Annotated in this window: 58 protein-coding genes (2 of these 58 only partly in view); 29 read left to right on the top strand and 29 right to left on the bottom strand. The window is 68.7% G+C overall.

Annotation, left to right across the window (positions count from 1 at the left end; translation table 11 throughout):
• Positions 1-417: the beginning of a DNA polymerase III subunit beta gene (gene dnaN / locus DEJ24_RS01745; protein WP_111077011.1), read on the bottom strand. It extends 744 nt beyond the left edge of the window; 417 of the gene's 1,161 nt are visible here — the first part of the coding sequence; its start codon is at positions 415-417; the stop codon falls past the left edge of the window.
• A gap of 514 nt (positions 418-931) precedes the next feature.
• Complete coding sequence (dnaA, locus tag DEJ24_RS01750; protein ID WP_110902902.1) at positions 932-2,389, bottom strand: chromosomal replication initiator protein DnaA; 1,458 nt, start codon at positions 2,387-2,389, stop codon at positions 932-934.
• 519 nt (positions 2,390-2,908) lie between these two features.
• Here dnaA and rpmH point away from each other — a divergent pair.
• The 8 genes from rpmH to DEJ24_RS01790 all read left to right on the top strand — a co-directional run bounded on the left by rpmH (position 2,909) and on the right by DEJ24_RS01790 (position 8,003).
• On the top strand, positions 2,909-3,046 hold the full coding sequence (rpmH, locus tag DEJ24_RS01755; RefSeq protein ID WP_043595303.1) for a 50S ribosomal protein L34: 138 nt from the start codon (positions 2,909-2,911) through the stop codon (positions 3,044-3,046).
• Positions 3,047-3,064: 18 nt separating this feature from the next.
• Positions 3,065-3,415, top strand: coding sequence for a ribonuclease P protein component (gene rnpA / locus DEJ24_RS01760; protein ID WP_111077012.1), 351 nt, complete (start codon positions 3,065-3,067; stop codon positions 3,413-3,415).
• Positions 3,412-3,777, top strand: coding sequence for a membrane protein insertion efficiency factor YidD (gene yidD / locus DEJ24_RS01765; RefSeq protein ID WP_110902900.1), 366 nt, complete (start codon positions 3,412-3,414; stop codon positions 3,775-3,777). The genes rnpA and yidD overlap by 4 nt, the downstream gene beginning before the upstream one ends.
• Before the next feature lie 8 nt (positions 3,778-3,785).
• Positions 3,786-4,760: a membrane protein insertase YidC gene (gene yidC / locus DEJ24_RS01770; protein ID WP_111077013.1), complete on the top strand. Its 975-nt coding sequence runs from the start codon at positions 3,786-3,788 to the stop codon at positions 4,758-4,760.
• A complete protein-coding gene (locus DEJ24_RS01775; RefSeq protein ID WP_375334680.1) occupies positions 4,757-5,326 on the top strand; it encodes a protein jag in 570 nt (189 codons plus the stop codon). Before yidC ends, DEJ24_RS01775 begins: the two co-directional genes overlap by 4 nt.
• Positions 5,323-5,985: a 16S rRNA (guanine(527)-N(7))-methyltransferase RsmG gene (rsmG, locus tag DEJ24_RS01780; RefSeq protein ID WP_111077014.1), complete on the top strand. Its 663-nt coding sequence runs from the start codon at positions 5,323-5,325 to the stop codon at positions 5,983-5,985. The genes DEJ24_RS01775 and rsmG overlap by 4 nt, the downstream gene beginning before the upstream one ends.
• A gap of 96 nt (positions 5,986-6,081) precedes the next feature.
• The gene (locus DEJ24_RS01785; RefSeq protein WP_111077015.1) at positions 6,082-7,014 is read left to right on the top strand and encodes a ParA family protein; all 933 of its coding nucleotides are present in this window, start codon (positions 6,082-6,084) and stop codon (positions 7,012-7,014) included.
• Complete coding sequence (locus DEJ24_RS01790; RefSeq protein WP_111077016.1) at positions 7,014-8,003, top strand: ParB/RepB/Spo0J family partition protein; 990 nt, start codon at positions 7,014-7,016, stop codon at positions 8,001-8,003. The genes DEJ24_RS01785 and DEJ24_RS01790 overlap by 1 nt, the downstream gene beginning before the upstream one ends.
• Positions 8,004-9,769: 1,766 nt before the next feature.
• Here DEJ24_RS01790 and DEJ24_RS01795 read toward each other — a convergent pair.
• The 5 genes from DEJ24_RS01795 to DEJ24_RS17095 all read right to left on the bottom strand — a co-directional run bounded on the left by DEJ24_RS01795 (position 9,770) and on the right by DEJ24_RS17095 (position 18,057).
• On the bottom strand, positions 9,770-10,732 hold the full coding sequence (locus tag DEJ24_RS01795) for a D-alanine--D-alanine ligase (RefSeq protein WP_111077017.1): 963 nt from the start codon (positions 10,730-10,732) through the stop codon (positions 9,770-9,772).
• 45 nt (positions 10,733-10,777) lie between these two features.
• Positions 10,778-12,079 (bottom strand): PLP-dependent aminotransferase family protein, encoded by a 1,302-nt coding sequence (locus DEJ24_RS01800; protein WP_111077018.1) that lies wholly within the window; start codon positions 12,077-12,079, stop codon positions 10,778-10,780.
• Positions 12,080-12,311: 232 nt separating this feature from the next.
• Positions 12,312-12,638: a thioredoxin gene (gene trxA, locus DEJ24_RS01805; RefSeq protein WP_110902894.1), complete on the bottom strand. Its 327-nt coding sequence runs from the start codon at positions 12,636-12,638 to the stop codon at positions 12,312-12,314.
• Between the two features lie 85 nt (positions 12,639-12,723).
• A complete protein-coding gene (gene trxB / locus DEJ24_RS01810) occupies positions 12,724-13,719 on the bottom strand; it encodes a thioredoxin-disulfide reductase (protein WP_111077019.1) in 996 nt (331 codons plus the stop codon).
• A 78-nt stretch (positions 13,720-13,797) separates the two neighbouring features.
• Entirely contained in the window at positions 13,798-18,057 is a 4,260-nt protein-coding gene (locus DEJ24_RS17095; protein WP_220036686.1) for a DUF6049 family protein, read from the bottom strand.
• Positions 18,058-18,168: 111 nt separating this feature from the next.
• Between DEJ24_RS17095 and DEJ24_RS01820 the strand changes: the two genes are divergently transcribed.
• The 6 genes from DEJ24_RS01820 to dnaB all read left to right on the top strand — a co-directional run bounded on the left by DEJ24_RS01820 (position 18,169) and on the right by dnaB (position 23,512).
• On the top strand, positions 18,169-19,602 hold the full coding sequence (locus tag DEJ24_RS01820) for a CCA tRNA nucleotidyltransferase (RefSeq protein ID WP_111077102.1): 1,434 nt from the start codon (positions 18,169-18,171) through the stop codon (positions 19,600-19,602).
• Between the two features lie 145 nt (positions 19,603-19,747).
• On the top strand, positions 19,748-20,137 hold the full coding sequence (rpsF, locus tag DEJ24_RS01825; RefSeq protein WP_110902892.1) for a 30S ribosomal protein S6: 390 nt from the start codon (positions 19,748-19,750) through the stop codon (positions 20,135-20,137).
• 3 nt (positions 20,138-20,140) lie between these two features.
• Positions 20,141-20,728, top strand: coding sequence for a single-stranded DNA-binding protein (locus DEJ24_RS01830; protein ID WP_110902891.1), 588 nt, complete (start codon positions 20,141-20,143; stop codon positions 20,726-20,728).
• Between the two features lie 47 nt (positions 20,729-20,775).
• Complete coding sequence (rpsR, locus tag DEJ24_RS01835; RefSeq protein WP_017887834.1) at positions 20,776-21,033, top strand: 30S ribosomal protein S18; 258 nt, start codon at positions 20,776-20,778, stop codon at positions 21,031-21,033.
• Positions 21,034-21,047: 14 nt separating this feature from the next.
• On the top strand, positions 21,048-21,500 hold the full coding sequence (gene rplI / locus DEJ24_RS01840; RefSeq protein WP_110902890.1) for a 50S ribosomal protein L9: 453 nt from the start codon (positions 21,048-21,050) through the stop codon (positions 21,498-21,500).
• Positions 21,501-22,147: 647 nt separating this feature from the next.
• Complete coding sequence (gene dnaB / locus DEJ24_RS01845; RefSeq protein WP_111075290.1) at positions 22,148-23,512, top strand: replicative DNA helicase; 1,365 nt, start codon at positions 22,148-22,150, stop codon at positions 23,510-23,512.
• A gap of 337 nt (positions 23,513-23,849) precedes the next feature.
• Here dnaB and DEJ24_RS01850 read toward each other — a convergent pair whose 3' ends face one another.
• Positions 23,850-24,722: a DMT family transporter gene (locus tag DEJ24_RS01850; protein ID WP_111077020.1), complete on the bottom strand. Its 873-nt coding sequence runs from the start codon at positions 24,720-24,722 to the stop codon at positions 23,850-23,852.
• Here DEJ24_RS01850 and DEJ24_RS01855 point away from each other — a divergent pair.
• Complete coding sequence (locus tag DEJ24_RS01855; RefSeq protein ID WP_111077021.1) at positions 24,721-25,314, top strand: XRE family transcriptional regulator; 594 nt, start codon at positions 24,721-24,723, stop codon at positions 25,312-25,314. The genes DEJ24_RS01850 and DEJ24_RS01855 overlap by 2 nt on opposite strands.
• A 209-nt stretch (positions 25,315-25,523) precedes the next feature.
• On the opposite strand, the gene DEJ24_RS01860 is transcribed toward DEJ24_RS01855, so the two are convergent.
• Entirely contained in the window at positions 25,524-25,934 is a 411-nt protein-coding gene (locus DEJ24_RS01860) for a MarR family winged helix-turn-helix transcriptional regulator (protein ID WP_258374483.1), read from the bottom strand.
• Positions 25,935-26,079: 145 nt separating this feature from the next.
• On the opposite strand from DEJ24_RS01860, the gene DEJ24_RS01865 reads away from it, so the two are divergent.
• Positions 26,080-26,997 carry an alpha/beta hydrolase gene (locus DEJ24_RS01865; protein WP_111077022.1) on the top strand — a complete coding sequence of 306 codons (918 nt, stop codon included), beginning with the start codon at positions 26,080-26,082 and terminating at the stop codon, positions 26,995-26,997.
• A 147-nt stretch (positions 26,998-27,144) separates the two neighbouring features.
• On the opposite strand, the gene DEJ24_RS01870 is transcribed toward DEJ24_RS01865, so the two are convergent.
• On the bottom strand, positions 27,145-28,173 hold the full coding sequence (locus DEJ24_RS01870) for an alpha/beta hydrolase (protein ID WP_111077023.1): 1,029 nt from the start codon (positions 28,171-28,173) through the stop codon (positions 27,145-27,147).
• Positions 28,174-28,195: 22 nt separating this feature from the next.
• The gene (locus DEJ24_RS01875) at positions 28,196-28,498 is read right to left on the bottom strand and encodes a YciI family protein (protein ID WP_181432748.1); all 303 of its coding nucleotides are present in this window, start codon (positions 28,496-28,498) and stop codon (positions 28,196-28,198) included.
• Positions 28,499-28,606: 108 nt separating this feature from the next.
• On the opposite strand from DEJ24_RS01875, the gene DEJ24_RS01880 reads away from it, so the two are divergent.
• The gene (locus tag DEJ24_RS01880) at positions 28,607-29,434 is read left to right on the top strand and encodes a helix-turn-helix transcriptional regulator (protein ID WP_111077025.1); all 828 of its coding nucleotides are present in this window, start codon (positions 28,607-28,609) and stop codon (positions 29,432-29,434) included.
• 69 nt (positions 29,435-29,503) lie between these two features.
• Here DEJ24_RS01880 and DEJ24_RS01885 read toward each other — a convergent pair whose 3' ends face one another.
• The 5 genes from DEJ24_RS01885 to DEJ24_RS01905 all read right to left on the bottom strand — a co-directional run bounded on the left by DEJ24_RS01885 (position 29,504) and on the right by DEJ24_RS01905 (position 32,955).
• Positions 29,504-30,343 carry an alpha/beta fold hydrolase gene (locus tag DEJ24_RS01885; protein WP_111077026.1) on the bottom strand — a complete coding sequence of 280 codons (840 nt, stop codon included), beginning with the start codon at positions 30,341-30,343 and terminating at the stop codon, positions 29,504-29,506.
• 76 nt (positions 30,344-30,419) lie between these two features.
• Complete coding sequence (locus DEJ24_RS01890; protein ID WP_111077027.1) at positions 30,420-30,713, bottom strand: DUF1330 domain-containing protein; 294 nt, start codon at positions 30,711-30,713, stop codon at positions 30,420-30,422.
• Positions 30,710-31,399 carry a type 1 glutamine amidotransferase domain-containing protein gene (locus DEJ24_RS01895; protein WP_111077028.1) on the bottom strand — a complete coding sequence of 230 codons (690 nt, stop codon included), beginning with the start codon at positions 31,397-31,399 and terminating at the stop codon, positions 30,710-30,712. The genes DEJ24_RS01890 and DEJ24_RS01895 overlap by 4 nt, the downstream gene beginning before the upstream one ends.
• A 77-nt stretch (positions 31,400-31,476) precedes the next feature.
• On the bottom strand, positions 31,477-32,061 hold the full coding sequence (locus tag DEJ24_RS01900; RefSeq protein ID WP_111077029.1) for a TetR/AcrR family transcriptional regulator: 585 nt from the start codon (positions 32,059-32,061) through the stop codon (positions 31,477-31,479).
• A gap of 42 nt (positions 32,062-32,103) precedes the next feature.
• Positions 32,104-32,955: a LysR family transcriptional regulator gene (locus DEJ24_RS01905; protein WP_111077104.1), complete on the bottom strand. Its 852-nt coding sequence runs from the start codon at positions 32,953-32,955 to the stop codon at positions 32,104-32,106.
• Between the two features lie 119 nt (positions 32,956-33,074).
• On the opposite strand from DEJ24_RS01905, the gene DEJ24_RS01910 reads away from it, so the two are divergent.
• Positions 33,075-34,295: a YbfB/YjiJ family MFS transporter gene (locus tag DEJ24_RS01910; RefSeq protein WP_111077030.1), complete on the top strand. Its 1,221-nt coding sequence runs from the start codon at positions 33,075-33,077 to the stop codon at positions 34,293-34,295.
• Between the two features lie 91 nt (positions 34,296-34,386).
• Here DEJ24_RS01910 and DEJ24_RS01915 read toward each other — a convergent pair whose 3' ends face one another.
• The 3 genes from DEJ24_RS01915 to DEJ24_RS01925 form a co-directional block, all read right to left on the bottom strand.
• Positions 34,387-34,797 (bottom strand): ester cyclase, encoded by a 411-nt coding sequence (locus tag DEJ24_RS01915; protein ID WP_111077031.1) that lies wholly within the window; start codon positions 34,795-34,797, stop codon positions 34,387-34,389.
• Between the two features lie 9 nt (positions 34,798-34,806).
• Positions 34,807-35,715: an NAD-dependent epimerase/dehydratase family protein gene (locus DEJ24_RS01920; protein WP_181436493.1), complete on the bottom strand. Its 909-nt coding sequence runs from the start codon at positions 35,713-35,715 to the stop codon at positions 34,807-34,809.
• Between the two features lie 65 nt (positions 35,716-35,780).
• On the bottom strand, positions 35,781-36,557 hold the full coding sequence (locus DEJ24_RS01925) for an alpha/beta fold hydrolase (protein WP_111077033.1): 777 nt from the start codon (positions 36,555-36,557) through the stop codon (positions 35,781-35,783).
• A gap of 51 nt (positions 36,558-36,608) precedes the next feature.
• Here DEJ24_RS01925 and DEJ24_RS01930 point away from each other — a divergent pair, with 51 nt between their 5' ends.
• The 3 genes from DEJ24_RS01930 to DEJ24_RS01940 all read left to right on the top strand — a co-directional run bounded on the left by DEJ24_RS01930 (position 36,609) and on the right by DEJ24_RS01940 (position 38,579).
• Positions 36,609-37,046: a MarR family winged helix-turn-helix transcriptional regulator gene (locus DEJ24_RS01930; protein WP_111077034.1), complete on the top strand. Its 438-nt coding sequence runs from the start codon at positions 36,609-36,611 to the stop codon at positions 37,044-37,046.
• 111 nt (positions 37,047-37,157) lie between these two features.
• Positions 37,158-37,871, top strand: a complete 714-nt coding sequence (locus tag DEJ24_RS01935; RefSeq protein WP_375334681.1) for an alpha/beta fold hydrolase — start codon at positions 37,158-37,160, stop codon at positions 37,869-37,871.
• A 153-nt stretch (positions 37,872-38,024) separates the two neighbouring features.
• Complete coding sequence (locus DEJ24_RS01940) at positions 38,025-38,579, top strand: YbhB/YbcL family Raf kinase inhibitor-like protein (RefSeq protein WP_111077036.1); 555 nt, start codon at positions 38,025-38,027, stop codon at positions 38,577-38,579.
• A 23-nt stretch (positions 38,580-38,602) separates the two neighbouring features.
• Here DEJ24_RS01940 and DEJ24_RS01945 read toward each other — a convergent pair whose 3' ends face one another.
• A complete protein-coding gene (locus DEJ24_RS01945; protein WP_111077037.1) occupies positions 38,603-39,184 on the bottom strand; it encodes a TetR/AcrR family transcriptional regulator in 582 nt (193 codons plus the stop codon).
• A gap of 35 nt (positions 39,185-39,219) precedes the next feature.
• Between DEJ24_RS01945 and DEJ24_RS01950 the strand changes: the two genes are divergently transcribed.
• A complete protein-coding gene (locus DEJ24_RS01950) occupies positions 39,220-40,254 on the top strand; it encodes an amidohydrolase family protein (RefSeq protein ID WP_220033969.1) in 1,035 nt (344 codons plus the stop codon).
• A gap of 387 nt (positions 40,255-40,641) precedes the next feature.
• On the opposite strand, the gene DEJ24_RS01955 is transcribed toward DEJ24_RS01950, so the two are convergent.
• Positions 40,642-41,565, bottom strand: a complete 924-nt coding sequence (locus DEJ24_RS01955; RefSeq protein WP_111077039.1) for an AraC family transcriptional regulator — start codon at positions 41,563-41,565, stop codon at positions 40,642-40,644.
• A gap of 136 nt (positions 41,566-41,701) precedes the next feature.
• Between DEJ24_RS01955 and DEJ24_RS01960 the strand changes: the two genes are divergently transcribed.
• Both DEJ24_RS01960 and DEJ24_RS01965 read left to right on the top strand, forming a co-directional pair.
• Positions 41,702-42,439 (top strand): SDR family NAD(P)-dependent oxidoreductase, encoded by a 738-nt coding sequence (locus DEJ24_RS01960; RefSeq protein WP_110902850.1) that lies wholly within the window; start codon positions 41,702-41,704, stop codon positions 42,437-42,439.
• A gap of 221 nt (positions 42,440-42,660) precedes the next feature.
• Positions 42,661-43,308 (top strand): hypothetical protein, encoded by a 648-nt coding sequence (locus tag DEJ24_RS01965; protein WP_111077040.1) that lies wholly within the window; start codon positions 42,661-42,663, stop codon positions 43,306-43,308.
• A gap of 18 nt (positions 43,309-43,326) precedes the next feature.
• On the opposite strand, the gene DEJ24_RS01970 is transcribed toward DEJ24_RS01965, so the two are convergent.
• Positions 43,327-43,815, bottom strand: a complete 489-nt coding sequence (locus tag DEJ24_RS01970) for a hypothetical protein (protein WP_111077041.1) — start codon at positions 43,813-43,815, stop codon at positions 43,327-43,329.
• Positions 43,816-44,331: 516 nt separating this feature from the next.
• Here DEJ24_RS01970 and DEJ24_RS01975 point away from each other — a divergent pair.
• Entirely contained in the window at positions 44,332-44,571 is a 240-nt protein-coding gene (locus DEJ24_RS01975) for a PLDc N-terminal domain-containing protein (protein ID WP_111077042.1), read from the top strand.
• A 100-nt stretch (positions 44,572-44,671) separates the two neighbouring features.
• Here the strand turns inward: DEJ24_RS01975 and DEJ24_RS01980 are convergent, their stop codons facing one another.
• The 5 genes from DEJ24_RS01980 to DEJ24_RS02000 all read right to left on the bottom strand — a co-directional run bounded on the left by DEJ24_RS01980 (position 44,672) and on the right by DEJ24_RS02000 (position 49,679).
• Positions 44,672-46,573, bottom strand: coding sequence for an ABC transporter ATP-binding protein (locus DEJ24_RS01980; protein WP_111077043.1), 1,902 nt, complete (start codon positions 46,571-46,573; stop codon positions 44,672-44,674).
• A gap of 213 nt (positions 46,574-46,786) precedes the next feature.
• Positions 46,787-47,731: an alpha/beta fold hydrolase gene (locus DEJ24_RS01985; RefSeq protein ID WP_111077044.1), complete on the bottom strand. Its 945-nt coding sequence runs from the start codon at positions 47,729-47,731 to the stop codon at positions 46,787-46,789.
• A gap of 21 nt (positions 47,732-47,752) precedes the next feature.
• On the bottom strand, positions 47,753-48,277 hold the full coding sequence (locus DEJ24_RS01990; RefSeq protein ID WP_111077045.1) for a hypothetical protein: 525 nt from the start codon (positions 48,275-48,277) through the stop codon (positions 47,753-47,755).
• Positions 48,274-48,750: an ASCH domain-containing protein gene (locus tag DEJ24_RS01995; RefSeq protein WP_111077046.1), complete on the bottom strand. Its 477-nt coding sequence runs from the start codon at positions 48,748-48,750 to the stop codon at positions 48,274-48,276. The genes DEJ24_RS01990 and DEJ24_RS01995 overlap by 4 nt, the downstream gene beginning before the upstream one ends.
• Before the next feature lie 44 nt (positions 48,751-48,794).
• On the bottom strand, positions 48,795-49,679 hold the full coding sequence (locus tag DEJ24_RS02000) for an alpha/beta hydrolase family protein (RefSeq protein WP_111077047.1): 885 nt from the start codon (positions 49,677-49,679) through the stop codon (positions 48,795-48,797).
• A 176-nt stretch (positions 49,680-49,855) separates the two neighbouring features.
• Between DEJ24_RS02000 and DEJ24_RS02005 the strand changes: the two genes are divergently transcribed.
• Positions 49,856-50,890: a hypothetical protein gene (locus tag DEJ24_RS02005; RefSeq protein WP_111077048.1), complete on the top strand. Its 1,035-nt coding sequence runs from the start codon at positions 49,856-49,858 to the stop codon at positions 50,888-50,890.
• Here DEJ24_RS02005 and DEJ24_RS02010 read toward each other — a convergent pair.
• On the bottom strand, positions 50,814-51,518 hold the full coding sequence (locus DEJ24_RS02010; RefSeq protein ID WP_111077049.1) for an NAD(P)-dependent oxidoreductase: 705 nt from the start codon (positions 51,516-51,518) through the stop codon (positions 50,814-50,816). The genes DEJ24_RS02005 and DEJ24_RS02010 overlap by 77 nt on opposite strands.
• Positions 51,518-52,594, bottom strand: a complete 1,077-nt coding sequence (locus tag DEJ24_RS02015) for a zinc-binding alcohol dehydrogenase family protein (RefSeq protein ID WP_111077050.1) — start codon at positions 52,592-52,594, stop codon at positions 51,518-51,520. Before DEJ24_RS02015 ends, DEJ24_RS02010 begins: the two co-directional genes overlap by 1 nt.
• A gap of 92 nt (positions 52,595-52,686) precedes the next feature.
• On the opposite strand from DEJ24_RS02015, the gene DEJ24_RS02020 reads away from it, so the two are divergent.
• The 3 genes in view from DEJ24_RS02020 to DEJ24_RS02030 are tightly spaced (at most 53 nt apart) and all read left to right on the top strand, a layout consistent with a single transcriptional unit that may run on beyond the window.
• On the top strand, positions 52,687-53,253 hold the full coding sequence (locus tag DEJ24_RS02020; protein ID WP_111077105.1) for a TetR/AcrR family transcriptional regulator: 567 nt from the start codon (positions 52,687-52,689) through the stop codon (positions 53,251-53,253).
• A 53-nt stretch (positions 53,254-53,306) separates the two neighbouring features.
• Positions 53,307-54,344: a zinc-binding dehydrogenase gene (locus tag DEJ24_RS02025; RefSeq protein WP_111077051.1), complete on the top strand. Its 1,038-nt coding sequence runs from the start codon at positions 53,307-53,309 to the stop codon at positions 54,342-54,344.
• Positions 54,341-54,894: the 5' portion of a hypothetical protein gene (locus tag DEJ24_RS02030; protein WP_111077052.1), read on the top strand. It continues 202 nt past the right edge of the window; 554 of the gene's 756 nt are visible here — the first part of the coding sequence; it begins with the start codon at positions 54,341-54,343; the stop codon falls past the right edge of the window. The genes DEJ24_RS02025 and DEJ24_RS02030 overlap by 4 nt, the downstream gene beginning before the upstream one ends.

Genomic DNA, 54,894 nt, shown 5'->3' on the forward strand with positions numbered 1-54,894 from the left:
CACCTGCGAGACGGCTTCGGAGAAGGAGTCGCCGGGGATGACGCCGGTCTGCGGACCGATCTCGGGGAGCGTCGGGTACTCCTCGACGGGCATCGACAGCAGCGTGAAGTGCGCCGAGCCGCAGGTGACCGTGATCCGGGAGTCCTCGGTCGAGAAGCTGACCGGGGCGTTCGGCAGTCGGCTCGCGATGTCGTTCAGCAGTCGGCCGGAGACGAGCACCGTGCCCGGGTCGTCGATCTGCGCGGCGATCGACGTCTGCGCCGAGACCTCGTAGTCGAACGACGACAGCGTCAGACGATCACCGTCGGCGTGGATCAACACACCGGACAGGATCGGGAGGGTCGTGCGCTGTGGGAGGAGTTTCACCGCGAAGGAGACGGCTTCGGAGAAGACGTCCCGGTTGACCTCGAACTTCACGGCGTGGACCCCTGTCGATCGGTTGACTGCCCGGCCGCCCCATTGTGGCACAGCGTCGGCAGACCGCCGATCCGTGTCATTCGCCGTCCCCAGAGGTTGGCCCAGGGAGAGGGAGAGAGAAGAGAGGAGTAATGGTCTTAACGCCTGTGCACACTGTGGACAACTCTGGGGATGCCGCTCCCCGACTGGGAACTACAACCGTGTGACTTGTTGGCGGCGTGTGAGCGACCTCTGGATGAGTGAAAATCATCTATCCACTTCTCTCCCCAGTTTCCACAGGTGCCCCTCCGGCTGTGTACAAGCGGGCGGCGTGTCCTCCACAGTTATCCACAGGCTTTCCACACTGTGGGGAATCCGCCGCATGGAACCGTCTCAGATGGTGGACGCACGCAGAAGGAGGCCGATCCCGGGTGCGGGACGGGCCTCTCCCCACCGGCACGGCCTGCCCGCCGCTGCGCGTCGGTCAGGGACCGGCGGCGTGGGCCCTGGACGGGGGGTGGCGCGGTGGTACGCGCTACCGGTACCGGCGGTCCTGCTTGATCCGACTGGTCAGTTCGGTGACCTGGTTGTAGATCGAGCGGCGCTCCTTCATGAGCTCGGCGATCTTCTTGTTGGCGTACATGACGGTCGTGTGGTCGCGGTTGCCGAACAGCTGGCCGATCTTCGGCAGCGACAGGCTCGTGAGCTCACGGCACAGGTACATCGCGATCTGGCGTGCCGTGGCGATCGCCTGCGACCGGGACGAGCCGTAGAGGTCGTCGACCGAGAGCTTGAAGTAGTCCGCGGTGTGGTTGATGATGTCCGTCGGCGCGATGACGTTGTCCTCGTCCAGGGTGATCAGGTCCTTGAGGACCGTCTGCACCAGCGCCATGTCGACGGCCGTCCGGTTGAGGCTCGCGAACGCGGTCACCCGGATCAGGGTGCCCTCGAGCTCCCGGATGTTGCTCGACACCTTCGACGCGATGAACTCCATGATGTCGTCCGGCACCTGCAGGTGGTCCGACTGTGCCTTCTTGCGGAGGATCGCGATGCGTGTCTCGAGGTCGGGTGCCTGCACGTCCGTGATCAGGCCCCACTCGAAGCGGCTGCGCATCCGGTCCTCGAACCCGGTGAGGTGCTTCGGCGCCACGTCCGACGTGATGACGACCTGCTTGTTGTGGTCGTGCAGCGTGTTGAACGTGTGGAAGAAGGCCTCCTGCGTGGAGTCCTTGCCCTGCAGGAACTGGATGTCGTCGATCAACAGGATGTCGATGTCGCGGTAGCGCTGCTGGAACTGGTTCGAGCGGTTGTTGGCGATCGAGTTGATGAAGTCGTTGGTGAACTCCTCGCTCGACACGTACCGGACCCGGATCCCCGGGTACAGGCTCTCGGCGTAGTGCCCGATCGCGTGCAGCAGGTGGGTCTTGCCGAGACCCGAGTCGCCGTAGATGAACAGCGGGTTGTAGGCCTTCGCCGGCGCCTCGGCCACCGCGACCGCCGCGGCGTGGGCGAACCGGTTCGAGGCACCGATCACGAAGTTGTCGAAGTTGTACTTCGGGTTGAGCCGGGACTCCGGGCGGCCGCCGGTCCCGGGTGAGTCCACCGGGCTCGGGATGAACGGCGCCTCGATGTACTGGCGCGGTGCAGCGGTCTGCGGGACGTGTTCCTGCACCGGCTCGGCGTAGGAGGGCACCGCGACGGCGTCGACCCGCGGCTCCGAGGCCATGTCCGGGTTGACGGTGATCGCGAAGTTGGCGACCGAGTCGTCACCGATCCGCGAGACCGCCTCGGTGATGGGCACCCGGATGCGCTGCTCGAGCATGCCGCGGGTCAGGTCGTTCGGGACCTCGAGGTAGAGGGTCCCGGCGAGGACGCCCTTCGGTTCGACGAGGTTGAGGAACCCGTGCAGCTGCGGCGTGATCCGGTCGTCGTCGGAGAGGATCCCGAGGACCGACGACCAGAGGTCCTCGACGGGGTCGGCCGGCATCGTCATGGCGTGCTCGTCTCCTGGTCTCACTGCTCGGGTGCGTCGCTCTGCGGGCGTGGTCGGTCCGGGTCTGTCCCGTCCGGATCCGGTCCGTCCGGCACCAGGCCGGGCGTCGACCGGCGAGCGAGCCACGCCGGGCCGGCCCGCGCCTCCTGGACTGCCGGAGGCGATCGGCGCGGTCTTCTGGCGCCGTTTCCCCGTCGAGCTTCCCACAGGGTTGTCCACAGTCTGCTCCACGGCCGCGCGGACCGAGGTCGAGGGGGTACTCGCCCGTACTACCGGGCTTCCGGCGGTGCGGTGACACAACTGTAAAGGACCGGGGCGCGTCGTACCCAACGGAAGTTGTCCCCAGTGTGGAGAATCGGGAGCACGCGATGCTGCGGGTGGCCACCGGCCCGCGGGTATTTGACCTCGCAGCCCTCGTCACGTACCGTTGTCCAGTTGACTGCGGCCGTTCGGTCGCGCCTTCCGCGTCAACCAACGCATACGTGACGGCTCGCCGCGAGCAGCCGTGTGGAGATCATCATGAGCAAGCGCACCTTCCAGCCGAACAACCGCCGCCGCGCCAAGAAGCACGGCTTCCGCGCCCGCATGCGCACCCGTGCGGGCCGCGCCATCCTCGCCGCACGCCGCGGCAAGGGGCGCACCGAGCTCTCCGCCTGATCCGCGGGGGTCCTCGTCGTGTTGGCCCGAGCCAACCGCATCGTCCGAGGCGACGACTACCGGATGGTCGTGCGCCGTGGCCGCAAGAGCGCCACGGCGCACGCTGTCGTGTCGGTGGTCCGTCGCCTCGATGACGATCCCGGTCCCACCAGGTTCGGGTTCATCGTGGCGAAGACCGTCGGGAACGCGGTGACGCGCAACCTCGTGCGACGCCGACTGAAGGCGATCGCGCACGGGGTCCTCCCGAGCGCACCGCTCGGGTACGACGTGGTGGTGCGTGCACTGCCAGCCGCCGCGCAGGCCGCATGGCCTACCCTGCTCGAAGACATCACGCGCTCCTTCGCGCGCGGTGTGGAGAAGGCAGCATGAACCGGTTCCTCTGGGTCCTCGCGTTGCTCCCACGCAACGCGTGCGTCGTGGTGCTCCGGGCCTACCGAGCGGTGATCTCGCCGCTCTACGGCAACGTCTGTCGGTACCACCCCTCGTGCTCGCGGTACGCGCTCGAGGCGATCCAGCAGTACGGCGTGGTCCGCGGATCGGCGATGGGCGCTTGGCGCATCGCCCGGTGCAACCCGTGGGCAGCCGGCGGGATCGACGACGTCAGGGAACGTCGCCGCCCCTTCACCGTCAGTCGGTTCGGGTTCGTCCTCGCGCCGATCCCGCAGCAACAGCAGACCTCGGCCGGCACGGTCCGTCCGGTGCTGCTCCCCCAGCGCACTCGAAAGGCGTGACCGTCCCCATGGACCTCATCGGTACGATCCTCTGGCCACTCAAATGGGTGGTGTCCGCGATCCTGGTCGGTTTCCACTGGGTCTTCGAGAACCTCGGGATGGACCCCTCCGCGGGCATCACGTGGGTGCTGTCGATCATCTTCCTGACCTTCGTGGTGCGCGGCGCGCTGATCCCCATCTTCGTTCGACAGATCAAGTCGCAGCGACGGATGCTGGAGGTCGCCCCGCAGCTCAAGAAGATCCAGGACAAGTACAAGGGCAAGAAGGACCAGTTCTCGCGTGAGGCCATGTCCCGCGAGACGATGGCGCTGTACAAGGAGACCGGGACCAACCCGCTGAGCTCCTGCCTGCCGCTCCTGATCCAGATGCCGATCTTCTTCTCGCTGTACTCCGTGCTGCACGAAGCCCAGATCAACAAGACGGGCATCGGCCTGCTCTCGAGCGACCTCGCGAAGTCGTTCGGCAACGCCTCGCTGTTCGGCGCACCCCTGCACGAGACGTTCACGAACGCATCGGGTTGGGAAGTCCGGGTCATCGCGGGCTTCATGATCGTCGTGATGACGGCCTCGCAGTTCATCACGCAGCTGCAGCTCGTCGCCAAGAACATGTCGCCGGAGACCAAGGAGTCTCCGATGTACCGCCAGCAGAAGATGATGCTGTACGTGCTCCCGCTGGTCTTCGTGATCTCGGGTCTGTCGTTCCCCCTCGGCGTCATGTTCTACTGGCTGGCCTCGAACATCTGGACGATGGCGCAGCAGTACTTCGTCATCCGCAGCATGCCGACGCCCGGGTCCGAGGCGGCGCTCGCCCGTGAGGCCCGTCTCGCGAAGAAGGCGCAGCGCAGCGGTTCCTCCGCGACCGCCGGCGTCCTCACCGAAGCCGGCGCCGGGGCCTCCCTGGCCGAGGTCGAAGCCCGCGTGAACAACCAGCGCCAGCAGCCGGTCGGCAAGTCGCGCGCCAAGAAGAACGGGAAGACCAAGTGAGCGAGCAGGACACCGCTGCGGTCGTCGACACCACGGACGACCAGCACCTCGCCCCCACCGACGCGACGGTCGACGTGGACCGCGATGACGTGGACGGTGATGAGGTGGATGGCGACGACGAGACCCGCGACGAAGCGGACATCGCTGCCGACTACATCGAAGAGTTGCTCGACATCTGCGACCTCGACGGCGACATCGAGATCGAGGAGCGGGCTGGTCGCGTCTACCTGACCGTCACGGACGACGGGGCGGCCCTGCGCGTCCTCGCCAAGCCGGACACGGTCACGGCACTGCAGGAGCTCACCCGGATCGCCGTGCAGGCCGAGACGGGCGAGTTCAGCCGCCTGATCCTGGACATCGGTGGATCGCGGGACGCCCGTGCCACGGAGCTGCAGCGTCTGGTGGACACCGCTGTCGAGCGCATCGAGGCCGGTTCGACCACCGCGGCGCTCCCCCCGATGTCGTCCTACGAGCGCAAGTTGGTCCACGACCTGGTCGCCGAGAAGGGCTTCCACTCGGAGTCGGAGGGCGAGGGCCGGGACCGCCACACGGTCATCACGCGATGACGGATACCGACGTCACGGCCGGTTCGGAGCCTCCTGTTCTGGAGGCCGAGCCGGCCGTTGCCGCGAGCCTCTTCGGGAAACAGATCGACGTCGCACGGTCGTTCGCGAACGAGCTCGCCCGTCGTGGTGAAGAGCTGGGCTTGATCGGTCCCCTCGAACTCCCCCGGCTCTGGACACGACACATCCTCAACTCTGCCCTGGTGGCCCCACTCCTCCATGAGGGTGCATCCGTCGGCGACGTCGGATCGGGCGCCGGTCTGCCCGGGCTGGTGTTGGCCATCGCTCGTCCGGACGTGTCGATGACGCTCATCGAGCCGATGGAGCGGCGGACGGACTGGCTCCGTGGTGAAGCGGACCGCCTGGGACTCGAGAACGTCACGGTGGTCCGTGCGCGCGCCGAAGACGTTGCCGATGAGCTCGTGCTCGACCAGGTCACTGCGCGCGCTGTGAGTGCGCTCTCGAAGCTCATCCCGCTGACGGTCCCGCTCGTCCGGTCCGGCGGGCAACTCATCCTCATGAAGGGCGCGCGCGTCGATGACGAGGTCACGGCCGCTCGCAAGGTGATCTTGCGCACCCGACTTGAAGACGTCGAGGTCCTGGAGCTCGGGGTGGGTGTGGTCGACGAGACCACGCGTGTCTTCCGGGCTACAGTTGACTGACGCCACCGGTCCGGTCTGACTGGGCTCGGCTGCTGCACGGTTCCGCCGCTGCGCGGGCTGATGCGTCGAGGGGCGAACGCACCGCAATGGGCCCCGATGTTCCACGTGAAACACAGACCGGGGAAGAGGCACTCGTTGAGTTCATCCACTGACTACGACGCGTCGACGCCCCTCGCGCGCGAGATCGCTGATCTCAACCGGCGGCGACGCGCCATCGCGACCCAGCAGTTCCCGCTGCCGGAGAAGACGCGGGTCTTCACCGTGTCGAACCAGAAGGGTGGCGTCGGAAAGACGACCACCACCGTGAACCTCGCGGCGGCGTTGGCGCACGGCGGAGCCCGGGTTCTCGTGATCGACCTCGACCCGCAGGGCAATGCGTCGACTGCTCTCGGGATCGACCACCAGGCCGAGGTCGCGAGCATCTACGACGTCATCGTGGACGAGGCTCCCATGGCGGACACGGTCCAGCGCTCCCCCGAATCGGAGACTCTGTGGTGCGTGCCGGCGACGATCCACCTGGCGGGTGCCGAGATCGAACTCGTCTCGCTCGTCGCCCGCGAGCAGCGGTTGCGGACCGCGCTCGACGAGTACTTGGCCTCGGTCGACGAGCCGTTCCACTACGTCTTCATCGACTGCCCGCCGTCGCTCGGCCTGCTGACGATCAATGCCTTCGTCGCGGCCAAGGAAGTACTCATCCCGATCCAGTGCGAGTACTACGCGCTCGAGGGTCTGAGCCAGCTGCTGCGGAACATCGAACTGATCGAACGCCACCTGAACCCGCACCTCGCCGTGTCGACCATCCTGCTGACCATGTACGACGGTCGAACGAACCTGGCGAACCAGGTCGCGAACGAGGTACGGACCCACTTCGGTGGCCAGGTGCTGCAGGCCATGATCCCCCGCTCGGTCCGGGTCAGCGAGGCGCCGAGCTACGGGCAGAGTGTGGTCTCGTACGACGTCAACTCCACCGGCTCGCTCTCCTACCTGGAGGCCGCAGCCGAGATCGCAGAACGAGGAGCAAAGGCCTGATGGCACCCAAGCGGACCGGACTCGGGCGCGGCATCGGCGCGCTCATCCCCACGACGAACGAGCAGCAGGAGCGGCCCGTCGACGTGTTCTTCCCGTCCGGGGGTACCTCGGCGGCGGACACGACCAGCGGCGGTTCCGGCGCGGGTACTGCAGAGGAGCTCCTTGCTGTCCCAGGGGCCCGGCTGGCGAACCTCAACCCGCTCGACATCGTGCCGAACGCCCAGCAGCCGCGGAAGGAGTTCCGCGAGGAAGAGCTCCAGGAGCTCGTGCACTCCATCCGCGAGATCGGGTTGCTGCAGCCGATCGTCGTGCGACCCATCCCGGGTGCTGCCGGCACCGCGCCACAGTACGAGCTCATCATGGGTGAGCGCCGTCTCCGCGCCACGAAGGAACTCGGGCTCGCAACCATCCCGGCCATCGTCAAGGAGACCCCTGACGACGCCATGCTCCGGGACGCACTGCTCGAGAACCTCCACCGGGCACAGTTGAACCCGCTCGAGGAGGCCTCGGCCTACCAGCAGCTCTTGGCGGACTTCGGCATCACGCAGGAGCAGCTCGGACAGCGGATCGGCCGCTCCCGTCCGCAGATCACGAACACGATCCGTCTGCTCCGCCTGCCCTCCCCCGTGCAGCGCCGTGTAGCCGCGGGTGTTCTGTCAGCCGGGCACGCCCGAGCCATCCTGGCGGCGCCCGACGCCGAGGCGATGGAGTACCTGGCCGAGAAGATCGTCAACGAGGACCTGTCGGTACGGGCTGCCGAGGCGATCGCCCAGCAGCTTTCCACGAAGGCACCGGCGAAGTCCCCCGCACAGCCGTCGAAGCGGCAGGTGCACTTCAACGACATGGCGGAGCGTCTCGGTGACCGGCTCAACACGCGCGTGAAGATCGCGGTGGGCGCCCGCAAGGGGTCGGTCACGATCGACTTCGCGAACCCGGACGATCTGGCTCGGATCCTCAAGGAGCTTGGAGTACAGGACCTGGCTGGTTGACGGCACAGTCACGGCGGTGAGCCGCTGTGTGGCCGTCTGCGGCGTCGGGAGCGCTCGTGGTTGTCCGGGTGCGGTCGGGGCCATGAACGGGCCCCTGCGCGCCCTGAGTCGCGCCGAGGACCCGATGGATGTCGTCCGGGTCGGCTGATCGTCGGGGTTGTTGCAATCGCCTTGCGGGGAGCGTCGTGACGGGTTCGAGCGGAAGCTGTCGGCTCTCCGTCGTTGAGCCATGCCTCCTAGCGGGCGGCCGGCTGCCTCGTGAGGAGCCCTCCGCGCGGGCCGCAGCGGGGTGCAACGAGCTACACCGAGTTCTACCCTGCCCAGGGATGGCGCGAGCGATGTTCCACGTGGAACGCCCCCATGAGGGACGGGAGTCTTTCGAGTACCAGGACCCTCTCGCCACGAGCGCCACCTCGTGCTGGATCACGAGACTCCGCCGCCTGGGCCTCTCCTGCACGGGTTTGCCGATCGGTCACGATCGATCCGTCCTATTGGGAGCGACCCTCGTCGCCGTAGGTGCGACGGCGAATGTTCCACGTGGAACGCCTGCCTGACACCCAACCCGGCTCGCCAGGCCGACGCTCCACGTCATTTGCCGCTCGTAGGACGGCAGCGCTCCGATCGCGAGAGACCCGTCGCTCTGATGAGCGGCTTCCTGTGCCGCGCCGGTGCATCAGGGCCAGGGGTGCGGCTCTCTGAAGAACTTCCAGTGCAGCAGAGATGGCGTAATCGTGAGGCGAACAGACGTGGTTCCGAGTGGAATCGACGCCGCTGTTGATCGGCCGGAGCAATCGGGTGTGGCTCAAGCCGTGCGGCGGATCCGCGCGGTTCGTCGTCGCGGAGGGTGCAGGAACGAAGCCGGATCGACGGCGCGAGTGACGCGATGCTCTCGCTTGACGCTCCCCTGCACCAGCTCGACCAGCCCGAAGGTGCCAGCGGACATTCCTCCGGACAGCGAGGTCGTCGAGAGGCTGTGTGAGTGGCTCGCGGAGCAGGTGTCCGAGGGTGACGTGGTCGCACCTGACGGCGGATCGCAGTGGCGGTGACGGGAGGTGGCAGCGACTCAGTGTCCGAGGGAACCGTCGATGCCGAGAGGCACCAACACACCTGAACAGCGCCTTAGACACCCAGCGATGCAGTGAATGACGAGTGCGTGGAACAGACACCGATCCGGGCTCTGCCGAACGCAAGACCTGGCGTACTGCCGCAGTGCGGCCGTGACGCGGTGGCGCAAGCACGTGGTCGTGCTGTCGCGCTGAGCCGAAGCGCCCTGGCTGGGCCTGAACTGCGCGAACGGTGGGGTCCCGAGTGGTCCTTGCGTCACTCCATGCGGCGCGCCCGTGCTGCGCTCGGCTGCGCGTGAACGACACTCGGGCTACCAGGCGAGAGCACCGCGGGGAAGGGGGACGACCCCAGGCCGAGGGGGAAAGGCACCCGTACCGAATCGACGAGCGCGGTCACCGAACGCCGGGAACCGGCGCCCTGGTCGTTGGATCTGCGATGGCGGAGAGCAGCACCCGCTCACCCCTGAGGCTGATGCTGAGATTGATCCTGGCTCGGAGCCCAGGTAGATGTTCCACGTGGAACGTCGGGCGTCGTCGTCGCAGCTGCCCCGAGCGCCGATCGCCGACTCCGCCAGGCCGACGTGACCCGCTTGACCGGCGCCAGGTTGGAAGCCCAGGAACTAAGCCTCCGACGGAGCCCTACGCCAGAGCTCCGACCCCGCCACTCCCCCTGCAGACCGCGATGTCGGAGGTGTCGACGCGTCAGGCCGAGTGGTCCCGGATGGCCTGCTCCGCCAACTCGGCGTAGGTCCACCCGAGGTCGAACCCTGACGCGGACAGTGCCTGCGGCACGAGCGACGTCTCCGTCAGCCCGGGCAGCACGTTGGCCTCGAGGAACCATGGTGTGCCGGCGCCGTCGATGATGAGGTCGACGCGGGAAACGTGGCGCAGCCCGAGTGCTCGGTGCGCCAGGACTGCTGCAGCGGAAGCAGCCTGCGACTGCTCCTCGCTGAGTCGCGCCGGCGTGAAGAAGGTCGTCTCCCCCGCGTTGTACCGCGCCTCGTACCCGTAGAACCCGTTGCGGGGCACGATCTCGACCGGCGAGAGCGCAGTCGGGCCGTCACCGGTGTCGATGATCCCGACGGCGATCTCGGTGCCCCGGATGAGCTGTTCGACGACGGCGTCCTCGCAGTACGTGTACGCAGCGACCATTGCACGCGGCAGGTCGTCGGCGTTCTCGACCAGGGTGACGCCCTGGGCGCTGCCGCCGCGTGCAGGCTTCACCGCGAGCGGGACGGGGTGCTCCGCGGCGATGGCCTGGAGGACGCCCACGGCACCGAGTTCGCGGAAGACGTCGTGCGACAGGGTGATCGAGCGCGGCGTCCGGACTCCTGCCAGGGACACGAGTGCCGACGCGGTGGGCTTGTCCCAGGCCAGGCGAGCGGACGTCGAGCGGGAGCCGACGTACGGGATGTCGAGGGCCTCCAGGATGCCGCGGAGCGCGCCGTCTTCGCCGGACGCGCCGTGGAGCGCGGGCCAGACGACGTCCGGCCGGTCCGCGGCCAGCGCGGGCAACAGCGAGGCGTCCGCGTCCCGCAGGTCGACCTGCCACCCGTAGCCGGTCAACGAGTCCGCGACCCGCCGACCGGACCGCAGGGAGATGTCCCGCTCGTGGGAGATTCCTCCGGCGACGACGACGACGTGACGGCTGGCGAACTCGGCCATGGGGCGATCCTCTGCGGATGTCGTTGATCGGTACGAAAGCCCTGGTCAGGGCATGTTCGGCTGCGGGGAGCTGACTGTCGAGGTGCTCACCGAGGCGCTCGAGCGACTGGCGGATCCGAAGGTCTCGACCAGTTCGAGCTCGTCGTTGACGACGGACGCCAACCGCTTCACCCCGACCCGGATCTGTTCCGGCGTCGGGTAGCAGAACGAGAGCCGGATGTTGCCGGCTCCGCGCCCGTCGGCGAAGAAGGCGGTGCCCGGTGTGTAGGCGACGAGCTCCTTCACTGCCCGGGGCAGCATGCCCTTCGAGTCGAGGGAGTCCGGCAGCGTGAGCCAGACGAAGAACCCGCCGTTCGGCACGGTCCAGCTGAGGTCGGGCAGGAACTCCCCCAGGGCGGAGAGCATGGCGTCACGGCGCTCGGCGTAGATCCCGCGGAAGGTGTCGACCTGACCCTTCCAGTCCGCGGCGTCGAGGTAGGCGTTGACGACGTACTGGCCGAACGAGTTCGGGGCGAGCACGGCCGACTCGTTCGCGAGCACGAGCTTCTCGCGGATCGCGTGTGGGGCGAGCGCCCATCCGACGCGGAACCCGGGAGCCAGAGTCTTCGAGAACGAGCCGAGGTAGACCACACCCTCGTCGTCGATCGAGCGGATCGCCTGGGGTGCCGGCTCGTCGAACCAGAGCAGCCCGTACGGGTTGTCCTCGAGCACCAGGATGTTGTTCGAGCGGCAGATGTCGAGCACCTCGATGCGGCGCTCCCGACTCATCGTGACACCGGCTGGGTTGTGGAAGTTCGGGATCGTGTACAGGAACTTCATCCGCTTGCCAGCGGCTCGGAGACGGGCGATCGTCTCGCGCAGGGCCTCGGGGACCAGTCCGAGCTCGTCCGTCGCCACGTGGACCGTCTCGGCCTGGTACGACCGGAACACACCGATGGCCCCGACGTACGAGGGGGACTCGGCCAGGACGACGTCGCCCGGATCGATGAAGAGCCGCGTGACGAGGTCCAGTGCGTGCTGGGACCCCGTGGTGACCACGACGTCCTCCGCGCTGGCACGGATGCCCTCGAGCGACATGACGTTGACGATGTGCTCGCGGAGGGACCGCAGGCCCTGTCCACCGCCGTACTGCAGCGCCATCGCGGAGTCCTCGGCCATCACCCGGTCGAGCGAGCCGGTGACCAGTTCACGGGGCAGCGCGGAGACGAAGGGCATGCCGCCGGCGAGCGAGACCACCTCCGGCCTCGACGCGACGGCGAACAGAGCTCGGACCTCGGAGGCGCTCAGCCCGGCGGTGCGCTGGGCGTAGGAGTCGTACCAGGGATCGAGACTGTTGCCGTTCGTCATCGAGTTTCCTCCACTCGGTCGTTCTCGCCACAGTACGACATGCAGCAGGGCGTCCGTCGTCCCCCCGCACAGGCCGATCGACGATCCGTGGCCTGTCTGCGGCCGGGCTGCGGCCTGGAGGCCCCCTCAGCGTCCGCCGGTCGGCGGACGCTGGACGGGCCTCCAGACAGACGAACGCCCCGCCCTCCGATGGAATGGAGGACGGGGCGTCCGGGTCTGTGCGGCGGATCTCCTACGCGAGGAAGTCCGCGAGGTCGGCCTCGAGGGCCGGCTTCGGCTTGGCGCCGATGACGGTCTTGACGACCTCGCCACCCTTGAACACCTTCATCGCGGGGATCGAGGTGATCTGGTAGTTCATGGCCGACTGGGGGTTGTCGTCGACGTTGAGCTTGACGATCTCGATCTTGTCGGCGTGCTCTGCGGCGATCTGGTCGAGGATCGGGGAGACCGCACGACACGGGCCGCACCATTCGGCCCAGAAGTCGACGAGGATCGTCTTGTCGGACTTGAGGACTTCGGCCTCGAACGTGGCGTCGGTCACTGCCTTTGCGCTGGACATGTTTGCTCCTTCGACGGGAAGTCGGTTCGGTGTGGTGAACGGGGACGCGGCGGCGCACATTCCCGTGGCGTGCAGGGGCCGCAGGTCAGACCCGGGCGGTGACGTCGATGATCGCCTCGGTCGGGGTGACGCCCTCGGCCTGGTCGGTGAGGTCGCGGTCGAGGTCGGCGAGGTACTTCTCGGCGTCGAGGGCTGCGACCGCACCCGAGCCCGCGGCGGTGATCGCCTGTCGGTAGGTCGGGTCGAGCACGTCACCGGCGATGAAGACACCCGGGACGCCGACGGCGCGGGACGAGCGGCCCTCGACGGCGAGCGTGCCTTCGGGGGCGATCTCGAGCTGACCGTGCACCAGGTGCGTGCGCGGGTCGTTGCCGATCGCGATGAACAGACCGTCCAGGGCGAGCGAGGACTCTTCCCCGGTCACGGTGTCCTTGAGCGTGACGCCTTCGACAGCGGAGCCACCCGTGATGCCGGTGACTTCCTTGTTCCACGCGAACTCGATCTTCGGGTCGTTCATCGCGCGGTCCTGCATGATCTTCGACGCGCGCAGGGAGTCCCCGCGGTGGATGACCGTCACCTTGTCGGCGAAGCGGGTGAGGAAGGTGGCCTCTTCCATCGCGGAGTCGCCACCGCCGACGACGGCGATGTTCTTCTGACGGAAGAAGAACCCGTCGCACGTGGCGCACCAGGAGACGCCGTGGCCGGAGAGACGCTCTTCGTCGGCGAGGCCGAGGTGGCGGTACGCGGAACCGGTGGCGTAGATGACCGTGAGGGCCTCGTACGTCTCGCCGGAGCCGACCGTGACCTTCTTGACCTGGCCGGTGAGGTCGACCGAGACGGCGTCGTCGTACAGGACCTCGGCACCGAACTTCTCGGCCTGTTCCTGCATCTTGATCATGAGGTCGGGGCCCTGGACGCCCTCGGGGAAGCCCGGGAAGTTCTCGACCTCGGTGGTCTTGGTGAGTTCACCGCCGGTCTCGACACTCGAGGCGACGATGAGCGGCTTCAGCTCAGCGCGCGCGGCGTAGATGCCGGCCGTGAACCCGGCGGGACCGGAACCGATGATGATGAGCTCGCGCATGCGTGACTGCCCTTCCGTTGCTTGCTGACCGGGTCAACCCATGGTAGCTGCGCCCCATTCCCGGGACTGGCTCCGCGGTCAGCGTCCGAGCCGGGCGCGCACGAGGTCGAGGGCACTGCGGACCTCGGCGTTCTTGACGACGACCAGCACGGCGAAGTAGACGGCCACCATCACGGCGCCGGCGAGCACCACGGTGATGAACGCGCTCGTGAAGTCGGACATGGCGAACCCGGTGCGGGAGTACCCGCCGAAGAACGTCGTGACGAGGAACCCGACCACGCCGGCGACGACTGCGGCGATGACGAACTGCAGGTGCGAGCGCGCGATGATGCGACCCTCGATGCCGTCGAGTCGACGGCGGACCACGACGAGGGCCACGATCGTCTGGGCCGAGCCGGCGATCGTCGTGCACGCGGCGAGCGAGAGCCCGATGATGTTCCCCGGCAGCAGGGTGACCGCGAGCGCACCGATCACGAACAGGACCGACTGCACGAGCTGCATGAAGAACGGGGTCCGGTGGTCGTGCATCGCCCAGAACACCCGCTGGATGATGAAGAGCATGCTGAACAGCACCAGTCCGGGCATGTAGGCGAGCAGGACGGCGCCGATCGAGAACGCACCGTCGAAGTCCGCGGCGAACATCCGGCCGAACGGTGCGGCGACCACCATCAGCGCCACCGACGAGAACACCGTGAACAGCCCGACGATCCGGAGCGACAGCGACAGGTTGCGCCGGACGGCTGCCAGGTCGCCGCGTTCGGCGTCGTGGCTCATCCGGGTGAAGTACGCGGTGGCGATCGACACGGCGATGATCGAGTGCGGCAGCATGAAGAGCAGCCAGGCGTTCTGCAGGACAGCGTTGCCGGCGTTGCCCGAGCCGAGCGAGGCCACGCGGGACTGCACGATGCCGGCGAGCTGCGTGACGAGGATCATCGCGAAGAGCCAGCCGGCGGCGGTCCCGGTCGCCTTGAGCCCGACGCCGCGCCACCGGAAGTCGGGGCGGAAGGTCAGGCCCGCGCGCTTCCAGAAGAACGGCAGGAACGCGGCCTGTGCCAGCACGCCGAGCGAGGCGCTGCCGGCGAGCACCGCGATCTTCAGCGGCGTCCAGTCGTCGGTGCCGGAGTTGACCGCGCGGTTCCCGAACATCGCGATGAAGACGACGAGGCCGGAGATCGCGATGACGTTGTTGATGAGCGGCGCCCAGGTGAACGGCCCGAACACCTGCTTGGCGTTGAGGACCTCACCGAGCAGCGAGTAGATCGCGTAGAAGAGGATCTGCGGCAGGCACCAGAACGCGAACGCCACGGCCAGGTCGGTGGCGGCCGGCGAGAAGCCCTTGCCGTCCTGCGCCTGCGCCGAGTAGAGACGCACCAGGAGCGGCGCGAGCAGGGTCGCGATGATCGTGATGACGACGAAGACCGAGCCTCCGAGGGTCACGATCTTGTTGACGTAGGCCCGCCCGCCGTCGCCGTTCTGCGACATCGAGCGCACGATCTGCGGGATGAGCACGGCCGACAGCAGTCCGCCGGCGATGAGCGCGTAGATGTTGTTCGGCAGCTGGTTCGAGACGGCGAACGCGTCGGCGGACCGGGAGTTCGCCTGGCCGATCGCGTAGGCGAGCACGAACGTCTTCGCGAACCCGAGCAGGCGGGAGATCATCGTCCCCGCCGCCAGCATCGCGCTGGCCCGGCCGAGGCCGCGGCCCTCGCCCTGTTCGGCGTCGACCTCGGCGCTGGGCTGGGTGGTGCTGATGGTCGGCTCCTCGGGGTGCGGGCGGTCGCCCTGGTCGTGTCGGTCGCCCTGGTCGCTCTGGTCGTCTCGGTCGGACGGGAGGCTCGACTCCATCCCGGCGCGCGCGATCGCGTCCTCGAGACGGTCGCCGTCCCCACCGACGGTGTCGGTGCCGGAGCTGGCCACGGCGATGGCGGTGGCGGCCCCGGGGACGGGGGCCGGGCCTCCAGACCGGGAGGTGTCAGCAGGTCGGACCACGTCGGCAGACCGGGACACGTCGGCGGCCAGCGGACGCTCGCCCGGCCCGGGGGGCTGGATCTCGAGGGGACGGTTGGGGTCGTCGTCCTCGGGTTCCGGCTCGCCGTTGCGGCGACGGAGGCGGCGGCGGACGTTGCGGAGGATCCCGAGGCCGAAGACCGCCACGACGGCGATCGCGGCGAGGGCCGTGATCACGGTCTCCCACTGCGCCTGCACGTTGATCTCGACCGTGGCGGGGGTGGCGATGCGGGCACCACTCGCGCTCGTCAGCGCCATCGACAGCGCGACCTTGCCGTTCGCGACCGACTGCACCGGGAAGGTGGTGCGGGTCGAGGAGCGGGGCTGGATCGTGACCTCGACGGCGTTCCGCTCGATGCGCAGGAACGAGTTCGACGGCGTGACGGTCAGGAACACCGTGACCGGCCAGTCGGAACGGTTCCGGACCGAGATCGGCAGCGAGGACCGGTCACCGAGCAGCGTGATGTCACTCGAGTTGACGATCCCGACGCTGCCGATGGTCTCCCGGTGGTCCGCGGCGATCCCGTCCACGACCGTCGTCAGTCCGTCGGTGTCCGCACGCCAGGCGTTCGACGCGGCGGCGAGGGTCCGCAGGCGGGCCGGAGCCGTGACCTGGACCGGGTCGGTGACCGCGCTGGCGAAGTCGACGAGCGCCTGCTCGGACCGCACCAGGCGCCGGAGGACCGTGAGCCGGTCGGCGCCGTCGTCACTGCTCTGCAGGGTGAGCGAGCCCGGCTTCGCGTCGACGACCGTGGAGAAGTCCGTCGGCGAGATCCAGGCGGTGTCCTCGAGGGCGTCCAGGGCCTGCTCCAGGCGGGCGGAGTCGGTCGGCCAGGACCGGCCGAGGGTCAGCAGGACCGGGCCCGTGGCGCTGCCCTGGACGGCGACGGTGGCGAGGGTGGCACGGAGCGTCGCCACGGCGCGGTCGGTGGCCCGTGCGGAGCGGGCGTCGGCGGCCTGGCGCAGGAGGTCGGACATGCCCTGGTCGGACACGAGGGCCTTGGTGGAGCCGACCTGCTCGGCGGCGGCGACCGTGGTGTCCCGGCCGGCGGAGGTGTTCCCGCTGGAGAGGATCGTCGAGGTGGAGCCGGCGGTGCGCAGAGCGGGGAGGTCGTCGGCGGCGACGGTGCCCTCGACGGGCCAGGCGACGGTGTCGACGGTCCAGGGGAAGGACACCAGCGAAGCCGAGGTAGGGATGGTGGCGGGGTCGGTCTCGTCGGCTCCGTTGCCGTTGCCGTCTGCCGCGTCTGCGCTGGCGGTGTCGGTCGGTCCGGTGGCGGTGTCGTCGGGGGTCTGCGTGGTGTCGCTGCCGCTGCCGCTGCCACTTCCCTGGTCGGCCGGGTCCTGCGCGGGGTCCGTGGCCGGGTCCGCCGGGGTCGCGGTGGCGGTCGGGCTCGGGGTCGCCCCGGGGAACCGGTCGGCGTCCACGGCGGCGGCGATGGCCTGGTCGAAGGAGATCGGCGCGGCGATGCCCGACAGCCCGGCCTGGCGCAGCCCCGTCACGTCCGCGTCGGCGTAGGACAGCGGGAACTTCTCGTTCCGGAGGCCCTCGAGCCGCTCGAGCCACGCCGTCGCGGAACTCGGGGCGTCGTCGCCGAGGATGCGGATCGACGCGATGATGCGGGGGTCGACGGCGAGGGCGACGCTGTGGCCGGCCGCCGCGTCGAGCTGCTGGGTCAGCGTGCCGTCCAGCGCGGTGTCGGCGGCCAGGGTGTTCGCGCTGAGTAGGCCGTCCTCGGTCGCCGGGACGGTGACGGGCATCGCGACCGCGACGTCGACCGGTGCGGGGTCGGGCCCGGGGTTCCAGGTGAAGGCGGAGCGCCCGACCGCGAGGGTCGATCCGGCGACGTACGAGGCCGCGATGCGTCGGGCGCCGAAGGGGTTGAGCGTGCCGAGACGGACGTCGGCGAACGGCACCGAGATCGAGTCGACCGTGACGGATCGGTGTGCCGGGACCTCCGGGATCGTCACCCGGTCCATGGGCTCGCCGGGGTAACCGTCTGACGAGGTGTCATTGAGCCAGTCGGTGAGGATGTCGCGCGTCCCCACCACCGGCCGGATGATGTCCAGGTCCGCACGGCCCGCGGGCAGCGCGGTGTCGGTGTCGTTCGTCACCGTGACGGAGAGCGAGAGGTCGTCGCCGAGGTCGAGCACCCCGCGTCCGGAGGGGGTCACCTGGATCGACGTGGTGCCCGCTTGGGCCGTCGCCGGCGTCGCCGGCTTCGAGGTGGTGGCGGCGTCGGCGACGTCCACCGCTGCGGGCGCGATGACCAGACCGGTGGCGACCAGGGCGGACGCGGCGGCGGCGAGCACGGTACGGAGAATCTGCATGTGGGAGGGTCCTGGTCTTCAGCGGGCCACGACGAGTGTATGAGGCGCGACCATGACAGCAGGCGAGCGCGCAGGTGCTCGCGCCCACTATCTGGGATGATCGACGGCGTCATGCAGTCCGTAGCCCAGGCCGTCGAGCGACTCGACGCACTCGCCGCCACCGACACCGTCGACGTCCTCGCACGGGCGTTCGCCGCCGCCGGTCACGAGCTCGCGCTCGTCGGCGGGCCCGTCCGGGACGCCTTCCTCGGCCGTCCGGTGACCGACCTCGACTTCACGACGGACGCCCGACCCGACGCCGTCCTGGCGATCGTCGAGCCCCTCGCCAGCTCGACCTGGGACGTCGGCCGCCAGTTCGGCACCATCGCCGCGATGGTCCGCGGCGAGCAGGTCGAGATCACCACCTACCGCAGTGACGTCTACGACGGCGAGACCCGCAAGCCCGAGGTCACCTTCGGCGACACCATCGAGGCCGACCTGCTCCGCCGCGACTTCACCGTCAACGCGATGGCGCTCCGACTCCCCCAGCGCGAACTCGTCGACGTCCACGGCGGCGTCGAGGACCTGCTCGCGCAGCGCCTCGCGACGCCACAGGCGGCTCGGGTGTCCTTCCGCGACGACCCGCTCCGGATGATGCGCGCGGCACGGTTCACGGCCCAGCTCGGGTTCACCGTCTCCGACGACGTCCGTGACGCCATGTCCGACCTCGCCGACTCGATCGAGAACATCTCCGCCGAGCGCGTGCGGGACGAACTCGTGAAGCTCCTGAACACGGCGGTCCCGGTCGAGGGTGTCCGGCTGCTGGTCGACTCCGGCATCGCCGAGCGGATCCTGCCCGAGCTCCCCGCGATGAAGCTCGAGATCGACGAGCACCACCACCACAAGGACGTCTACGAGCACTCGCTCACCGTCCTGACGCAGGCCATCGGGTACGAGGCCGAACGCCACCCCGGCGACGCCCCCGACACGGTCCTGCGTCTGGCCGCACTGCTGCACGACATCGGCAAGCCGGCGACCCGGAAGCTCGAGCCGGGCGGCGCCGTGAGCTTCCACCACCACGACCTGGTCGGCTCGAAGCTCGCGAAGAAGCGGCTCCGCGCCCTGCGCTTCGACAACGACACGATCGCCTCGGTGTCCCGCCTGATCGAACTGCACCTGCGGTTCTTCGGCTACACCGAGGGCGCCTGGACCGACGCGGCCGTCCGTCGCTACGTCCGGGACGCCGGTGACCAGCTCGAGCGGCTGCACGAGCTCACCCGCTCGGACGTCACCACCCGGAACCGTCGGAAGGCGGACCGGCTCGGGTTCGCGTACGACGACCTGGAGGCCCGGATCGCCGTCCTCGCGGAGCAGGAGGAACTCGACTCCATGCGTCCCGACCTCTCGGGGGACGACATCATGCGGATCCTCGACATCCCGCCGGGGCGCGCGGTGGGCGAGGCGTACCGGTTCCTGCTCGAGGCGCGGATGGACGAGGGGCCGCTCGGACCCGAGGACGCCGAGGCGCGCCTCCGCACGTGGTGGGCGTCCCGCGACGCAGGCTGACCACTCCACCGGTGGCGCGCCTCCAGGCCGTCCGCTACGATGGGCAGGTTGTCTCGCGCGCATTCAGCGCGCCGAGGCACATGCATCAACCCTCCTGCCCCGGGAACTGCCCGGGGCCGCTGAGACCAGAGGAGGTGGGTTCCGCATGCACCAGTACGAACTGATGGCGATCCTCGACCCCGAGATCGATGAGCGCACCGTCGCTCCCAGCCTGGACAAGTTCCTCGCGGTCATCCGCAACGACGGTGGCACCGTCGACAACGTGGACGTCTGGGGCCGTCGCCGGCTCGCTTACGAGATCGCGAAGAAGAACGAGGGCATCTACGCCGTCGTGAACTTCACGTCGTCCGCCGACTCCGCCAAGGAGCTGGACCGCCAGCTCGGTCTCTCCGAGGCCGTGCTGCGCACCAAGGTCCTCCGCGCCGAAGAGGGCATGGCCCAGGTCGCCGCGCAGAAGCAGCGCGACGAAGCCCGTGCCGCCCGCAAGGCCGCCAACGCGTCGGCCTCGGCCGCCACGACCGCGAGCGCCGAGTAGCCCGTGGCCGGCGAAACCGTCATCACGGTGGTGGGCAACCTCACCGCGGACCCGGAGCTGCGCTACACGCAGAACGGGCTCGCCGTGGCGAACTTCACCATCGCGTCGACTCCTCGCACGTTCGACCGTCAGGCGAACGAGTGGAAGGACGGCGACGCGCTGTTCCTCCGTGCGAGTGTGTGGCGCGAGTTCGCCGAGCACGTGGCGGGGTCGCTGACGAAGGGCTCGCGCGTCATCGCGCAGGGTCGTCTCCGTCAGCGTTCCTACCAGGACCGTGAGGGTCAGCAGCGGACGAGCATCGAGCTCGAGGTCGACGAGATCGGCCCCTCGCTCCGGTACGCGACCGCCCAGATCACCCGTGCACCGGGTGGCAGTGGTGGTGGCGCCGGTGGTGGCCGTGGCCAGGTCGGCGGAGGCAACTCCTCCGGCGGCAACGGCGGCTACAACGGTGGCGCGTCCGGTGGCAACGGTGGCGGTCAGTCCGACGCCCCGTGGTCGCCGCAGGGTGGTCAGCAGGGTGGCGGGAACGCATCGTCGAACGACGTGTGGTCCACCCCCGGCGGCACCTACGACGACGAGACCCCGTTCTGATCCTCAGCGGTCTGACGACACAACTTCTTCTTCTCTAAGGACACACAATGGCTGGAAAGAGCACCGGCGATCGCCGGAAGCCTCGCGGTAAGGGCGGCAAGAACGCCGCTCCCGCGAAGTCGATCAAGGTCGGCGTCATCGACTACAAGGACGTTGCGACCCTTCGCAAGTTCATCTCGGAGCGTGGGAAGATCCGCGCCCGTCGCATCACCGGCGTCTCCGTCCAGGAGCAGCGCCTCATCGCCCGTGCCGTGAAGAACGCCCGTGAGATGGCGCTCCTCCCCTACGCCGGCTCCGGCCGCTGATCGGAGGTCGACGAATGTCGAAGCTCATCCTCACCCACGAGGTCTCTGGCCTCGGTTCCGCCGGTGACGTCGTCGACGTCAAGAACGGCTACGCCCGCAACTACCTGATCCCGCAGGGCTTCGCCGTGTCGTGGTCGAAGGGCGGCGAGAAGCAGGTCGAGTCGATCCGTGCTGCTCGTACCGCACGCGAGCTCGCCACCATCGAAGAGGCACAGGACCTCAAGATGAAGCTCGAGAACGCCACCATCCAGCTGTCGGTCAAGGCCGGCAAGGACGGTCGTCTCTTCGGCTCCGTCCGCCCGGGTGACGTCGCTGACGCCGTCCAGGCGCAGGGCGTCGGCTCGCTCGACAAGCGCAAGGTCGAGGTCCCCGCGACCATCAAGACCGTCGGTGACCACGAGGCCACCGTGCGTCTGCGCGAGGACATCGTCGCGACCATCTCGCTGAAGGTCGTCGCCGCGAAGTAGTCCCGGTCGCTGCTCCGGCAGCACCAGCACCGCCGGAAGGGCGGGTCTCCCCCAGTGGGAGGCCCGCCCTTCTCGCAGGCCCGGGGTGCACGTGGTGTCTCCGCCCCGTACGGCCGGTCGACGGGGACTGTTCGACGGACGCCAACCTCGTGGTCCCGGGCGTGTCGGCGGGTGTCGAGAACGTCCTGGAGGCGCGTGCCGGTCGAGCACGTCCGGCACCCGAAACACGACTGGCTGGTTACGTCCTGCTCGGTTCTGCCACCTGGGAGCCAGCCGAGTGTGACGGGACGCGGGTCCCGTTTGTCAAGTCGGTTCTGCACAGTGACAGGCTCGAAGGGCAACCTTCGACTCACGCTTGAAGCCGAGTTCTCCACACATGGTGTGGATCAGGAAACCCCAGGTCAACAGTCGAAAGTGTGTTCTCCGGTGGAGTTATCCACAGTGGAGTACACAGCCCTCCACACAGGAGTCCGGCGTGTTCCACGACCTCTCCACAGAGTTGTCCACAGGGCCGTTTGCTGGGGATAACTCCGTACCCGTAGCTTGAGCCAGCGACTCGGGGATGTCGGTCGCCCGGGGTAGAACTGCTCGGTGGGGAACGGTCCACCGGGCCGTCCGCCAGCACCGCCAAACACTGAGGAGCACGTGTGTCGATCGCGCATCTGGACCCGGCCCCCCGGGAGTACGCCGAGCGGAACAACGACCGCACTCCCCCGCACGACATGCTCGCGGAGCAGTCCACCATCGGCGGAATGATGCTGTCGAAGGACGCCGTCGCCGACGTCATCGAGACCGCCCGCGGCGTGGACTTCTACATCCCCAAGCACGAGGTCATCTTCGACGCGATCCTGTCGCTCTACTCCCACGGCGAGCCGACCGACGTCATCGCCGTCACCGACGAGCTGACGAAGACGGGCCTCCTGTCCCGTGGCGGCGGCGCCGAGTACCTGCACAGCCTGACGAGCATGGTGCCCACCGCGGCGAACGCCGGCTACTACGCCGCCATCGTCGCGGAGAAGGCGGTCCTCCGCCGCCTGGTCGAAGCCGGCACCCGCATCGTCCAGATGGGCTACGCCAGCGAAGGTGAGGTCACCGACCTCGTCAACAGTGCCCAGGCCGAGGTCTACAACGTCGCCGGCGGGGTGCAGACCGAGGACTACGTCCCCCTCACCGAAGCCATCGGCACCGCCATCGACGAGATCGAAGCCGCGAAGGGCCGCGACGGGCAGATGACGGGCGTCCCGACCGGGTTCGCCCAAATGGACGCCCTGACCAACGGCTTCCACCCCGGACAGCTCATCATCGTCGCGGCACGACCGGCACTCGGCAAGTCGACCCTGGCGCTCGACCTGTGCCGCTCAGCAGCCCTCAAGCACAACCAGACCGCCGCGTTCTTCTCGCTCGAGATGGGGCGCGCCGAGATCGCCATGCGCCTGCTGTCCGCCGAGTCCAGCGTGCCCCTGCAGAACATGCGCAAGGGCACCGTCGACGCCCGCGACTGGACCACCATCGCGCAGACCCGCGGACGCATCAACGACGCTCCGTTCTTCATCGACGACTCCCCCAACATGACCCTCGTCGAGATCCGCGCCAAGTGCCGTCGGCTCAAGCAGCAGCACAACCTGAAGCTCGTCGTCATCGACTACCTGCAGCTGATGACCTCCGGCAAGAAGGTCGAGAGCCGCCAGCAAGAGGTGTCGGAGTTCTCGCGTGCGCTCAAGCTCATGGCGAAGGAGCTGCAGGTGCCCGTCATCGCCCTGTCGCAGCTGAACCGTGGACCCGAGCAACGTGCCGACAAGAAGCCCATGATCTCCGACCTGCGTGAGTCCGGGTCGATCGAGCAGGACGCCGACATGGTCATCTTGCTGCACCGCGAGTCGGCGTACGAGAAGGACAACCCGCGTCAGGGGGAGGCGGACCTGATCGTGGCGAAGCACCGCAACGGGCCCACTGACACCATCACGGTGGCGTTCCACGGGATGTTCTCGCGGTTCGTGGACATGCCGCAGTAGGGGAGTTGTTGTCGTCCGTCAGCTAACGTGTCCGATTGCCACTCAACGTGTCTGAAATACCAACTTGGACGCGTTGTTTGGCAGCGACGACGATGAGGCCCTTGTCGTGCTCGGGGCAGTGCGTAGTGTCGAGTTGCGCGACCGGTCGGTGGCCTCGGCTCGCATGTGGCTGCAGAAACAACGTGTCCAACGCGCAGCCTTACGTGTCCTCAAGGGGCCGTCTGACACGTTGCGCTGCATCTGGCAGTGGGTGGTTCCTGACGATCGACTACCGAGGGAATGGCGCTGGTATTACATGTCAGCGACACCGTTAGGGGCGAGGTGTGATTCACAGCCGTCAGCGGTGGTCAAATGCACTGAGGAGGGAGCTGGCAAGGATGAGGACAGCACCAAGGATCGCGATGGCGGGAAGTTGTTCGCCGGCGAAGACGCCGATGATCGCGGCCCAGACAGGTTCCCCTGCGTAGATGATGGTCGCGCGGGTCGGTGACACGGTCCGTTGCGCCCAGTTCATCGTGAGTTGGATCACACAGCTCGCGGCGCCGAGAGCCGCTGCTGCCGACAACCACACCCACGAGAAGTCAGGTGGCCGCTCGCCGACCACTGGCATCGTCGCGAGCCCGAGCGCTCCAGCAACGAGCAGTTGCACGACGATGACGCGGCCCAGGTGGACCTTCCCGGCGAACCAGCCGATGAGGATGATGTTGACTGCGATCGGGAGCGCGCTGACGACTGTTGCGATCTCGCCCGGGCCAACGGTGAGACCTGCTCTGGCTGGATCTGCGATGAGCACGAGCCCACCGAAAGCAAGAGCTACCGACACCCAGGTGAGAAGCTGCGGTCGCTTCTTGAACACGACCCATTGCAGGACCGGAACGAGCGGTACGTACAGGGCGGTGATGAAGGCGGAAGTCCCACCGCCGATGGTCTGCAAACCGACAGCCTGCAGGCCGTACCCGAGGAAGACCATCGCTCCGATGGCTGAGCCCGCGAAGACCTCAGCTCGACTGAGCTGACCGAGCCCTCGGCCGAAGACCAGCACGCTGATCATGCCCGCGATGAGGTATCGCGTCCCGACGAAGAACCACGGGCCGCTCTGCTGCACGGCAACGTGGACGATCGTGAAGGTCGCACCCCACACGACGGTGACGATCAGGAGTGAGAGCTCCTGCCGGGAGACCGATGGAAGCCGTCCGAAGGTGTGCAACATGCTGCACAGCGTAGAGTGCACGATTGTGCACGCAAACAGTAACGAGGCAGCGGGCGTGCTGGCGCATGTCAGCGAGAACGTTCGTCGCTACCGATCGGCAGCCAACATGAGCCAGCTCGCGCTCGCCGAACGTGCGGGTATCAGCCGCCGCACTGTCATCAAGTTGGAGTCCGGTGAGGCGAACATCAGCCTGTTGGGACTTGACCACCTTGCGGAGGCGCTCGGAGTCACGTTCGTCGACCTCGTTGCTGCCCCCGCCGCCCAGCACACCGACATCAACGAAGTCACGTGGCGAGGGAATGGTCCGACCAGCGCTGCGACCCTGCTGGCATCAGTACCCGCGAGCAAGAACGTGCAGCTCTGGTCCTGGGTACTCGAACCCCGTGACCGATACAACGCGGAGACCGACCCGGAGGGGTGGTCAGAGATGATCCTCGTCATCGAAGGGTCGGTCCGGGTGGAGTTCGAGTCCGGCACGACGGAACTCCACGCAGGTGATCATTTGGCTTTCCCGACCTCTCAGCGGTACTCCTACTTCAACGCCGGACCGGCGCTCGTCCGGTTCGTCCGCGTCGTCGCCACTCAGAAGTGAAGCTCTTCTCGCTTGCAGGCGGTAAGTTCGCGATCGACCAGTCGAGTCACGAGGGCCCCGAACGCCTGATCGCTCTGAAACGTTGCGGACTCCCATCAGGAACTCTTGTGATTTGCGCGTCAGTGTCCCGATAGTCGATCGGCTATCGAACCCGTCGGGCGGAGCTGCGACGTTCCTCGGTCTTGCGGCTTGTAGCGGGAGAAACGTCGCTAGTTGAGCAGTTTTGCCAGTAGTCGTTGCAGTTCCGCCTGCTCGTCGGTGTCGAGGCGCACGAGCCATTCGTCGAATTTCGCGGACAGGACTTCGAGCGCCTCGTCGAGGGTCTGCGCACCTTCTGGAGTGACAGCGAGGCGGTGGCGTCGGAGGTCGGCAGGATCGATTTCCCGGCGGACGAAGCCCTTGGCCTCGAGGCTCTTCAGGTACACGGTCACGCTGGCTTTGGGCAGGACGAGCCGATCGGCCAGCTCCGCGGGGTACGGGCAGTCGTCGACTTCTCCGAGCACGAAGAACTCCTTTGCCTCCAGCCCAAGGGCCTCGATGTCCGGGGCGCAGTCGTTCATGACGCGGGTGAGCACCTGGTGATTGAGCGACCAGATGCGCGCAGCGTTCGATGCGGGCAAGTGATTCCTTCCCAAAGTGGTACAGTTTCGTACTAGTTCCGATCGGAACAATCGGCTCGATGTACTGTCTGAATGTCGAACAAGCCTAGCAGCACGCCACAATCCTCCTGGAAGGGACTCCTTCACCGTGTCTTCAACGCACGACGTGACGTTCACCAACGACACCTTCGACCTCGCCGGCCAGTTGCACCTGCCAGATGGTTTCCGCGAGGACCGCACGTATCCGGCGGTCGTGATCTCCACCCCGGGCAGCAGCGTGAAAGAGCAGATCGGTGCCAACTACGGCCGAGGCCTTGCCGATCGCGGCTACGTCGCGCTCGCCTTCGATCCGGGCTTCCAGGGCCAGAGTGGTGGCCACCCACGCGACCTCGAGAACCCGGCCGCACGGGTCGATGACATCCGGTTCGCCGTCGACTACCTCACGACGCTTCCGTGCGTCGATAACGCCCGGATCGGAGCTGTCGGCATCTGCGCCGGTGGTGGCTACGCGGTCAGTGCGACCATGACCGACCATCGGATCAAGGCGCTCGGAACGGTCGTGCCCGTCAATGTCGGGCGAGCATTCCGCCAGGCCGATACCTCCTCGACGGGCTCCGTGATCGCGATGATCGAGGCCGTGGGTGTCAATCGCACGGCGGCCGCTGCTGGCGAAGACGTCGACCGCAACATGTGGATCCCCGACACGGAGGAACAGGCGGCGGCTTTCGGCATCACTGACGTTGACACCCAGGAGGCGGTGCGGTTCTACCGGACCTCGCGCGGCTACAACGAGCACTCCACCAATCGCCGCTACTTCACCAGCGATGCGATGATGCTCGGCTACGACGCCTTCAACCTCGTCGAGGAACTCCTCACCCAGCCGCTCCAGATCATCGTCGGCGGGCGGCTCGGGACCACGTTCTCCTACTCGGACGGGCTCGCGCTCTGGGAGAAGGCGCCCAACGCCAAGAACTTCCACGTCGTCGAAGGGGCGGGCCACTACGAGATGTACGACGAACCGAAGTACGTCAACGAAGCGGTCCAGACCCTGAACACTTTCTTCCAGCAGCACCTCGCCAACTGAATCGCCCGACAACATCTGCCGCCAACGTCGAGGGCGCACTGCCGCTCGTGAAACGCCACGAGTCGCAGCGCCCGCTGAACGGTCCCTCACCGGTCGTTCCGGCTCGTCCGGTGGCCCGCTCGTCGGGGTCGCCAGCTCGTCAACGGTTCATGATGCCCCAAGGGTGCGGACGACGTCGTGAACCGCGGTCCAGAGCATCAGCCCGTCCTCCCACGGCATAGCGTGCGGGCCCGCGGCGCGCCGGCTTCGCGCCGTGAGCAGCCCCTGGACGCTGAGGAGGGCCTCCTGCATCGTCTCGAGTTGGTTCATCGGCACGAGCTGGTCCGACTCGCTCTGGTCGAGCACTACGAGCCGGGGGACAAGTCCCCGCTCCAGCCGGTACCGAATCGCTTCTGAATCCAGCCGTGCGGGGCTCGCGCCTGACCATCGCGAGCGGTCCCCGAACGCGTGAGAGAGGAGGTTTTCGTACTCCGCGGCGACGTGCTCGTGGGTTGAACCTGGCCGGTCGACGAGGTTGGGAAGGTCGTACAAGCCGTTCACTCCGTAGAGCGCCGCGGGCGTCGGCGGCGTCAGATCTGGGTCGAGGCCGAACGCTTCGGGCCCCAGCAGTGCCGCTTGGAATGAAAGGCAGGCGCCGGCGCTGTGGCCGCTGAGGATGTACGAGCGATCGGCGAGGCCGAGCGTGCGCAGGAACCGGATGCCCTGCAGTACGTCTCGGAGGTGGTCGGGGTGTACCGCCTCACGGGCCGGGTCGAGCTGACCGATGCTCCCCGGTTCATACGGATCGGTCGGGTGGGTGGGGAAAGGTGAAATCGAGTAGTTCAGCGATGCCACAGCTCGGATCGATCCGCCGTCATCGCGGAAGGCATGTGCGACCGTTGCCTCGATTGACCTCCCGGTCAGGTGCGGATCCCGCCACGCCCCACCATGGACGTGCACCAGCGTGGCCGGGTGTTCGCTCGCGAGGAGAGAACCGAGGAACGGTCTGACCGGGGACCCGACCAGTTCCTGCGTGCCGGTGGTGAGCGGCAGATACAGGTCGACGGTCTGAAACCGGTTCGCCCCCGGTGCCGTCGGCACGTCGAGGGCGCCGACTACCGGGACCGGCGCGTCGAGCCGTGGACTCGCGACTTCCTGGATCATCCAGGTGTTCGTCTGCCCTGTCATGTTCGTCATGCGTCTCCTCGCCGCGATGCGGTCAGTTGGCGAACGCGGCGGACGCGGGGCCGACGATCGGGCGCCAACTGTGGACGCGCTTCGTTGTCACGACCTCGTTGACGACGAACGGGTCGTTCCCGACGATCTCGTCGATGCGGGCACGGTCAGCCACACGGTAGACGAGCAGCCCACCGGGGGCCTCGCCGTCACCCCACGGTCCGGAGAGCAGCAGTTCACCCTGCTGGAGTCGTTCGCGGAGGTAGGCCAGATGCGCGGGGCGGTGCTCGTCCTGCAGCGTGGTGTCGTCGGGGTAGGAGTACTCGACGGTGTAGATCTCGGTCATGGTGGTTCCTTTCGTGGTTACCGAGGACAACTGTCGCGCCGTCGTCGACGGCTCGGGTAGGACTGCGGATACCAGCGAGGAGCCGCATCGGGACCGCATGATGGGGTCATGGAAGACCGCGGCGACCTGAGCAGACTCCTCACGACCTGGCGCGCCCGGTTGCGGCCTGCGATGGTCGGTCTGCCGGCGGTGTCATCTCGGATCCCCGGGCTCCGACGCGAGGAGGTCGCTATGCTCGCCGGCGTATCGGTTGACTACCTGGTCCGGCTCGAACAGGGCCGCGCACGACGTCCATCGATTCAGGTCGCCCGGAGCCTCGCCCGGGCACTGCAGCTCTCGGTTGGGGAACGCGATCAGTTGTTCCGGGCGGCGGAGCTGCCCATCCCGCTCCCGAGCGAAATGCCGACCCACATCCCGCCGAGCGTGCAGCGCCTCCTGCTGCGCGCGCCGGAGATCGCGATCGGCGTCTACACCATCGACTGGTCGCTGCTCTCGGTGAACCCGTCGTGGCAGGCGCTGCTCGGACAGCCGCCGAAGGACCACAACCTCATTGAGGCGCACTTCACCGGTACCGCCCCTGAGGTGCTCATGAGCCGCGCCTACATCGAGCGCTTCGAGCGTGCGCTCGTCACCGACATGCGAAACGCGGCCTTGCGGTACCCGAACGACGAGACCGTGCAACATCGGCTCCGCCGGCTCCGTGCCATCGCCCACTTCGAGGAGATCTGGCGCGAGGGCTCGTCCGTTGAACAGCAGTCCGAGCCGAAGACGTTCAACCACCCGGTGGTCGGACCGATCACCGTCGACTGCGATGTCTACACAGCGGTCGGGACCGACCTCCGCGTCATTACCTACACCGCCGAACCCGGATCAGAGGATGCGTCAAAGTACGACCTCGTCCGTGCGCTCGGCGTACACAATCCCGCGGCGGTCTGACTGCCGAGGAACGACGACGGCCCCGGAAGCGCCCTCGGCAGGTCCGGGGCCGTCGTGCTCGCCGAGGGATCAGGACTCGGCGAGCCAGGTGCGCAGAACCTTGTTCACCTCGGTGGTGTGCGTAGTGAGCAGGCCGTGCGGGGCGCCCTCGATCTCGACGTACTCCGCAGCCGGCAGGGCCTTCGTGAAGCGTCGGCCGGTGGCGTCGATCGGCAGGATGTTGTCCGCCGTACCGTGCACGATGAGGGCGGGGACGGTGACCTTCGGGATGTCCTGGCGGAAGTCGGTCGGCCAGGTCAGCGGTGCTGCAGCGGACGCGATCGAACCCGAGCCGGCCGCGATGTTCCAGGCGTTGCGGACCTGCTCCTCAGAGATGCGGGTGCCGAGGTTCTCCGACAGGTTGAAGAAGTCCTGGTAGAAGTTCGTGAAGTACCCGTACCGGTCCTTCTCGACCTCGGCGGAGACGCCCTCGAAGAACGACATCGGGGCTGCGCCGTCGGGGTTATCGTCGGTGATCGCGAGGAACGGCTCGAGCGAGGCGAGGAACGCGACCCGGGCGATCCGGTCCTCACCGTGGCGCCCGATGTAGCGGGCGATCTCGCCGGTGCCCATCGAGAATCCGACGAGGATCACGTCCTGCAGGTCGAGGGTCTCGAGGACGGTGTGCAGGTCGTCGGCGAAGGTGTCGTAGTCGTAGCCGGTCGAGGGCTGCGAGGACTTCCCGAACCCGCGGCGGTCGTACGTGATGACGCGGTAGCCGGCCTCGAGGAGCATCGGGATCTGCCCCTCCCACGAGTTACCGTCGAGGGGAAAGCCGTGGATGAGGACGATCGGCTGCCCCTGGCCCTTGTCCTCGTAGTGCAGTGCGATGTCGACGCTGTTCTCAGTTCCGACGGTGATGGTGCTCATGATGGTGTCCTGTCTCGTGGATTCGGTGCTGACCGTTGTCAGCGGCGGTTGAGGTGATCTGCAGGGTGTGACGGCGTCAGTGCTCGACGCCAGGGACGATCAGGACGCGGTAATCGGCCGCGGCCTGACGGTGGGGGAGAGCTGCCTGGTATGCGGGGCTGTGGTACCAGGCAAGGGCGTCCTCAACGGTCGGGAACTCGTTGACGAGGATCCCGTCCACGGGTACGCCCTCGAGGGTGGTCACCTCGCCGTACCCGATCATCGGAGTGACCGGGTGTCCGGCACGTGCCGCGCGGGCGGCGGTGACGTAGGTGTTGAACTCGTCCTGGTCACGCAGCGCCTCGCGGATCATGACGACGTAGGCACTCACGCGCTCATCGCCTCGAGCTTTGTGAGGAGAGCGTCGGCGGCGGCTGCCGAGGACGCCGGGTTCTGACCGGTGATGAGCAGACCGTCCTCGACGACGTAGGACTCCCAGTCGCCGATCTTGCTGTAGTCGCCGCCGAGCCGCACCAGCTCGTCCTCGACCAAGAAGGGCACGACGTCGGTGAGGCCCACGCCCTCTTCCTCGGAGTTCGTGAAGCCGGTGACACGGCGGCCCTGCACAAGCGGGGTCCCTTCCTCGTTTGTCACGTGACGCAGCACGCCCGGCGCGTGGCAGACGAGCGCAATCGGCTTACCGGAGCGGAGGGTGTCCTGAATCAGCGCGATCGAGTCCTGGTCCTCGGCGAGGTCCCACAGGGGACCGTGGCCGCCCGGGTAGAAAACGGTGTCGAAGTCGGCGACATTCACGCTGTCAAGCCGGATGGTGTGCTCCAGTGCCTCCGTTGCGGTTGCGTCCTGCTCGAACCGGCGGGTCTGGTCGGTCTGGTTCGCCGGCGCGTTGCTCACGGGGTCGAGCGGCGGTTTGCCGCCCTTCGGCGAAGCCAGGGTGATGTCAGCACCGGCTTCGACGAAGCGGTAGTAGGGCGCGGCGAGTTCCTCGAGCCAGAAGCCGGTCTTCCGGCCGGTGGTGCCGAGTTCGTCATGTGAGGTGAGGACCATGAGGATCTTCATGAAGACGTTCCTTTTCTAGTAGACCGATCAGTTATGAGCGGGGGTGCGCCCATGTGACTCGAGTGAGTCGACGCTGGTCAGGCGTGCAGGAGCTGTGCAGTCAGGGTGAGAGCTCTGTCCAGGGGCCCCATGTTGCGATGGATCTTCGCCATGACACTCGCCCCGAGCCACAGGTCGTACAGCATCTCGGCGGTGGCTGCGGGGTCATCTGCGCCTGCGAGCGAACCGTCGGCAAGGCCGAGTGGGATCATCTTCGCGATGCGCTCCGTGATGGAGGTGGTGCCTTCCATGAAGACCAGACGCATGGACTCTGACAAATCAGCTACCTCGGCGCCCAGCTTCACGGCAAGACATCTGCCCTGGCAGTCATCGAGGCTCTGAAGCTCCCGCCACCCCCGGAAGTACTGCATCAGGCGGTCTGCCACTGATCGGTCCTGCTGCGCGAGCAAATCGTCCATCATCACGAGATGGTCGCGGAAGTAGTCCCGCATCATCACCTCACCGAACACGTCCTTCGACTTGAAGTAGTAGTAGAAGGATCCGCGCGGGACACCGGCTTCAGCCAGGATCTCGTTCAGTCCGACGGCGGCCCAGCCCTTGTGGGCGGTGGTACGCCGTCCAGCGTCCAGGATGGCCTGGCGGGAGTCGGTATCGGTGGGCATGTCGGAACCGTAGCACTAGTAGACCGATCAGTTACAACTTCCTCAGGAAGTTGCTGCCTTAGTGCTCGCTGCGACGAACCGCCGCTTCATCTGATCCCGGTCCCCGAGGACAAAGCCGAGCGACACCGAGCTCAGGGGAGCATCGACGAGGGGGACGAACCGGATCGTGGGATGGATGGTGCGCTGCGCAGCCAGCGACGAAACGACTCCGATGCCGCGTCCGGCCGCGATGGTCTCCAGCCACTCGTCGTAGTTCGCGGTCTCCACGAACGTGGCCGGGCCACTGCCTGCCGTCCATGACCACGGGCCAACGGTGCCCGTGGTGGCATTGAACACGAAGGGGTGGCGATCAAGCGCCGCCCAGGGCACCGGCTGGTCCCGCGGGAGATCAGCGCGGGTCGAGCAGATCAGAACTCGCTGTTCCTTCAGGATCGGGAGGACTCGGACGCCTGCCGGGACGTCGCGAGGATCTCGAAGCACCGCGACGTCGACGTCTCCGCGGAGCAACGCATCGATCGGTTCATCCGTCCGGACGAGGGTCACCGGCCCCTCGCCAAGGCGCTCGTACTCAGCGATTGCGTCCTGCGCCCACGGCGTGGGGAGCAGCCACGTGAACGCCAGCCGCAGGGGCAATGCGGACCGCGCCGAGGACACGGCGCGGTCGACCGCGGCCACGGCAGACTCTGCCTGCTCATAGAACCGCGTACCGGCCACGGTCAACCCGACGTGACGGGTGTCTCGGTCCAGTAGGCGTACCTCGAGGAGCTGCTCCAGCTGCTTGATCGTTCGTGTCAGCGCCGGCTGCGTCACGAACAGCTGCTCCGCCGCACGGGTGAAGGAACGGTGCCTGCCGACCATCAGGAACGCGCGCAGGTGGCGCAGTTCGACGTTCATGACCGCCAAGCATAGGTGCGCCGTGGCCGGCAATTCCGCTTCCGTTCAGGCGCTCCTAGCGTCACTCCTGCAGCCGGAACCGCTGCATCCCCCCTTCATCACCCTCCGACGGGAACCCCATGGCCATCACCGCCACCGCCACCCACACGATCTCCCTCCCGTCACTGCGGGTGTCTTCGCCCGGGATGGTCGTGCTCCAGGGTGCGGCAGCTCTGGCCGCCAGCACGGGCATCGCCCGCTTCGTATTCACCCCGATCCTTCCGCTCATGCAGACCCAGGCGGGACTGTCCGTGAGCGACGGTGCCGGGCTCGCGACGAGCAATTACGTCGGTTACCTGCTCGGCGCGCTTCTGGGCATCAGCGCTCCGGGGTTGGTCCGGTCACGATGGGTGATGCGGTTCGCGATGCTTCTGACGGTTGCGACGCTCGCACTCATGCCCGCAGCGTCCGATACGTCCTGGTGGACCGCCTTCAGGTTCGTCGCCGGGCTGACCAGCGCCCTGGTGTTCATCTATGCGACCTCCGCGATGATCTCCCACCTTCGCGAGGTCGGCCCACACTTCGTCGGCTGGGGCTTCGGCGGTATCGGCACCGGCATCGCCTTGTCCGGTCTTGTTGTCGTCGTCGTCCGAGCAACGTCGACGTGGCAGGCCGCCTGGTTCATCGCCGCCGGGCTGACCGCAGCCCTCACCGTCGTCGCCTGGAGGCTCCGTCCGGCGACGGTCGAGCAACGGCCATCTGCATCGTTGGACCAGGCGCTACCGCCCACCGGGAACCGGTTCGCGGCACTTGTGGTGAGCTACGGATTTGAAGGGGTTGGGTACATCATCGCCGGCACCTTCCTCGTCGCCGCTGTCGGGCAAAACGGACCAGCCTGGCTCGGTGACGGCGCATGGGTCGTCGTGGGTCTCGCCGCGATTCCCGGCGCTGCGTTGTGGACCGCGCTCGGCCGTCGGTGGAGCCGCCCGACGCTGCTCACCGTCGCACTCGGCGTACAGGCCGTTGGCGTCGCCCTTGCCGGGGTGCTCCCCGGCAGCGTCAGTGCCCTGGTCTCAGCGGCGCTCTTCGGTGGCACGTTCGTCGGGATCAGCTCGCTGGCCCTCGCCCTCGGCGCCTATCTGCAAGTCCCGCGCGCCGTCGCGCTCCTTACCACCGGCTACGGCATCGGACAGATCCTCGGACCGGTCCTCTCCCGCCCGTTGCTCACCGCCGGGTACAACGGCCCGCTGCTGCTCAGCGGGGTGGTCATCGCCGCTGCGGCTCTCGCAGGTCTCGTCGTCCGGTTCCGTTTCCCGCATCGCGTGGGCGCCACGATCGAGCCCTCGCGATCGTCCCGATAGATCCCGACCAGCCCGATGGCTCGCGACACCGCAGCTACTGCTGTCCAGCACGCGAGCCGCTGAGAACACCGGATCCGCCCGTCGTACCTCCTCAGGTGCCGGGGGAGGCGAGCGCATCGCGCAGCTTCACGTCCAGGTCACCTCGGCACACGATGAGTTTTCCGTCAACTACTCGGTAGAAGACCATCTCCTGCACCATCACTGTGCGGCCGGTGGGTGCGATCCCGAGGAATTCGCCCTGATGCGTACCGGCCCCGTGGACCAGCGCGGCAATCCACTCGCCCTCGATCACAAGCCGCTCCATTGTCCACCGGTAGTCGGGGAACGCATCGGTGATTCTGCGAACGCCCGCGACGTAGTCGCCCACACCGCGAACGGAGCCCTCGAGCGAACCGTCGACCTCCGGGTGCACGTATCGGGCGAGGTCCTCAAAACGGCGGTCGTTGCATGCGGCCAAGTAGGACATGTACCACTGCTGACTCAGGGACTCCCGGCCGGGCATGAGCCGATCCTACGGCTCGAGCGGGAATGAGCGCGGCATGTAGGAGCCGGATCGGATTTCGTCGATCAGTGTCGGACCGTTGGGTGCCCCGCCGAGCGCTCGAGCTGCGGAAGAGTCGATGCTGGCGTTGAGGAGGAGCGGGTCGGCGAGGGGCCCCAAACGGTGCCGTGCTTCCTCGGGGGAGTCGCCGTGGATCTGTCCGGCGAGCCCCTGAGCGTCGCTGAGGGCGCGTGCCAGCGTGTCCATCGGCACCGATTCGGTGTTCGCGGCGATCACGTAGGGACCGGGTGCGTCGTGTTCGAGGACATGAACGAAGAGAGCCGCCGCATCGTCGACGTGGACGTTGGGGAACGCCTGCGCCGACCCGGGGTAGCGCAGCTGGCCGTTCTCCGTCGGAGCGTTCGCCAGCAGTGCCACCAGTCCGCCGCCGTGACCGTAGAGGTTCGCCGGTGCGACCATCGTCGCGTGTACCGTGCTGGCAGCCACGCGGATCCGGTCGAGGACCGCCGGGCGCCACGCGACGATCACTGGTGGCGCATAGGGGCTCGCTTCGTTGAGTCGTCGTCCTGAGCCGTGGATCCAGCTTCCGCCGGTGTGGACGTAGCGCTGGTCCGTACCCGCGAACACGTCGAGCACGGTGTCGAGGATCCGGCCGTCGAACGCAGCGCTTCCCGTGTCATTCGGGCTCGCTGCGTGGACCGCACCATCCACGTCCGTGAGCTCTCCACGGAGCCAAACGTCGTCGAGGACGTCGCCGAGACGCGGGACGATGCCAAGGCTGCTGACACGGTCGGCGGCTTCAGAGGTTCGTACGTGACCGAGTACCTCATGCCCGTTGGCGAGGAGCTGCTTCGCGATCGCGCTACCGAGGTAGCCGGTCGTACCGGTGAGAAAAACCTTCATTGGTGCCTTCTTCATTCGAGATGTATACGAGCGGGTGGATTGGGGTGCCGACGTCCGGGCCACTCCCTGTCGGCTGGACATCACGAGCGGGCGATGAAGGGGTCGATGGCCGCCCAGGTCGCCGCAGGGTCTTCGAGGTGCGGGAGGTGTCCGGCGGCGGGCACAGCGACAAACGAGGCCCCGGGAATCGCGTCGGCGACGGCCCGACCGTAAGCGGGGGTGACGACGCGGTCGCTTTCGCCGTACACGACGAGCGTCGGCACGTTCACCGAGCCGAGACGGCCCAGAAGTGTGGTGTCGCTCATCGCACGGCCAGCGACCGCCGCCATCGTCTGGGCGTTCGACTGCAGGATCGCCCGCTGCTGGTCGGTGAACGAGGCGGGGTCCATGTACCCCCGCTCGGGGTCGTGCCAAGCCACTTCCGCCAGCCCCCGGGCATCGAGGGCGAAGAAGTCCGCGATGGGCTCGCCGTCGACGACGGCACCGATCCCGTCGATGTCGACCATTGCGCCGATAAGACCCCTGTACCGGACGTCGGCGGCCGCCTGGATGGCCATCTCCAGCGCGATCCACCCGCCGATGGAGGAACCCACCAAGAGCACGTCGCGGCCCCCGTCGGCGAGCAGGTGATCCAGGTAGGCGCTCGCCAGCGCGGGGATCGAATCGATGTCATCGGGACGTGAAGTGCCGTTCCAGCCTGGGTGGGTCGGGGCGAGCGTGTGGAACGTGGGGGCGAGGTGGCCGACGATCGGCGCGACGGTCTGGGGGCCGCCGCCGCCGTGCAGAACGAGCGCAGTTCTGGCTTCGGGGTTGCCGGCTTCGAGGACTTCGAGGTCGACGGGGAGGGGGATGGTCATGGCACTGCCTTTCTCAACATGCTTATCTAAGAATGTTGATACGCTAACACCGTGACAACCAATCTGGAAGCGCTCGGGCAGGCGATGAAGCGGGCGCAGTACCGCAACCACCGAGCAGCCGATGCGGCGCTGCGGGACGTCGGTGTGTCACTGGTGCAATGGGACGCGCTCCGGGCGATCGATCGGATGCCGCACGCATCCGGCCACGACCTGGCCCTCGCAACGTTCCAGAGCGACCAGGCCTTCGGAACCCTCGCGACCCGGCTGGTCGACCGCGAACTCGTCGTCCGCTCTCCCGGGACGGGGCGCCGGGTCGAGCACACCCTGACGGACGAGGGCCGCCGGGCGCTCGAAGACGGCCATCGCATCGTGGCCGACGTGCTCGACGAGCGCTTCGCTCCCCTCGACGAACAGCTCCGAGCAGCCCTCGCACGAATCCTCGCGAAGCTAAACGGCGACGACGAGAGCGTCGGACCCGGCTCGGCGTGACTGTCGTGTATTGGTGATGTGCCGCTGTAGGTTCGGCGTGTGCTCGCGTCTGCCCGTGGTTCTGGCCGTCCGCTTGTCGCCCTTCACGGGTTCGGGGTCGACCACCGGATCATGCTGCCGCTCGAGCAGATGATCAGCGACATGCCGTGGCGCCGGCTCTACCTCGATCTGCCTTGGGCTGCCGGCTCGACCGGGTCGGCTGCGGCGAGTGCACTCGACGTGGCCAACGAAGTCCTCGCAGCGATCAGCGACCACCTTGGTGACGAACCTTTTGCCTTGGTTGGCCAGTCGTACGGCGGGATGCTCGCCCGCCACATCGCACACGTGCGGCGTGGGCAGGTCCTCGGTCTCGCCACGATCGCGGGCGTCACCGAGACGGAGCACCGGGCTCGACGTGTGCCCGAGCGCACGGTCCTGGTCATCGAACCGGCCGCCCTCGAGCGGGCAGGGGATGCCCGCGAGGCGTTCACTACAGCGCACGTCGTCCAGACGACCGAGACCTTGGACGCGTTCATAACCTCTGTCCTGCCCGGCGAACGGGACGCGGACCAGGCGGTGATGGAGCGCATCGCGGCACGGTACGGCCTGCCCGTCGAACCCGAGATCGCGCATCCGCTGCCCTTCACGGCACCATCCCTCCACGTGTTCGGTCGGCAGGACGACGTGGTCGGTTACGAGGACGGATGGCTCCTCCGCGAGCACTACCCCCGTGGGACGTACGCAGTCCTCGACACCGCGGGCCATGGTGTCCACCTCGAACGACCCGGATTGACCGCCGCGCTGATCCGAGACTGGCTCAGCCGGGTCGACGACGTCGAGCGATAGACGTACATCGAATCAGAGGCGACGACGGTCAGATGAACGTCGCAGTTCCCCGTATCACAGCCCCTGTAGCGCAACTTCGACAGGGCGGGGGATCGTCGCGGGGCGCGGTGCTCCGTCGGGACGCCGTGAACGGCCCGGCGATACGGTTGTCCGATGACCGTTGGGTCCTTCCTCCGTCCGTTCCGCGCTGGCGAGCAACACAGCGTGTGGAACCGTCCGGCGCTGCGCGCTCCTGACACGATCACGGTCAGAAGTGATGGGTTCACTCCGAACGGGCGAATCCCCGCGGTGCACCGGGGTCAGGGGGCGGGGGAGAACCGGTCCCCGTCACTGCACTGGGACGATGTGGACGGCGAACGCGTCCGGGCTCTGATGATCGTCCTCGAGGACGTCGACGTACCGCTGCCTCGACCTCTCGTGCACACGCTCGGTGTCCTGGATCCTGGAACGCAGCGACTGGCGGAAGGTGGCTTGAGCACCCCGACGGCCGGCGTCCAGTTCGCTCGAGCAGCCTTTGGTCGGACCGGGTACCAGGGGCCAAGGCCGCTTCCTGGCCACGGGCCGCACCGCTACCTCTTCGAGCTCTACGCGCTCGACATCCGGCTCGATCGGTTGACCACGGCTGCGGAGGCGCTTCGCCGAGCGGCGGACCACGTCGTTGCACGTGGCCGGCTCGTCGGCGTCGATGAACGCGGCGCGACCGGTTGACGATTTCCGGAGCGGTGTCAGTCTCAGCGGTCTGATTGCGGAGTGATCGTCGACACCGCGGCGGCTAAGTCGTCATACGCGGCATCGAGGTGGTCGGGCAGATTCTTGTCTGGATCACGGATCCATGCGGCCGCAGCGTGCTGGTACGTCGCCCATCCCATCGCTGCGACCAGGTCGGCGACCGCGGCCGGGACTCCACGGTGCTGCAGTGCCGAAGCCAACGTCTCGGTCAGCATCGCCGCCTTCGCGAGATCACGTTCCCGCAGTGCCGGAGTGGCGGCAATGACGTTCATTCGGGCGAGAGCAGCGTCAGCGTCCTGTTGTTGCGCCTCAGCTGCGCGCGTGAACGCACGACGCAGCACCTCCGCCGGCCCGAGGCTTTCTGGCGCACCCAGGATGTCATCCGCCAGGGTGCTCCGGGCGTGCTCCTCACCGCCGAACAGCACTTCGCGCTTGTCCGGAAAGTGTCGGAAGAAGGTGCGGAGGTTGACGTTCGCGGCCGCGGCGATCTCGGCCGTGGTCGTGCCCTCATACCCGTGGGTCGCATAGAGCTCCAACGCGGCCGCCTGAAGTCGGGCGCGCGCTTCTTTCCCACTCCTCGGCATGCTCCGAGCATACGCAGTCCGGCGAGGGTTGCGCCATGAAGTGGCGCAACGTAACGTCACTGAGTGGCACTACGCCGAGCGTTGAGGCCCTGGGCCTGAACGCTCAACCCGAAGGAGTTCTCATGCACAACCACGCACTGATCGACATCCACGCCCACTTCACGGCACCCACTACGAACGACGCCCGTGAGGCAGCCTGGCGCGCGATGCGCGCCGACAACTTCATGGCACCAGCCCCGCATGAGTGGTCTCCGGAACGCGCCATCAGTGCCATGGACGCGAACGGGATTTCCATGCAGCTGCTCAGCACGGTCCCGACGACGCACGATGCCCTCGTGGCCAGCAACACGTACGGCGCCGCCGTTGTCGCAGAGTCCCCGGGCCGCTTCGGCCTCCTCGCGGCGCTCCCCAACGACGACCCGGACCTCGCGCTCAGCGAGATCCGGCGGGCGAGGACCGAGCTCGACGCCGACGGCTTCGCGATGAGTACCACCTACAACACCGTCAGCATGGCCGACCCTCGCCTGGAACCGGTGTGGAACGAGTTGAACGACGCGGCCGGCGTCGTGTTCGTGCACCCCGACACGACCATCCCGTCCCGGCTGGGGCTGCCCACGCCGCTCATTGAGGTCACGTTCGAGACGGCACGCGTGATCACGAGCATGCTGTACGCCCGGGTGTTCTCTCGATTCCCGGACATTACCTTCGTCCTCGCGCACTGCGGTGGGGCACTCCCCGGACTGTCGGGGCGTATCGCGCTCATCGGAACGGAAGCGTGGGTGTCGAACCCGAACCGCGTCACGTCGGAAGAGTTGCGCGCGCAGATGCGTCAGCTCTTCCTCGACACCGCAGCGTCCGGAACGGACGCTAATCTCGCGGCCGCGCTGCAGATGGTCCCCGTCGAACACATCGTCTACGGCGGCGACTCTGGAGTGCCCTGCACCGACGACGAGTCCGTAGCTGGAAACCTCGCCGCCTTGCGGAACTCCTCCGTGCTCCACCCAGACGACATGACCGGAATCGCTCGGCGCGCGCTCGCCCTGTTCCCGCGCCTCAGCGATCGCCTTTAGAGGCGTGATCGGCGTGTCAATGTTTCGGTGGAACATTTTCGCCGAGCGCTTCCTCACTTAGGCACCGCTCTGCAGATCTGATGTCCGTCGCAGACGGGGCGTCCCAACCTCAAGACGGGCCTCCGCAGACCCTCCGAGGCTCCTACGGCTCCAGATACAGCAAGGGCACATGCTGGTTGCTTGATCATCGCGACGAGAAGGGGAGCGAGGGGCTCACTGCCGTTTCCAGGGTGTGGTTCGGACGATCCCCACCCAGGGGAGGGTGCGGTTCGCAGCACCTCTTCCGACGACGCTCGGCGCAGCTCAGGTGCCGATCGGTCTCGCCGCTGGCCCATTGGACCTGGGCTGACCGCGCGACTGCTCGCTCGTCATCGTGGTGGGGGGCGATCACGAAGCGGCTGCGACCCGCCCTCGGAACGCCGCCGGCGACACCCCGACGTGCCGCTTGAACGCCGCACTGAACGCACTCTCCGAGCCGTACCCGAGCGTGAACGCCAACGCCCCGACGCGGGTGTCGCTCGAGCGCAGTGCACGCTGCGCCAGCAGCATCCGCCAGGCGATCAGGTAGGCCAACGGGGGAGCCCCGGCAGCCTCGCGGAAGCGCGCCGCGAACGTGCTGCGCGACATCGACGAGGCGCGGGCCAGGTCCTCCAGGCTCCACCTCCTCGCCGGTCCGTCGTGGATCAGGTCCAGTGCGGGCCGGAGCTGCTCGTCGGCCAGGACCTTGAGCCACCCGGCCGGCAGTTCGGCGTCGTCCGCGAACCCGCGGACGACGTCGAGGACCAGCAGCTGCGCGTACTGCCGCATCGCGAAGTCCGATCCCATCCGGCCTCCGGTGATCTCGCTGAACAGCCGTTGCACGTGACCCCGTGCCTGCGCCCCGACCGTGCTGTCCGCGCCGACGTGCATCAGGGGTGGCAGGACGCGGAGCAGCAGCTCTCGGCCGGTGGCGTTCAGGTCGATGCGGCCACCGATGACGATGTCCACGTCGCTCGCCGCAGCATCGGCGTCCGAGATCCGCGATCCAGCCGTGGGCGGCTCGACGACCACGGGGTCTTCCGGGCCGTCACCGCCGTCGAGTGTCAGCCACGACCTCCCGTTCAGGACGGCGACGTCGCCGGCGTCGAGGCGGACCGGCGCCGCGGCCCCCTCGGTCTCCAGCGTCGCCCACCCGCGGACGACGGCGATGAACTTGAGGTCGTCGTCGATGACGCTCCGGGTGTGCCACCGGCCACGGAGGGCCGAGCCGCCGGACACGACCCCGCGGACCTCGATGAGGTCGAGCACCTCGGACAAACGATCGACGGGCATACCCTGGACTCTAGGACATGAAAAGGCGACGGAGCATAATTCTGGATGCGACCGCAAGGCCACAGGCTGGTCTCCGGACCAGGTTCCCCTGGTCACGTCGTCACACCGCCTATGGGCGGCACGGAAGGACCACACCATGACTGCACCCCTGATCGCCCTGGTCACCGGAGGCAACAAGGGCATCGGCCGCGAGATCGCCGCACAGCTCGCGCGCCTCGGCCACACCGTCGTCATCGGCGCACGGAGCCTGGAGCGCGGGGAGGAGGCTGCGGCGGAACTCCGGGCAGACGGTGGCACCGTCACCGCCGTCGCGCTCGACGTGACCGACGCTGCCTCGGTCGCCGCGGCCGCGGAGCACGTCGCAGACGCCTACGGCCGGCTCGACGCGCTGGTCAACAACGCGGGGATCAGCCACCAGCCCGGCGCCGACCCCGCCGGGCAGCTGCCGCGGTCGGCCGACGTCGATCACGTCCGGGCCGTGTTCGAGACGAACGTCTTCGGCGTCATCACCGTCACGAGCGCGTTCCTGCCGCTGCTGCGTCGCTCGGCGTCACCTCGGATCGTCAACGTCTCGAGCAGCGCGGGGTCGCTCGCCGCCATCTCGGACTTCTCCAACACCGATCCGATCGCCCTCGGGTACGTGCCGTCGAAGACCGCGCTCACGGCCGTGACGATGATGTACGCCCGCGACCTGGCGTCGGAGAACATCCTCGTCAACGCCGTCTGCCCGGGCTTCGTGGCGACGGACCTGAACGGTCATCGCGGTCTGCTCACGACGGCGGAAGGAGCCCGGTCCGCCGTGACCATGGCGACCATCGCCTCCGACGGACCGACCGGGACCTTCACCGACGTCAACGGGCCGGTCGCCTGGTGAGGCGACGGCGGCGGGTGGCTCGCGCGCCACGGGGGCCGCGTCGAGCCTGACGGCGGTCAGCTAGGCTCGATCCACCCCGGTTCCGTGACCGACCTGCGAAGGCGACCGGGGTGCACGGTGGGGCGTGCGGTCAGGAGTGGTCCCGGCTGCCTTCACCAGAAGCCGGGGCGACCGCTGGGGGAGCGGAGCTGTTCTCTCGGCGCAGTACCTGAGGGGACACCATGTCGTTCAAGCACGTCATCACCACCGTCGTCGGGATCACGGTCGTGACCGTCGCGCTCGCCGGATGCTCGTCGCAGTCGGGGGAGTCCGCTCCGATCACGGCACCGGCGGAGCCGTCGCAGAGCCAGGCTGCGGAACAGCAGACGCCGAGCCCGACGCCGAGCAGCAAGCCCGCTGCGTCCGGTGAGGTCGACGTCACGTCGGACAAGATCACCGACGACCAGATGGGCCACACCGTGCAGGCCGACAAGGTCGTGCGGAACTTCCCGTGGACGTCGGCGCAGTCGGGGCTCGCGGACCGTGACGACAACGAGCAGGTCCTGGTGCACGTCGCGGTGACCGCGGGGGAGAAGTACTACTCGACGGTGGACTGCCTGGCGATCCGCGTGCAAGCCCACGGCAGCACGGAGTCGTACACGTCCCAGGGCACGACGTCGGTCGTCGAGGACGCGATGAAGGCCGCCGGCTACCCGGCGCTGACGAAGGTGGACCAGGGGCAGTCCGGCGAGGGCTGGTGCGCCTACTCGGTGACCGACCCGTCCGACGTGCTCGACCTGGAGTACCAGCGCAACGCCGCCGCGTCGAACGACGGCACGCAGATCACGGCGAAGGACTTCACCGCGCCGATGACGCCGGTGGCGTCCTGACGGCGACGGAGCCCGCCGTCACTCGCCGTTGCCTTGCATTTGGAGAGCGTTCCCATCGGCGCACTCGGACACCGCGGTGATCGTGTAGCGCTGCTCGCCCGCCAGGAAGCTGATGGAGGTCGTCGGCCCTCCGACCCCGCGAAGGCCGAGGAGCGGGTCTGCACCCCCGCTCTTGTACGGCTTGGTCGTGATGCCCGCGCTTTCCCAAAGCTTCTTCACCACGGCGACGTCCTGAGCGGGGTCACCGTGCGGTCCCTCGAGCGCCGTGATGGAGCTGTAGGCCGCACCGTCGCCGCCGTTCCCCTTGGTGCACTGCTCGACCGACGGCCCGCTGTACACCTGCCAGTCGCCGTCGAGCGACGTCGTCGACCGGTCGACGATGTCCTGCAACGACAGCCGAGCCTCAGTAGTACTGACGGTCGTGTTGGCTCCCGACCGCGTCGGGTTCTCGCCGCTGCACCCCGTCAGCGCGAGGATCGCGGTCATCGCACCGACGACGACGATCACCGAACCGGTTCGTTCCCCCCGTGGACTCACGGTCAAGAACCCGTCTCGAGATCGACGTCGGGAGCGGTCTGCCCCGTGGATTGGTAGCCCGTCATCGTGTCCCCCTGCCCTGTGGTGGCGCATTCGACCCCCGCAGCCATCGACGTGTTCCGATCAAGGTCACCAGTCTGCTCCGCCGTCCACACCCGTGACCACCGGCCCGGATGGACCTCGGCGCAGCGGGCTTCCTGCTGAAGGAGACCGACCCCGAGGGCTCCGCCGAGTACGTCCGGGTGCTCACCCGCGGCGAAGTCGGTGAACGCTCGACGTGATGCGTAGAGCCGACGACGGTCAGTCGATGGTGGGTGTCAGGAGACCGACGAGTTCGTCACGGTCGGACGGCTCAGCGACGTTCCGACGGACGGAAGACCAACTCCATGGCTCGACCATGACGATCGAGAACCTCACCGTTGTGTCTCAGGGCTTGATCGGCTCGTGTTCCTGCGGAAGGGTCGCACGGGAGCCGGAGGTCCTGCCATGCACAACGCCGTCATCCCGCAGCAGTACGACACGTCATGGACTATCGTGCTCGTCGCGGTCCTGGCACTGATGGTCGCGGCCGTCGTTTCCGTCGTCCGGAACACCGCGCGGATGACTCTGCTCGCGACGGTCGTGTGGGTCGTCGGGGTGATCGTGCTCCCGGTGCTGGGGTCGCTCGTCTGGTTCTTCGTCGGACGGCGGGATCTCCGCCGACGTTCGAGCCCGCTGCATGATTGACCGCCCCGCCCGCCCCGCCCCGCCCCGCCGTGGTGCTGAGGGCGGGCCCGACCGTGTCGGCGAGGAACAGCGTGTGCGACCGGCGGCCGGATCGCGAGGACTAGGTCGCGCTGACCGCTGCTTCGTCCGCCGCGACCTCCTTCTGCACCGCGAACTGGGTCCGGTGCAGCTCCTCGTACCGTCCACCTGCGGCCAGCAGTTCCTCGTGCGTCCCGCGCTCCACGATCGAGCCGTCCTCGACGACCAGGATCAGGTCCGCGCTGCGGATGGTGGAGAGGCGGTGGGCGATCACCATCGCCGTCCGGCCCTCGAGTGCCTCGCTCAGCGCGGCCTGCACGGCGGCCTCGGACGTCGAGTCCAGAGCGGCCGTCGCCTCGTCGAGTATGACGACGCGCGGTTGCGCGAGCAGGAGGCGCGCGATGGTCATCCGCTGACGCTCACCACCGGACAGCCGGTAGCCACGCTCGCCGACCATGGTGTCGAGCTGGTCCGGCAGGGACCGGATGAGCGGCTCGAGGCGGGCGCGGCGGACCGCGTCCCACACCTCGTCATCGGTGGCCTCGGGCCGGGCCAGCCGCAGGTTCGAGCGGATGGTCTCGTGGAACAGGTGGCCGTCCTGCGTCACCATGCCCATCGTGTGCCGCATCGAGCTGAAGGTGACGTCGCGGACGTCGGTCCCGCCGAGGCGGACGGCACCGCTGTCCACGTCGTACAGGCGCGAGAGCAGCTGCGCGACCGTCGACTTGCCCGCGCCGGACGTGCCGACGAGGGCGACGGTCTGCCCCGGCTCGATCCGGAACGAGACCCCGTGCAGGACCTCGTCCCCGCCGCGGGTGTCCAGCGTGGAGACCTCCTCGAGCGAGGCCAGGGACACCTTGTCCGCGGACGGGTAGGCGAAGCGGACGTCGTCGAACTCGACCGCGACCGGACCGTCGGGGATCGAGACGGCGTCGGGCTTCTCCTGGATGAGCGGCTTCAGGTCGAGGACCTCGAAGACGCGCTCGAAGCTGACCACGGCGCTCATGATCTCCACCCGGGCGTTCGCCAGGCTGGTCAGCGGCGCGTAGAGGCGGGTGAGCAGGAGGGCCAGGGTCACCACGTCGCCGGTGTTCAGCTGCCCGCCGAGTGCGAGGGAACCACCGACCCCGTAGACGAGGGCGAGTGCGAGGGCGGAGACCAGGGTGAGCGCGGTGACGAAGACGAACTGCAGCAGCGCACTCCGGACCCCGATGTCGCGGACGCGGGCGGCGCGGACGCGGAACTCCTCGGCTTCCTCGTCGGGACGGCCGAACAGCTTGACGAGGGTGGCGCCGGGCGCCGAGAACCGCTCGGTCATCTGCGTGCTCATCGCGGAGTTGTGGTCGGCGGCCTCGCGGCGCAGTGCAGCGAGGCGGCTGCCCATCCGGCGTGCGGGGATGAGGAAGACCGGGAGCATGACCACCGCGAGCACCGTCACGAGCCAGGACGTGCTGAGCATCACGGCCAGGGTGAGGACCAGCGCCACGACGTTCGTGACGACGCCGGACAGCGTGCCGCTGAAGGCCTGCTGGGCGCCGATCACGTCGTTGTTCAGCCGGCTCACGAGCGCGCCCGTCCGGGTGCGGGTGAAGAAGGCGATCGGCATCTTCTGCACGTGGTTGAACACGGCGGTGCGGAGGTCCAGGATCACGCCCTCGCCGATCCGCGCCGAGTACCAGCGGGTCACCAGCGACGCGGCGGCGTCGGCGACGGCCACCAGGGCGATGACGACGGCGAGCCAGACGATGGTGCGGACCCCGCCGCGGGCCGCGATGACGTCGACCACCTGGCCGGCGAGCACCGGCGTCGCGACCGCCAGGAACGCCCCCACGACGGAGAGGACGATGAAGACCACCAGCTTGGACCGGTACGGCACGGCGAACGTCATGATCCGCCGCACGGACTCGCGGGAGATGCCGTGCTTGCCGTCCCGGGCGGTCGAGATCTTGTAGAGCGAGCTCCAGGCCACGCCTTCCATGCTCATGACAGTTCCCTCCGTGGCCAGCCGGCCCTGCTGCGGTGGCGGTTGCCCGGACTCGGGGTCCTCAGCGGCGGCGGCGACCAGGGAGTCAGGATACGGCTCGACCGGCGCCGAGCGGGCGGCTGGCGTGCGCAACGCGGCTGGCCAGATGCTGCAGTGTGATCTGCCGGGCGGACGTCCCGACCGGTGACGCGGGACCCCGCGCGTGCTGGCTGCTCAGCAGAACCCGTCGAGCGCCGCCGTCAGCGCCGCGCTCCCACCCGGCCCGCCGTGCCCCTCGTCCTCGACGATGGTGAGCGTGCTCTGCGGGAGTTCCCGGTGCACACGCCAGGCCGTGACGGCCGGCCCGCTGAGGTCCCGCCGCCCGTGGACGAGCGCCGTCGGGACGTGCGCGATCCGGTGCAGACGCGCCAGCACGGCCTGGTCGCCCGGCAGGAACCCGTCGTTCGCCCAGTAGTGCGTGACGAGGGTGGCGAAGCCTTCGCGCAGCTCCGGACCCAGGTGACCGCGCTCACGGAGTGCGGGGTCGTCGAGGGAGACGTGGACGTTCTCCCAACGGTCCCAGGCCTGCGCGGCGTCCGCACGGGCCTCCCGGTCGGCACCGGCCAGGCGACGTGCGTATGCGTCGACGACGCGCTCACCCGGGAGGCGCTGGCTGGCTCGTTCGAACGCCTCCCACTCCGCCGGGAACACGCGTCCCACACCCTCCGTGATCCAGTCGACCTCGTCGCGGCTGGTCGTCGTGACGGCCATCAGGGCCAGCGCGCGGACACATGCTGGGTGCTGTTGTGCGTACGCGAGGGCGAGGGTGGTGCCCCACGAGATCCCGGCGACGACCCAGTCCTCGACGCCCAGGTGCTGCCGGACCGCTTCGATGTCGGCGATCAGCCGCTGGGTGGTGTGGGCGGCGAGCCGGTCGCGGGACTCCGTGACGAGGGGGCGGCTCCGGCCGCTGCCACGCTGGTCGATGCCGATCAGGCGGTAGCGAGCGGGGTCGAAGTGCGTCCGGTACCAGCCGCTGCCGAGCGAGCCGCCGGGTCCGCCGTGCAGCCAGAGGGCGGGGACGCCGTCGGGGGAGCCGGACTCCTCCCAGTAGAGGGACGTTCCGTCACCGACGTCGAGCAGGCCGGAGGCACTGGGTTCGGTCCTCGGGTACGGCATGGCTCGACGGTACCGGCCGTGTCAGCCGTGCAGGGCGTCAGCGAGGGTGAGGTGAGTGGGGAGTTCGTCGCCCTCGTCCGTGCCCCGGCGGAAGTCGGTGCGACCGTCCTCGCCGACGTACACACCGGCTGCACCGCCCGTGATGAAGTACTGGTCGGCCAGGTCGCCGTCGAGCGCCGACGGCGTGAGGTAGAGCAGGTACGTGCCCCCGTCTTCGAGGAGCATCCCCGGACCCGACGAGCGGGTGGTGCCGTGCTGGCGGACGACGACCGTGGACCCGGCCGGATGGTCGGGGTCGGTCTTGGCGGTCGCCACGATCCGGACCGTGGACAGTGTGGTGGGGTCGGCATCCGCGACGTCGTTCGCGACGCGTTGCTGTCGGACGGTGCCGGTCACGACGAGGGAGCTGTGGTCGGCCATGCTGCTGACGGAGTCGTACATCCGCGCTCGGGAGCCGCTGGACGCGGACGAGCAGCCGGTGACGGTCACCACGCCGGCGGCGAGCAGCGCCGCCGCGACGAGGGTGCCGAGCCGGACCCGCGTCACGGCTCGACCCGGGTCGGCCAGAGCAGCCGGAAGCGCTCGCACACGACGGGCATGTCCGGTGCCCAGCCCCGCGGGTCCTCGGAGTGCTGGCGCCAGTACCGTTCGTGCGACGCCCGCCAGTACGCCAGGCTCCGGTCGCCCTCACCCTCGGCTCGGGCGTGCTCGGCGTCGACCTGGTCGAACGGGACGGTCCGGATGTCCGTCGTCACGATGACCGCGCTCGGCTGGTCGGCGCCGTCGAGGATGAGGCTGTGTTCGCCGACCTCGGGCAGTGGTTCCGCGGTCGCTTCGTAGTCCCAGAGTGATGACGCCGTGCCGTCCTTCACGCCGGCGAGGACCAGCGCGAGCAGGTCGTCGGCGTGCTCGGGCGTCGCGCCGAACGCCCACGCCGGGGGCACTTCCTCGGGCAGGTCCGGGGACTCCTGGCGGCGGGCGGCCCAGAAGGCGGCCACGGAAGGCGACGCTGCGTCCATGGCGCGACCCTAGCGGTGCCGCCGGTTCCCGCGCGAGGAGACCATCAGAGAGCAGCTGCGAGGAACCGCAACTGCTCCGGAGCCACACGCCGCCAGTACGACCAGTCGTGCGCCCCGAGCGTGAAGCTCGACTGCGGCGCCGGCGTGATGCGGTGCACGAGTTGCTCGTCGCCCGGGCAGAAGGCGTCGGCGGTGCCGCAGGTGATCCGTGTGTGCAGGGTGCCGAGCACCGCGGTCCGGGCCGTCAGGTCGTGCTGCGCGAAGTCCTCTGCGCCGTCGAACGCACCCGAGGCCGCCCGCTGCGGAGTCGGCCAGAGCGCCACCGAGCTCGCTGCGACGGCCCACACCCGCTCCGGCCCGAGGGTGCTGCCGACCAGGAGTGCGCCGTACGCCCCCATCGACCAGCCGAACAGCCCGAGCCGCTCGACGTCCAACCCGTGGTCGTGCAGCAGGGGGAGGAACTCGTCGACGAGCATCCGGTGCGGGTCCCGCCCCGAGGCGCGGGGGTGCCAGTAGTCGTTGCCGCCGTCGATCGACGCGATCGCGACGGCGGGCTCGCCCGCTGCCCGGGCCGCGGCCTGGAACCGGTCGAGGTGCATGCCGTGGTCGAAGCTGCTGCGGTGGTCGCCGCCGTACCCGTGCAGGGACACGACGACGGGCAACGGGTCACCCGCGGCCGATCCGGGCGGGTAGCTGATCGTCCACCCGGTCTCGGCACCACCGCGGGCAGCCGAGGTGAACGAGCCCTCGATGCGGGACCCGGTCCGGCTGGTCGGGACGACGCCGGCAGGTCCGGTCATCCCGAGCCTCCGTTCGACCGCGGCCCGTCCGGGCAGCACGCCCTGCTCGAGCAGGACGGCGCCGGCGGCGGCCGCGAGGACGACCGATCCGCCGCCGATGAGCAGCGTGCGTCGCGACAGTGTCGTCATCGGACCCCTCTTCCGGTGTGGTGCGACGACGTTCCCAGGGAGCACTGGAGAAGACCCCACGACACGCTGCGGGAGCGCTCAGGGCAGGATCAGCACCTCGTCAGCACCTCGTCAGCACCGGGGACGCCGGTGGCACTGAGCCGGTCCTGGGAACCGCGGCCGGTACCGTGGTCCGCATGTCCTCGGGGGAACAGCACGACCACACGTCCGCGCCCACGCAAGCCGGGTCCGCGCCAGCGACGGGGTCGGGAGCCGGAGCCACGCTCGGCCTCGGTGCCGCCGTCGGCATCGTCGGGGCGGTCCTCGGCCTGCTGCCGTGGATCGTCACCGGCATGCACCTGCCGTTGCAGAACCTGTGGGAGACGTCGGTCGCTGACGAACGGGACATGCCGATCGCGTTCCTGCCCTTCAACCAGTACTTCCTGACCTTCCTGGCCGCTTTGCTGCTGACCGGGGCCGGCATCGTCGGAGTCACGGCCCGTCGGCTCCACGGGCGTCTGGGACGCCCCGGGGTGTTCGCGGCCTTCGGCGGACTGCTGCTCGTGCAGGTGGTCGCGGTGGTGCAGACCACGGTCGTCACGACGGCCGGCCTCGGCATGGACCGCACCGTCGGGACGGGAGGCGCGATCAGCGCCTCCGAGATCTACGTCGTCGCCCTCGTGGTCGGCTCCGCCCTCACCGTCCTGCTCGGGGCCGGGCTCGTGCTGCTCCTCGCGCTCGCACCGGACGGCGTCGCGGTGGTCGCGCTCGCCGTCGTTGCGGTGGCGCTCGCCGAGTGGCTGCGGGGATTCGTGCTGCCGCCGGCGACCCTCTCGACCGGGCTGCAGAGCACGATCGCCGGGTGGGCGTGGTGGGTCGCGCCGGTCGTGGTCGGGCTCGGCATCGCGGTGACCGGTGTCCGTTCCGCCGGCCGGGTGGTCGGGGTGCTCGTCGCGCTCGTCGTGCTGCTCGTCGGGCCGGCACTGCTCACCGCCGTCGACGGTGCGGCGGGGATGCGGGTGTTGGCCCCGTACCCCCTCGAGCTCGTCGCGTTCGGGTCGGGCCTCTTCGGCGATGTGCTCGGACGCGGACTGGTGGCGGTCGTCCTCGCGGCGGTCATCGGCTGGGTGGGGATCGCCCTGCTGCGACGGCGTCCTACCGGCCGGCGGTCCACCGGTCTGCGCGCTTCCGACCCGCCGTCTTCCGGTACGCCGTCTTCCGGTACGCGCTGAGGCTCGTCGTGTGCACCGCCGTCGGGTCGTCGAGCAGCCGCAGGTCGTAGGCGGCGCAGTCCCCGAAGGTCCCGATGCCCGGCGTCCCCTCGGTCGGCTCGAGCACGCCCTTCGAGGGGCCGTTCGACCCGATGCCGGCGCGGTGCACCATCCACTCGAGGTCCGTCGCCTCATCGGCCAGGTACCGCATCACCGCCTCGTTGTCCCGGTGCTGGCCGTCGTAGCTGCGGGCGATCGTGTTCCGGATCACCCAGAGCGCGGGCGTCAACCGACCGTGCGGCGGGGCACTGAGCGCACCCGCCTGGTACAGGAACCGGCGGATCCCGGTCCGGCGCATCGCGGGCACCAGGCGTCGGACGAACGCCGTGTTCACCATCGCCGTCCGCTGCGCCTGCACGTCACCGAGCAGCGAGACCACCGCGTCGACACCGTCGAGCAGTCCGTCGAGGTCCAGGTCGTCGGTCACCGACCCCTGCCGCACGTCGAGTCCGGCACGCGGGGGACCGGCCTTGGCGGGCGTCCGGGCGAGGACGCGGACGCGGCGTCCGGCCGCGAGGGCGAGGTCGGTGAGGTGGCGGCCGGTCTGTCCGGTCCCGCCGAACACCAGGATCGTGCGCTGCGACTCCATCAGGCGTCCATCCCGACGACGATCTTGGTCGCCGAGACGCCGTCCCGGAGGGTCTGCAGAGCGGTGGGGAGGGCCTCCAGTCCGTGGCCGACGACCGTCGGCTCGGGTGCCGGACGGAACCGTCCGTCGGCGAGAGCCGCAGGCAGGAAGTCGCGGAACACCGCCGGCCCGACCGGCGAGACGACGGGGGTGCCACCCCAGATCGCGGTGACGTGCATGCCGCGGATCCGCTCGATGCGCGAGCGCACCGCGGTCGCCGGGTCGGGGTAGGCGGACGCGATCCGCTTCGTGCCGGGTGCGGAACGCGCGATGCGCAGGGCGTGCCCGAGCGAGCCCTTCCCGATCGCGACGGTGCCGACGAGGCGCCGCCCGCCGAGTGCTGCGACGACCTGGCGGTCGACGTCGGCGTCGCGGTAGTCGACGACGGTCTCGGCACCCAGGGAGCGGACCAGGTCGTGGTTCGCCCGTCCGGCCGTCGCGACCACGGTGTAGCCGCTCGCGCGGGCGAGTTGGACGGCGTTCATCCCGACACTGGTCGACGCGCCCCAGACCAGGACGACCTCGTCGGCACGGGACGCCCCGACCGTGGGGAGCGGCAGGCCGAGCTGGTCCGTCTCGTACAGGCCGGCGGCGGCCGTCGCGAGTGCCAGCGGCAGGACCGCGGCACGTTCGAAGGCCACGTCGGCCGGGAGGCGCGTGGTGACGCGCTCGAGGACCGTCACGTACCGCTGGAACCCGCCTTCCGACGCGCGGTTCCGCGCTCGCTCCTGCCCGGCGGCGAACGCGGTCACCCGGTCGCCGGGCTGGAGGTCCGTGACGTCCGGGCCGACCGCGACGACCTCGCCGGCGACGTCGCTGCCCAGGACGGTCGGGAAGCGGACCCACGGTGAGACGAGTCGGCGGAGCGGCCCGGTGATGGCGTCGACGGGGTTCACCGCGATCGCACGGACCCGGATGACGACCTCACCGGCACCGGGGGTGGGCATCGGGGTCGGGCGCACCTCGAAGGGTCCGCGCGGGCCGAGGAGCCAGAGGGCTTCGTTCGTCGGGCTGTCGGTGGGATCGGGGGTGGACATGCGAGCTCCTCGCTCTCGGGCGTCAGCGATGATGACACGTGATGTCATCGTATCCCTTCATGGCACGACGTGTCATCGGGTACGATCGACCGATGCGATGGGCTCCGGATGCACGAGGTCGACTCGAGCGCGCGGCCTTCGAGCTCTTCGCCGAGCAGGGCTTCGCGGCGACGACCGTGCCGCAGATCACCGCACGCGCCGGCCTGACCACCCGGACGTTCTTCCGACACTTCGCCGACAAGCGGGAGGTCGTCTTCGCCGGCGACGAGATCCCCACGAACGCCGCACGACTCATCGCCGACGCCCCCACCGACCTCGAGCCCATGCAGGTCATCCGCAGCGTGCTGCACCAGGTCGCCGCCGCACGGTTCGACGGCAACCACGAGCAGACCGCCGCGTGGCGCCGGATCGTCGAGGGCAACGACGAACTCCGCGACCGGGACGCCCGCAAGCGATCCGACCTGGTCCGCGCTGCCCGGGGCGCCTTCGTCGAACGGGGGGAGACCCCGCTGCAGGCCACCGTCCTGGCCGAGGTCGGCGTGCTCGTGTTCCAGGTCGCGCTCGAGACCTGGGCCGAGGACGACGCTGCTGCTGTCCGACCGATGTCCGCCGTGATCGACGAGGTCCTCGCCGCACTGCCCCTCGCCGGCCGGCCCTGATCGCCCGGCGCTGACTGCCGGGCGCTGACTGCCCGGGTGGCAGGATCGGGCTCATGCGCGCCGTCACCTTCGACTCCTTCTCCGCGACGCCCGTCGTCACCGACGTCCCGGAACCCGCGTGCCCACCGCACGCGGCCGTCGTCCGCGTCGTCGCCACCGGCGTCTGCCGCAGCGACTGGCACGCCTGGCACGGCCACGACGACACCGTCGCGCTGCCGCACGTCCCCGGTCACGAGTTCGTCGGCGTCGTCGAGCGGGTCGGCGACCAGGTCCGGCAGTGGCAGCCCGGCACGCGGGTGACCGCACCGTTCGTCAACGCGTGCGGCACCTGCCCCACGTGCGTCGCCGGCCGTCAGAGCATCTGCCCGAACCAGACCCAGCCCGGCTTCGACCGCCCCGGCTCGTTCGCGGAACAGGTCGTCGTGCACCACGCCGACACGAACCTGGTCGCCGTGCCGGATGCCATCGACGACCCCACGGCCGCGGGCCTCGGCTGCCGGTTCGCCACCGCGTACCGGGCTGTCGTGAACCGTGCACGCACGGCGACGGGGGAGCACGTGGTCGTCTTCGGCTGCGGGGGAGTCGGGCTCTCGGCGATCGTCGTGGCGGTCTCGCGCGGTGCCCGGGTCGTCGCGGTCGACGTCTCCGCCGATGCGCTCGCCCTCGCTCGTTCCCTCGGTGCCGCCACCACGGTCGACGCGCGGACCGACGACGTCGACGAGCAGATCCGGGCCGCAACGGACGGCGGTGCGCACGTCGTCGTCGAGGCCCTCGGCCGTGCGTCCCTCGTCCGCCAGGGCATCGCCGCGCTCCGCCCCGGCGGTCGGCACGTCCAGGTCGGACTCCTCGCGGGCGAGGACGCCACCCCGCACGTCGACCTGGGCCGGGTCATCGCGCTCGAGCTCGAACTGCTCGGCAGTCACGGCATGTCCGCCCACGAGTACCCGGCGATGCTCGCCGAGATCGCGGCGGGCCGCCTCGACCCGGCGCCGCTGGTCGGGCGGACCATCTCCCTCGACGAGGCGCCGGCGGCGCTCGCCGCGATGGACCGGCCGGCGACGTCGGCGGGTACGACGGTGGTCGTGCTGTGATCGCGGCCGACCGCGGGATCGCCGGCGCAGTCCGGGTCAGCCGCGGCGGACCGCGTCGCCGTCACGTTCTCGGAACTGCGCTGGCCGCCGCCGTGGTCGTGCTGCTCACCGGATGTGCCGACGGCTCGCTCTCCTCCGGGGGAAGCGAGCACGGCGTGAGCCACCGAGGCCCCGCACCCACTGCCCGGTCGTACGAGGACGGCGTCGAGACCTGGGACCTGACGGTGCCGCCCTCGGTCGAGGCGTTCGGGATCGACACGGACGTCCCGGAGGGCGCGCGGACCCGCGTCGGTGCGTACGGCTCGGAGGCAGCCGGGGGACGTCCGGTCCGGTTCCTGCTCCCCGGCGGCGAGGAGGTCCGGGTCCGTGCGACCCAGGTGGTCTTCGACGCCCTCGACAACGCACAGGAGATGAAGAATGCGTCGGGCGAGGTGATCCTGCCGAAGGGGCGGCTGTTCCACCTCCGTGTCAACACCGTGCCGGTGGCAGGCGCGAAGGCCGGGGTGGACGGGTACCGCGACGTGCTCCGACAGCTCGATCTGCCGGACAC

This window comes from Curtobacterium sp. MCPF17_001, assembly GCF_003234615.1.
Taxonomy (GTDB): Bacteria; Actinomycetota; Actinomycetes; order Actinomycetales; family Microbacteriaceae; genus Curtobacterium.

Bases quoted from the DNA above. Each gene is read 5' to 3' on its own strand.
- dnaA (WP_110902902.1), bottom strand. From the start codon at position 2,389: ATGACGATGCCGGCCGACCCCGTCGAGGACCTCTGGTCGTCGGTCCTC.
- rpmH (WP_043595303.1), top strand. From the start codon at position 2,909: ATGAGCAAGCGCACCTTCCAGCCGAACAACCGCCGCCGCGCCAAGAAG.
- yidD (WP_110902900.1), top strand. From the start codon at position 3,412: ATGAACCGGTTCCTCTGGGTCCTCGCGTTGCTCCCACGCAACGCGTGC.
- yidC (WP_111077013.1), top strand. From the start codon at position 3,786: ATGGACCTCATCGGTACGATCCTCTGGCCACTCAAATGGGTGGTGTCC.
- rsmG (WP_111077014.1), top strand. From the start codon at position 5,323: ATGACGGATACCGACGTCACGGCCGGTTCGGAGCCTCCTGTTCTGGAG.
- DEJ24_RS01785 (WP_111077015.1), top strand. From the start codon at position 6,082: ATGTTCCACGTGAAACACAGACCGGGGAAGAGGCACTCGTTGAGTTCA.
- DEJ24_RS01790 (WP_111077016.1), top strand. From the start codon at position 7,014: ATGGCACCCAAGCGGACCGGACTCGGGCGCGGCATCGGCGCGCTCATC.
- DEJ24_RS01795 (WP_111077017.1), bottom strand. From the start codon at position 10,732: ATGGCCGAGTTCGCCAGCCGTCACGTCGTCGTCGTCGCCGGAGGAATC.
- DEJ24_RS01800 (WP_111077018.1), bottom strand. From the start codon at position 12,079: ATGACGAACGGCAACAGTCTCGATCCCTGGTACGACTCCTACGCCCAG.
- trxA (WP_110902894.1), bottom strand. From the start codon at position 12,638: ATGTCCAGCGCAAAGGCAGTGACCGACGCCACGTTCGAGGCCGAAGTC.
- trxB (WP_111077019.1), bottom strand. From the start codon at position 13,719: ATGCGCGAGCTCATCATCATCGGTTCCGGTCCCGCCGGGTTCACGGCC.
- DEJ24_RS17095 (WP_220036686.1), bottom strand. From the start codon at position 18,057: ATGCAGATTCTCCGTACCGTGCTCGCCGCCGCCGCGTCCGCCCTGGTC.
- DEJ24_RS01820 (WP_111077102.1), top strand. From the start codon at position 18,169: ATGCAGTCCGTAGCCCAGGCCGTCGAGCGACTCGACGCACTCGCCGCC.
- rpsF (WP_110902892.1), top strand. From the start codon at position 19,748: ATGCACCAGTACGAACTGATGGCGATCCTCGACCCCGAGATCGATGAG.
- rpsR (WP_017887834.1), top strand. From the start codon at position 20,776: ATGGCTGGAAAGAGCACCGGCGATCGCCGGAAGCCTCGCGGTAAGGGC.
- rplI (WP_110902890.1), top strand. From the start codon at position 21,048: ATGTCGAAGCTCATCCTCACCCACGAGGTCTCTGGCCTCGGTTCCGCC.
- DEJ24_RS01855 (WP_111077021.1), top strand. From the start codon at position 24,721: ATGCTGCACAGCGTAGAGTGCACGATTGTGCACGCAAACAGTAACGAG.
- DEJ24_RS01850 (WP_111077020.1), bottom strand. From the start codon at position 24,722: ATGTTGCACACCTTCGGACGGCTTCCATCGGTCTCCCGGCAGGAGCTC.
- DEJ24_RS01870 (WP_111077023.1), bottom strand. From the start codon at position 28,173: ATGACGAACATGACAGGGCAGACGAACACCTGGATGATCCAGGAAGTC.
- DEJ24_RS01875 (WP_181432748.1), bottom strand. From the start codon at position 28,498: ATGACCGAGATCTACACCGTCGAGTACTCCTACCCCGACGACACCACG.
- DEJ24_RS01880 (WP_111077025.1), top strand. From the start codon at position 28,607: ATGGAAGACCGCGGCGACCTGAGCAGACTCCTCACGACCTGGCGCGCC.
- DEJ24_RS01885 (WP_111077026.1), bottom strand. From the start codon at position 30,343: ATGAGCACCATCACCGTCGGAACTGAGAACAGCGTCGACATCGCACTG.
- DEJ24_RS01895 (WP_111077028.1), bottom strand. From the start codon at position 31,399: ATGAAGATCCTCATGGTCCTCACCTCACATGACGAACTCGGCACCACC.
- DEJ24_RS01900 (WP_111077029.1), bottom strand. From the start codon at position 32,061: ATGCCCACCGATACCGACTCCCGCCAGGCCATCCTGGACGCTGGACGG.
- DEJ24_RS01905 (WP_111077104.1), bottom strand. From the start codon at position 32,955: ATGAACGTCGAACTGCGCCACCTGCGCGCGTTCCTGATGGTCGGCAGG.
- DEJ24_RS01910 (WP_111077030.1), top strand. From the start codon at position 33,075: ATGGCCATCACCGCCACCGCCACCCACACGATCTCCCTCCCGTCACTG.
- DEJ24_RS01915 (WP_111077031.1), bottom strand. From the start codon at position 34,797: ATGCCCGGCCGGGAGTCCCTGAGTCAGCAGTGGTACATGTCCTACTTG.
- DEJ24_RS01920 (WP_181436493.1), bottom strand. From the start codon at position 35,715: ATGAAGAAGGCACCAATGAAGGTTTTTCTCACCGGTACGACCGGCTAC.
- DEJ24_RS01925 (WP_111077033.1), bottom strand. From the start codon at position 36,557: ATGACCATCCCCCTCCCCGTCGACCTCGAAGTCCTCGAAGCCGGCAAC.
- DEJ24_RS01935 (WP_375334681.1), top strand. From the start codon at position 37,158: ATGCTGCCGCTCGAGCAGATGATCAGCGACATGCCGTGGCGCCGGCTC.
- DEJ24_RS01940 (WP_111077036.1), top strand. From the start codon at position 38,025: ATGACCGTTGGGTCCTTCCTCCGTCCGTTCCGCGCTGGCGAGCAACAC.
- DEJ24_RS01945 (WP_111077037.1), bottom strand. From the start codon at position 39,184: ATGCCGAGGAGTGGGAAAGAAGCGCGCGCCCGACTTCAGGCGGCCGCG.
- DEJ24_RS01950 (WP_220033969.1), top strand. From the start codon at position 39,220: ATGAAGTGGCGCAACGTAACGTCACTGAGTGGCACTACGCCGAGCGTT.
- DEJ24_RS01955 (WP_111077039.1), bottom strand. From the start codon at position 41,565: ATGCCCGTCGATCGTTTGTCCGAGGTGCTCGACCTCATCGAGGTCCGC.
- DEJ24_RS01960 (WP_110902850.1), top strand. From the start codon at position 41,702: ATGACTGCACCCCTGATCGCCCTGGTCACCGGAGGCAACAAGGGCATC.
- DEJ24_RS01965 (WP_111077040.1), top strand. From the start codon at position 42,661: ATGTCGTTCAAGCACGTCATCACCACCGTCGTCGGGATCACGGTCGTG.
- DEJ24_RS01975 (WP_111077042.1), top strand. From the start codon at position 44,332: ATGCACAACGCCGTCATCCCGCAGCAGTACGACACGTCATGGACTATC.
- DEJ24_RS01980 (WP_111077043.1), bottom strand. From the start codon at position 46,573: ATGAGCATGGAAGGCGTGGCCTGGAGCTCGCTCTACAAGATCTCGACC.
- DEJ24_RS01985 (WP_111077044.1), bottom strand. From the start codon at position 47,731: ATGCCGTACCCGAGGACCGAACCCAGTGCCTCCGGCCTGCTCGACGTC.
- DEJ24_RS01995 (WP_111077046.1), bottom strand. From the start codon at position 48,750: ATGGACGCAGCGTCGCCTTCCGTGGCCGCCTTCTGGGCCGCCCGCCGC.
- DEJ24_RS02000 (WP_111077047.1), bottom strand. From the start codon at position 49,679: ATGACGACACTGTCGCGACGCACGCTGCTCATCGGCGGCGGATCGGTC.
- DEJ24_RS02005 (WP_111077048.1), top strand. From the start codon at position 49,856: ATGTCCTCGGGGGAACAGCACGACCACACGTCCGCGCCCACGCAAGCC.
- DEJ24_RS02010 (WP_111077049.1), bottom strand. From the start codon at position 51,518: ATGGAGTCGCAGCGCACGATCCTGGTGTTCGGCGGGACCGGACAGACC.
- DEJ24_RS02015 (WP_111077050.1), bottom strand. From the start codon at position 52,594: ATGTCCACCCCCGATCCCACCGACAGCCCGACGAACGAAGCCCTCTGG.
- DEJ24_RS02020 (WP_111077105.1), top strand. From the start codon at position 52,687: ATGCGATGGGCTCCGGATGCACGAGGTCGACTCGAGCGCGCGGCCTTC.
- DEJ24_RS02025 (WP_111077051.1), top strand. From the start codon at position 53,307: ATGCGCGCCGTCACCTTCGACTCCTTCTCCGCGACGCCCGTCGTCACC.